71 protein-coding genes (2 of these 71 running past the window's edge) are annotated in these 54,450 nt (G+C 45.4%); 11 read left to right on the top strand and 60 right to left on the bottom strand.

Annotated features, from left to right (window positions below):
* Positions 1–1,217, top strand: the 3' portion of a protein-coding gene (locus DCO17_RS00655; protein ID WP_173954906.1) for a tetratricopeptide repeat protein. Its footprint begins 838 nt before the window's first position; 1,217 of the gene's 2,055 nt are visible here — the last part of the coding sequence; the start codon falls outside the window, past its left edge; it ends in the stop codon at positions 1,215–1,217.
* Between the two features lie 156 nt (positions 1,218–1,373).
* Here the strand turns inward: DCO17_RS00655 and DCO17_RS00650 are convergent, their stop codons facing one another.
* Positions 1,374–2,750 carry a porin gene (locus DCO17_RS00650; protein WP_173954905.1) on the bottom strand — a complete coding sequence of 459 codons (1,377 nt, stop codon included), beginning with the start codon at positions 2,748–2,750 and terminating at the stop codon, positions 1,374–1,376.
* A gap of 208 nt (positions 2,751–2,958) precedes the next feature.
* Here DCO17_RS00650 and DCO17_RS00645 point away from each other — a divergent pair, with 208 nt between their 5' ends.
* Positions 2,959–4,422, top strand: a complete 1,464-nt coding sequence (locus DCO17_RS00645) for a tetratricopeptide repeat protein (protein WP_173954904.1) — start codon at positions 2,959–2,961, stop codon at positions 4,420–4,422.
* A 5-nt stretch (positions 4,423–4,427) separates the two neighbouring features.
* Here DCO17_RS00645 and tatC read toward each other — a convergent pair whose 3' ends face one another.
* Genes tatC through hisB form a run of 10 tightly spaced genes read right to left on the bottom strand, consistent with a single transcriptional unit; the run spans position 4,428 to position 10,132 of the window.
* Complete coding sequence (gene tatC / locus DCO17_RS00640) at positions 4,428–5,201, bottom strand: twin-arginine translocase subunit TatC (protein ID WP_173954903.1); 774 nt, start codon at positions 5,199–5,201, stop codon at positions 4,428–4,430.
* An 11-nt stretch (positions 5,202–5,212) separates the two neighbouring features.
* On the bottom strand, positions 5,213–5,689 hold the full coding sequence (gene tatB, locus DCO17_RS00635; protein WP_173954902.1) for a Sec-independent protein translocase protein TatB: 477 nt from the start codon (positions 5,687–5,689) through the stop codon (positions 5,213–5,215).
* A gap of 54 nt (positions 5,690–5,743) precedes the next feature.
* Positions 5,744–5,965 (bottom strand): Sec-independent protein translocase subunit TatA, encoded by a 222-nt coding sequence (gene tatA / locus DCO17_RS00630; RefSeq protein WP_173954901.1) that lies wholly within the window; start codon positions 5,963–5,965, stop codon positions 5,744–5,746.
* A gap of 38 nt (positions 5,966–6,003) precedes the next feature.
* Entirely contained in the window at positions 6,004–6,360 is a 357-nt protein-coding gene (locus tag DCO17_RS00625) for a histidine triad nucleotide-binding protein (RefSeq protein ID WP_173954900.1), read from the bottom strand.
* A gap of 15 nt (positions 6,361–6,375) precedes the next feature.
* Positions 6,376–6,777 carry a phosphoribosyl-ATP diphosphatase gene (locus DCO17_RS00620; protein ID WP_173954899.1) on the bottom strand — a complete coding sequence of 134 codons (402 nt, stop codon included), beginning with the start codon at positions 6,775–6,777 and terminating at the stop codon, positions 6,376–6,378.
* 47 nt (positions 6,778–6,824) lie between these two features.
* Complete coding sequence (gene hisI, locus DCO17_RS00615) at positions 6,825–7,241, bottom strand: phosphoribosyl-AMP cyclohydrolase (protein WP_173954898.1); 417 nt, start codon at positions 7,239–7,241, stop codon at positions 6,825–6,827.
* A gap of 50 nt (positions 7,242–7,291) precedes the next feature.
* On the bottom strand, positions 7,292–8,050 hold the full coding sequence (gene hisF / locus DCO17_RS00610; protein WP_173954897.1) for an imidazole glycerol phosphate synthase subunit HisF: 759 nt from the start codon (positions 8,048–8,050) through the stop codon (positions 7,292–7,294).
* Complete coding sequence (hisA, locus tag DCO17_RS00605) at positions 8,050–8,811, bottom strand: 1-(5-phosphoribosyl)-5-[(5-phosphoribosylamino)methylideneamino]imidazole-4-carboxamide isomerase (RefSeq protein ID WP_173954896.1); 762 nt, start codon at positions 8,809–8,811, stop codon at positions 8,050–8,052. Before hisA ends, hisF begins: the two co-directional genes overlap by 1 nt.
* Before the next feature lie 29 nt (positions 8,812–8,840).
* On the bottom strand, positions 8,841–9,497 hold the full coding sequence (gene hisH, locus DCO17_RS00600) for an imidazole glycerol phosphate synthase subunit HisH (protein ID WP_173954895.1): 657 nt from the start codon (positions 9,495–9,497) through the stop codon (positions 8,841–8,843).
* A gap of 47 nt (positions 9,498–9,544) precedes the next feature.
* Positions 9,545–10,132, bottom strand: a complete 588-nt coding sequence (gene hisB, locus DCO17_RS00595; RefSeq protein WP_173954894.1) for an imidazoleglycerol-phosphate dehydratase HisB — start codon at positions 10,130–10,132, stop codon at positions 9,545–9,547.
* Positions 10,133–10,248: 116 nt separating this feature from the next.
* Here hisB and hisC point away from each other — a divergent pair, with 116 nt between their 5' ends.
* Positions 10,249–11,316 carry a histidinol-phosphate transaminase gene (gene hisC, locus DCO17_RS00590; RefSeq protein ID WP_173954893.1) on the top strand — a complete coding sequence of 356 codons (1,068 nt, stop codon included), beginning with the start codon at positions 10,249–10,251 and terminating at the stop codon, positions 11,314–11,316.
* 5 nt (positions 11,317–11,321) lie between these two features.
* On the opposite strand, the gene hisD is transcribed toward hisC, so the two are convergent.
* The 16 genes from hisD to DCO17_RS00510 form a co-directional block, all read right to left on the bottom strand.
* Complete coding sequence (gene hisD / locus DCO17_RS00585) at positions 11,322–12,644, bottom strand: histidinol dehydrogenase (protein WP_173954892.1); 1,323 nt, start codon at positions 12,642–12,644, stop codon at positions 11,322–11,324.
* Between the two features lie 6 nt (positions 12,645–12,650).
* Positions 12,651–13,277, bottom strand: coding sequence for an ATP phosphoribosyltransferase (gene hisG, locus DCO17_RS00580; protein ID WP_173954891.1), 627 nt, complete (start codon positions 13,275–13,277; stop codon positions 12,651–12,653).
* 31 nt (positions 13,278–13,308) lie between these two features.
* A complete protein-coding gene (gene murA, locus DCO17_RS00575) occupies positions 13,309–14,583 on the bottom strand; it encodes a UDP-N-acetylglucosamine 1-carboxyvinyltransferase (protein ID WP_173954890.1) in 1,275 nt (424 codons plus the stop codon).
* Between the two features lie 52 nt (positions 14,584–14,635).
* Entirely contained in the window at positions 14,636–14,884 is a 249-nt protein-coding gene (locus DCO17_RS00570) for a BolA family protein (protein WP_173954889.1), read from the bottom strand.
* A 57-nt stretch (positions 14,885–14,941) separates the two neighbouring features.
* Positions 14,942–15,751: an ABC transporter permease gene (locus DCO17_RS00565; RefSeq protein ID WP_173954888.1), complete on the bottom strand. Its 810-nt coding sequence runs from the start codon at positions 15,749–15,751 to the stop codon at positions 14,942–14,944.
* Complete coding sequence (locus DCO17_RS00560; protein ID WP_173954887.1) at positions 15,748–16,500, bottom strand: ABC transporter ATP-binding protein; 753 nt, start codon at positions 16,498–16,500, stop codon at positions 15,748–15,750. Before DCO17_RS00560 ends, DCO17_RS00565 begins: the two co-directional genes overlap by 4 nt.
* A 23-nt stretch (positions 16,501–16,523) precedes the next feature.
* Entirely contained in the window at positions 16,524–16,781 is a 258-nt protein-coding gene (locus DCO17_RS00555; RefSeq protein ID WP_173954886.1) for an STAS domain-containing protein, read from the bottom strand.
* A 15-nt stretch (positions 16,782–16,796) separates the two neighbouring features.
* The gene (locus DCO17_RS00550; RefSeq protein ID WP_173954885.1) at positions 16,797–17,438 is read right to left on the bottom strand and encodes an MlaC/ttg2D family ABC transporter substrate-binding protein; all 642 of its coding nucleotides are present in this window, start codon (positions 17,436–17,438) and stop codon (positions 16,797–16,799) included.
* A 58-nt stretch (positions 17,439–17,496) separates the two neighbouring features.
* Entirely contained in the window at positions 17,497–18,225 is a 729-nt protein-coding gene (locus DCO17_RS00545; RefSeq protein ID WP_254598777.1) for an MlaA family lipoprotein, read from the bottom strand.
* A 29-nt stretch (positions 18,226–18,254) separates the two neighbouring features.
* Complete coding sequence (gene mlaD / locus DCO17_RS00540) at positions 18,255–18,737, bottom strand: outer membrane lipid asymmetry maintenance protein MlaD (RefSeq protein ID WP_173954883.1); 483 nt, start codon at positions 18,735–18,737, stop codon at positions 18,255–18,257.
* Between the two features lie 21 nt (positions 18,738–18,758).
* Positions 18,759–19,559: a lipid asymmetry maintenance ABC transporter permease subunit MlaE gene (gene mlaE / locus DCO17_RS00535; protein WP_173954882.1), complete on the bottom strand. Its 801-nt coding sequence runs from the start codon at positions 19,557–19,559 to the stop codon at positions 18,759–18,761.
* Complete coding sequence (locus DCO17_RS00530; RefSeq protein ID WP_173954881.1) at positions 19,559–20,407, bottom strand: ABC transporter ATP-binding protein; 849 nt, start codon at positions 20,405–20,407, stop codon at positions 19,559–19,561. The genes mlaE and DCO17_RS00530 overlap by 1 nt, the downstream gene beginning before the upstream one ends.
* A gap of 9 nt (positions 20,408–20,416) precedes the next feature.
* Positions 20,417–21,880 carry a glutamate synthase subunit beta gene (locus DCO17_RS00525; protein WP_173954880.1) on the bottom strand — a complete coding sequence of 488 codons (1,464 nt, stop codon included), beginning with the start codon at positions 21,878–21,880 and terminating at the stop codon, positions 20,417–20,419.
* A 46-nt stretch (positions 21,881–21,926) separates the two neighbouring features.
* Positions 21,927–26,672, bottom strand: coding sequence for a glutamate synthase-related protein (locus DCO17_RS00520; RefSeq protein ID WP_173954879.1), 4,746 nt, complete (start codon positions 26,670–26,672; stop codon positions 21,927–21,929).
* Positions 26,673–26,856: 184 nt separating this feature from the next.
* The gene (locus DCO17_RS00515; RefSeq protein ID WP_173954878.1) at positions 26,857–27,561 is read right to left on the bottom strand and encodes a transposase; all 705 of its coding nucleotides are present in this window, start codon (positions 27,559–27,561) and stop codon (positions 26,857–26,859) included.
* A gap of 12 nt (positions 27,562–27,573) precedes the next feature.
* A complete protein-coding gene (locus DCO17_RS00510) occupies positions 27,574–29,787 on the bottom strand; it encodes a penicillin-binding protein 1A (RefSeq protein WP_254598823.1) in 2,214 nt (737 codons plus the stop codon).
* Between the two features lie 243 nt (positions 29,788–30,030).
* On the opposite strand from DCO17_RS00510, the gene DCO17_RS00505 reads away from it, so the two are divergent.
* Genes DCO17_RS00505 through aroB form a run of 4 tightly spaced genes read left to right on the top strand, consistent with a single transcriptional unit; the run spans position 30,031 to position 33,472 of the window.
* Complete coding sequence (locus DCO17_RS00505; protein WP_173954876.1) at positions 30,031–30,747, top strand: hypothetical protein; 717 nt, start codon at positions 30,031–30,033, stop codon at positions 30,745–30,747.
* On the top strand, positions 30,744–31,844 hold the full coding sequence (locus tag DCO17_RS00500; protein ID WP_173954875.1) for a secretin GspD/PilQ domain-containing protein: 1,101 nt from the start codon (positions 30,744–30,746) through the stop codon (positions 31,842–31,844). The genes DCO17_RS00505 and DCO17_RS00500 overlap by 4 nt, the downstream gene beginning before the upstream one ends.
* 12 nt (positions 31,845–31,856) lie before the next feature.
* The gene (locus DCO17_RS00495) at positions 31,857–32,381 is read left to right on the top strand and encodes a shikimate kinase (protein WP_173954874.1); all 525 of its coding nucleotides are present in this window, start codon (positions 31,857–31,859) and stop codon (positions 32,379–32,381) included.
* Positions 32,382–32,389: 8 nt separating this feature from the next.
* Positions 32,390–33,472, top strand: a complete 1,083-nt coding sequence (gene aroB / locus DCO17_RS00490) for a 3-dehydroquinate synthase (RefSeq protein ID WP_173954873.1) — start codon at positions 32,390–32,392, stop codon at positions 33,470–33,472.
* Between the two features lie 11 nt (positions 33,473–33,483).
* Here aroB and cyaY read toward each other — a convergent pair whose 3' ends face one another.
* The gene (cyaY, locus tag DCO17_RS00485) at positions 33,484–33,915 is read right to left on the bottom strand and encodes an iron donor protein CyaY (RefSeq protein WP_254598776.1); all 432 of its coding nucleotides are present in this window, start codon (positions 33,913–33,915) and stop codon (positions 33,484–33,486) included.
* On the opposite strand from cyaY, the gene lptM reads away from it, so the two are divergent.
* Both lptM and lysA read left to right on the top strand, forming a co-directional pair.
* Complete coding sequence (gene lptM / locus DCO17_RS10565) at positions 33,914–34,117, top strand: LPS translocon maturation chaperone LptM (protein ID WP_173954872.1); 204 nt, start codon at positions 33,914–33,916, stop codon at positions 34,115–34,117. The two genes, cyaY and lptM, sit on opposite strands and share 2 nt — an antisense overlap.
* Positions 34,117–35,415, top strand: a complete 1,299-nt coding sequence (gene lysA, locus DCO17_RS00475) for a diaminopimelate decarboxylase (RefSeq protein WP_173954871.1) — start codon at positions 34,117–34,119, stop codon at positions 35,413–35,415. The genes lptM and lysA overlap by 1 nt, the downstream gene beginning before the upstream one ends.
* A gap of 84 nt (positions 35,416–35,499) precedes the next feature.
* Here lysA and DCO17_RS00470 read toward each other — a convergent pair whose 3' ends face one another.
* On the bottom strand, positions 35,500–36,222 hold the full coding sequence (locus DCO17_RS00470) for a c-type cytochrome (protein ID WP_173954870.1): 723 nt from the start codon (positions 36,220–36,222) through the stop codon (positions 35,500–35,502).
* A 114-nt stretch (positions 36,223–36,336) separates the two neighbouring features.
* Between DCO17_RS00470 and yihA the strand changes: the two genes are divergently transcribed.
* Positions 36,337–37,002, top strand: coding sequence for a ribosome biogenesis GTP-binding protein YihA/YsxC (yihA, locus tag DCO17_RS00465; protein WP_173954869.1), 666 nt, complete (start codon positions 36,337–36,339; stop codon positions 37,000–37,002).
* Positions 36,980–38,008 (top strand): porphobilinogen synthase, encoded by a 1,029-nt coding sequence (gene hemB, locus DCO17_RS00460; RefSeq protein WP_173954868.1) that lies wholly within the window; start codon positions 36,980–36,982, stop codon positions 38,006–38,008. Before yihA ends, hemB begins: the two co-directional genes overlap by 23 nt.
* Before the next feature lie 47 nt (positions 38,009–38,055).
* On the opposite strand, the gene dsbD is transcribed toward hemB, so the two are convergent.
* The 31 genes from dsbD to rpsJ all read right to left on the bottom strand — a co-directional run.
* A complete protein-coding gene (gene dsbD, locus DCO17_RS00455; protein WP_173954867.1) occupies positions 38,056–39,741 on the bottom strand; it encodes a protein-disulfide reductase DsbD in 1,686 nt (561 codons plus the stop codon).
* A gap of 2 nt (positions 39,742–39,743) precedes the next feature.
* Positions 39,744–40,100 carry a divalent-cation tolerance protein CutA gene (gene cutA / locus DCO17_RS00450; protein ID WP_173954866.1) on the bottom strand — a complete coding sequence of 119 codons (357 nt, stop codon included), beginning with the start codon at positions 40,098–40,100 and terminating at the stop codon, positions 39,744–39,746.
* Between the two features lie 68 nt (positions 40,101–40,168).
* Positions 40,169–40,564, bottom strand: a complete 396-nt coding sequence (gene rplQ / locus DCO17_RS00445) for a 50S ribosomal protein L17 (RefSeq protein ID WP_173954865.1) — start codon at positions 40,562–40,564, stop codon at positions 40,169–40,171.
* Positions 40,565–40,580: 16 nt separating this feature from the next.
* On the bottom strand, positions 40,581–41,561 hold the full coding sequence (locus tag DCO17_RS00440) for a DNA-directed RNA polymerase subunit alpha (RefSeq protein ID WP_173954864.1): 981 nt from the start codon (positions 41,559–41,561) through the stop codon (positions 40,581–40,583).
* A 23-nt stretch (positions 41,562–41,584) separates the two neighbouring features.
* Positions 41,585–42,208: a 30S ribosomal protein S4 gene (gene rpsD, locus DCO17_RS00435; protein WP_173954863.1), complete on the bottom strand. Its 624-nt coding sequence runs from the start codon at positions 42,206–42,208 to the stop codon at positions 41,585–41,587.
* 116 nt (positions 42,209–42,324) lie between these two features.
* Entirely contained in the window at positions 42,325–42,732 is a 408-nt protein-coding gene (gene rpsK, locus DCO17_RS00430; protein ID WP_173954862.1) for a 30S ribosomal protein S11, read from the bottom strand.
* A gap of 18 nt (positions 42,733–42,750) precedes the next feature.
* Entirely contained in the window at positions 42,751–43,116 is a 366-nt protein-coding gene (gene rpsM, locus DCO17_RS00425; RefSeq protein ID WP_173954861.1) for a 30S ribosomal protein S13, read from the bottom strand.
* A 23-nt stretch (positions 43,117–43,139) separates the two neighbouring features.
* Positions 43,140–43,256, bottom strand: a complete 117-nt coding sequence (rpmJ, locus tag DCO17_RS00420) for a 50S ribosomal protein L36 (RefSeq protein ID WP_012357167.1) — start codon at positions 43,254–43,256, stop codon at positions 43,140–43,142.
* 34 nt (positions 43,257–43,290) lie between these two features.
* On the bottom strand, positions 43,291–43,509 hold the full coding sequence (infA, locus tag DCO17_RS00415; protein WP_068320132.1) for a translation initiation factor IF-1: 219 nt from the start codon (positions 43,507–43,509) through the stop codon (positions 43,291–43,293).
* A gap of 4 nt (positions 43,510–43,513) precedes the next feature.
* Positions 43,514–44,851, bottom strand: coding sequence for a preprotein translocase subunit SecY (gene secY / locus DCO17_RS00410; protein WP_173954860.1), 1,338 nt, complete (start codon positions 44,849–44,851; stop codon positions 43,514–43,516).
* 18 nt (positions 44,852–44,869) lie between these two features.
* On the bottom strand, positions 44,870–45,310 hold the full coding sequence (rplO, locus tag DCO17_RS00405) for a 50S ribosomal protein L15 (RefSeq protein WP_173954859.1): 441 nt from the start codon (positions 45,308–45,310) through the stop codon (positions 44,870–44,872).
* 27 nt (positions 45,311–45,337) lie between these two features.
* The gene (gene rpmD, locus DCO17_RS00400) at positions 45,338–45,526 is read right to left on the bottom strand and encodes a 50S ribosomal protein L30 (RefSeq protein ID WP_068947704.1); all 189 of its coding nucleotides are present in this window, start codon (positions 45,524–45,526) and stop codon (positions 45,338–45,340) included.
* A 23-nt stretch (positions 45,527–45,549) separates the two neighbouring features.
* Positions 45,550–46,068, bottom strand: coding sequence for a 30S ribosomal protein S5 (gene rpsE, locus DCO17_RS00395; protein WP_114639443.1), 519 nt, complete (start codon positions 46,066–46,068; stop codon positions 45,550–45,552).
* A gap of 17 nt (positions 46,069–46,085) precedes the next feature.
* Positions 46,086–46,439, bottom strand: a complete 354-nt coding sequence (gene rplR / locus DCO17_RS00390; protein ID WP_173954858.1) for a 50S ribosomal protein L18 — start codon at positions 46,437–46,439, stop codon at positions 46,086–46,088.
* A 13-nt stretch (positions 46,440–46,452) separates the two neighbouring features.
* Positions 46,453–46,986 (bottom strand): 50S ribosomal protein L6, encoded by a 534-nt coding sequence (gene rplF / locus DCO17_RS00385; protein ID WP_173954857.1) that lies wholly within the window; start codon positions 46,984–46,986, stop codon positions 46,453–46,455.
* Positions 46,987–46,996: 10 nt separating this feature from the next.
* Positions 46,997–47,392 carry a 30S ribosomal protein S8 gene (gene rpsH / locus DCO17_RS00380; protein ID WP_068947700.1) on the bottom strand — a complete coding sequence of 132 codons (396 nt, stop codon included), beginning with the start codon at positions 47,390–47,392 and terminating at the stop codon, positions 46,997–46,999.
* 24 nt (positions 47,393–47,416) lie between these two features.
* Positions 47,417–47,722: a 30S ribosomal protein S14 gene (gene rpsN / locus DCO17_RS00375; RefSeq protein WP_173954856.1), complete on the bottom strand. Its 306-nt coding sequence runs from the start codon at positions 47,720–47,722 to the stop codon at positions 47,417–47,419.
* Positions 47,723–47,731: 9 nt separating this feature from the next.
* Positions 47,732–48,274 carry a 50S ribosomal protein L5 gene (rplE, locus tag DCO17_RS00370; RefSeq protein WP_173954855.1) on the bottom strand — a complete coding sequence of 181 codons (543 nt, stop codon included), beginning with the start codon at positions 48,272–48,274 and terminating at the stop codon, positions 47,732–47,734.
* A 16-nt stretch (positions 48,275–48,290) separates the two neighbouring features.
* Complete coding sequence (gene rplX / locus DCO17_RS00365; RefSeq protein WP_173954854.1) at positions 48,291–48,599, bottom strand: 50S ribosomal protein L24; 309 nt, start codon at positions 48,597–48,599, stop codon at positions 48,291–48,293.
* A 9-nt stretch (positions 48,600–48,608) separates the two neighbouring features.
* Positions 48,609–48,977, bottom strand: a complete 369-nt coding sequence (rplN, locus tag DCO17_RS00360) for a 50S ribosomal protein L14 (protein ID WP_173954853.1) — start codon at positions 48,975–48,977, stop codon at positions 48,609–48,611.
* Positions 48,978–49,158: 181 nt separating this feature from the next.
* Positions 49,159–49,428 (bottom strand): 30S ribosomal protein S17, encoded by a 270-nt coding sequence (gene rpsQ / locus DCO17_RS00355; protein ID WP_114639437.1) that lies wholly within the window; start codon positions 49,426–49,428, stop codon positions 49,159–49,161.
* Positions 49,429–49,440: 12 nt separating this feature from the next.
* Positions 49,441–49,635 (bottom strand): 50S ribosomal protein L29, encoded by a 195-nt coding sequence (gene rpmC, locus DCO17_RS00350; protein WP_068947697.1) that lies wholly within the window; start codon positions 49,633–49,635, stop codon positions 49,441–49,443.
* 14 nt (positions 49,636–49,649) lie between these two features.
* Positions 49,650–50,063, bottom strand: coding sequence for a 50S ribosomal protein L16 (rplP, locus tag DCO17_RS00345; RefSeq protein ID WP_011901907.1), 414 nt, complete (start codon positions 50,061–50,063; stop codon positions 49,650–49,652).
* Between the two features lie 2 nt (positions 50,064–50,065).
* Entirely contained in the window at positions 50,066–50,893 is an 828-nt protein-coding gene (gene rpsC, locus DCO17_RS00340) for a 30S ribosomal protein S3 (RefSeq protein ID WP_173954852.1), read from the bottom strand.
* Positions 50,894–50,901: 8 nt separating this feature from the next.
* Positions 50,902–51,234 carry a 50S ribosomal protein L22 gene (rplV, locus tag DCO17_RS00335; RefSeq protein WP_215317762.1) on the bottom strand — a complete coding sequence of 111 codons (333 nt, stop codon included), beginning with the start codon at positions 51,232–51,234 and terminating at the stop codon, positions 50,902–50,904.
* A 7-nt stretch (positions 51,235–51,241) separates the two neighbouring features.
* Entirely contained in the window at positions 51,242–51,520 is a 279-nt protein-coding gene (rpsS, locus tag DCO17_RS00330; protein WP_011901904.1) for a 30S ribosomal protein S19, read from the bottom strand.
* 19 nt (positions 51,521–51,539) lie between these two features.
* Entirely contained in the window at positions 51,540–52,370 is an 831-nt protein-coding gene (gene rplB, locus DCO17_RS00325; protein ID WP_068947694.1) for a 50S ribosomal protein L2, read from the bottom strand.
* Positions 52,371–52,372: 2 nt separating this feature from the next.
* Entirely contained in the window at positions 52,373–52,687 is a 315-nt protein-coding gene (rplW, locus tag DCO17_RS00320) for a 50S ribosomal protein L23 (protein ID WP_068947693.1), read from the bottom strand.
* A complete protein-coding gene (rplD, locus tag DCO17_RS00315; RefSeq protein WP_114639433.1) occupies positions 52,684–53,304 on the bottom strand; it encodes a 50S ribosomal protein L4 in 621 nt (206 codons plus the stop codon). Before rplD ends, rplW begins: the two co-directional genes overlap by 4 nt.
* Before the next feature lie 11 nt (positions 53,305–53,315).
* A complete protein-coding gene (rplC, locus tag DCO17_RS00310; protein WP_173956647.1) occupies positions 53,316–53,972 on the bottom strand; it encodes a 50S ribosomal protein L3 in 657 nt (218 codons plus the stop codon).
* Between the two features lie 198 nt (positions 53,973–54,170).
* Positions 54,171–54,450, bottom strand: the 3' portion of a protein-coding gene (rpsJ, locus tag DCO17_RS00305) for a 30S ribosomal protein S10 (protein WP_011901899.1). Its footprint extends 32 nt past the window's final position; 280 of the gene's 312 nt are visible here — the last part of the coding sequence; its start codon lies beyond the right edge, outside the window; its stop codon occupies positions 54,171–54,173.

The raw sequence follows: 54,450 nt of genomic DNA, 5'->3' as shown, positions 1-54,450 counted from the left end.
GGTCTAATCAGGCCTCATATCAAGCAGAAATGCAAGACCATATTTCAGCTTTGGATAGCGCAAACAAAGCCCTCTCCCTTGACGCCAGCTATGCCAAAGCGTGGTTGAATAAGGGGAGCGCACTGAATAACTTATCTCAATATGCGGATGCTATTGCTTGCTTTGATAGAGCCATAGAGTTACGCCCAGATTATGCCGATGCTTGGGCCAATAAAGGAGTTGCTCTTTATGATTTATTGCAACTGGATGAGTCCATCCAATGCTGCAATAAAGCCATTGAAATAGAGCCGGGCCACATAGAGGCCCACTGGACTAAATCATTTTCCCAGTTAATGCTGGGTAATTTTGATGAGGGTTGGAGCAACTACGAATATCGCTGGAATAGAAAAGATGCAGATCAGCACCCCCACTCTCGCATTACCCCGCTGACATCTTTAGCTAATTTAAGCGGCAAAAAGATACTCATCTGGCCAGAACAAGGCTATGGCGATATTCTGCAATTTGCAAGATACATTCCCAAGCTGGCCAACATGGGTGCTGATGTTTATTTTGAAGTCCAGGAGGCTTTAGCCCCCCTATTTCAAGGCCAATACCCTTGTAATGTCATCATCAAGGGATCGGACACTCAAGAGATTGATTTTCAGTTGCCATTAGCAAGCCTGCCGCTTCTGTTTAAGACAAATTTAAATTCCATTCCAACCGATGTTCCCTACATTCAAGTCAATCCCAGCAAAATTGCAGAATGGAAAAATAAACTGCCGCTATCCAAGGAAAAACTCAATATTGGTATTGCCTGCTCTGGCAATATTAATTTTGACCTAAAACACGGTAATAAACGTCCCATCCCTTTGGCATATTTTTCGGAGTTGGCAAAACAACATAACCTATTCTTAATCCAAAAAGAAATTCGAGAATCCGATCAAGAGACTTTGCAAAATCTCGACATGATTCACCCCTTAGGTGAACTCATCAACAACTTTGAAGATACAGCCGCCATTGTTGAAAACATGGATCTCATTATTAGCATCGATACCTCGCTAGTCCATTTGGCTGGAGCCCTAGGGAAAAAGGTACTAGTACTACTTTCTTGGTGCCCAGACTGGAGATGGCTGGCAAAGGGATCAACCAATCCATGGTATCCATCGGCTACCGTCATTAGGCAGCCATCGGCTGGAGATTGGGAAGCTGTGATGAGAGATGTAAAGGCGCTTGTTTAGAGGTCTACCTTAAACGCAGCTCACCTAGGTTTAGCTGTCGCTATTTTATGGGTTGTGTTTTTATTCACACTTGAAATGCAAAAGAAAAAACCCACCGCTTGCGCAGTGGGTTCAATGCTTTCAAACTAATTTATGCTAGCTGACGCTAGCGTTAAATTAGAAAGTATGACGTACGCCAATAGCGTAGTTGTTAGCATTTGCACTGTAGTTACCATTAGTTGCGCCACTACCGCTTGCGCCACCGTTAGTAATAGTTACAGTAGAAGTATTAAATCCACCGTAGATTGCATACAAGTTTGTACGCTTGCTCAACCAGTAGTTTGAACCCAACTGATAACCAGTGAAGTTAGCTGTTGGAGAGCTAGCACCATAAGCATTGTAACGGCCGTTACCAGCAGATGCCCAAGCTTCGATTGTTGGAGTAATGAAGCTACGTACACCAATTTGCTGTGCGTTACGCTTTACGTAGTTTGTAGAAATTTCTTGTGAAGAAACTTTACGGGTAGCCCACTGAGCGTATGCCTTCAAAATACCGAAGTCATAAGTTGCGCCAACATAGCCTTGGTTATCTTGAACGTTTGTGCCGCCACTTGATTGGTTCCAGGCTACAGGAGCACCAACTGCTGTAATTGTAGAGCTAATGTTAGCAGCGGAAGAGCTATAGTTTTTAGCAGCGTAGCTCCAAGTATCCTGGATAGGATTCTTAGAAGTAAATGCTTGATAGTTGGCAGTTACCAACAACTTTTGCCACTCATAGTTAACGCCTAAGCCCCAACCGCTTTGGTTATTAAGACCACCGTAGTAACCAGTGTTAGTACCAGCGTTCACACCACTTGATGTGCTGTTAGTGTTAGAAACTTGTGTTGAGTTTGTGTTGTTAGCAACTAAAACACCAGTTACTGTGAAACCAGCCAATCGATCAGACTGCAACTTCAACATGTTGTTTGTACGAACAGTGTAGTTATCAGTAGAGTTTGCTAATGTTTGTACTGGAGCAAGCTTAGTATCAAAACCAGAAGCAGCGCCGTAAATTACGTTACCCATTACTTGGTTTTGCTGACCTGGATCAGTTGCGCCAACTGCTGTATGGATTGGAGTGTACTGAGTACCAATAGAAGCGGCACCGATACCATTTTTCTTCAAGCCAACGAATGTCTGACGGTTTTGTGTAGCGCCAGTGTTAATTGTTTGCTCGCTCTGTGGTGTCAAGCCCAATTCGATAGTGAAGAATGCAGAAGCACCGCCACCCAAATCTTCAGTACCCTTGAAACCGAGACGGTTAGTTTGCTGAGCGCCAGCACCGAATTGGTTACCAGTAGTAGAAAGTTGACCGTTAGAGCCAGATCTTACAACGGCTGGAGTGATCCCAGGTGTAGCCACTGTTGTAGCTGAAGTAACTGCTGGTGCTAGAACCTTAGTGTTCTCACCGATGTAACCAACGTCCAAGATACCGTAAACGGTTACGCTGGACTGAGCTTGAGCGGCACCAGCAATAGCTGACAACGCTGCAACTGCGAATAGCGATTTTTTCATTCTTTAAATCTCCATAAATTGAAAGTAATGCCCGAATAAAACTGGGACCTATGAATTTTCCGTCTTTTGCCTAGCTAGACTGGGGGTGCGGGTATTTAGGACCTCTTTTTGCTTGTCAAAAGGCAGTTTTTTGGTTTTCTTCGTTGTATCAGGGCAACAAGACCTTTGTTTTCCGCCTTTTTTGAGCCTGGAATGCCAAAATTGTCATATGGCAAGTCGCGAATTCTTAAAAATCCTCAGTTCCGCTCGTTTAGGTGATGTATCTGCGCAACAAAAATTAGCTCAAGCCTACCTCACTGGTGCATTTAAAACCCCCATACAACCAGCTAATGCCTTGATTTGGCTGGAAAAATCTTTTTTATCTCTGCAAACTCAAGCTCTGGAGGATGCAAGCTCTGGCGCTCAAGAACTTTCCAACATTCTGGGTCAAATTGCCAACATTCCACTGGTAGAGACCTTTAACTCTCCAGCATTTGCCTTTGGTTGGGAATCGATCTGGCAACTAGCACAAGCGGATATAGGTACTAATGTTACTTTTGCAGCCAAGTGGCAACTTGTCGAGTTTTTGATCAATCCTAAGAATCAAGAAACGCAATCGCAATTGATTGATTGGCTCAAAAAAAGAATTTCCCATAATCCCTCCTCTCAGCCCCCTCATCTTTCCAACCCTGATTTAAGCGCTCTTCAGAAAATTGCAATGCAGTTTTTGCAAGAGCTTGCGAAGGAGGGATCTCCTTTTGCGCAACAAGCCAAAGAATTACTGACTCAGTTGCAACCGAAGAACGAAACACTTTCTTCATTATGGATCGCCTGGTTAGACGAAGAGAATGAAGAAGCATTGATCAAAGCAGCCGAACTAGGTCTTACCGCTGCAAAATTGGCGCTTGGATTGCGTCTTGCGCAACTGGACGGAAGTGGTGACATTAAATCGAATGCCTCCCTTAAAAAAGCTGCACACTGGTTGGAGCTCGCTGCAAAAGATGGGGATCGCGACGCTTGGTATGCGCTTGGTGAAATTTATCGACGCCCGCAATTTTCTGGATACAACGCTCAAGAGAGTGATCGTTGCTTTGATCGGGCTGCAGACCTTGGTCATGCGCAAGCCCAGTTTCGTAAAGGGGCTAATCTTTGGCGCAAGCGCGAAAAGATCGCTGAGAATGTTCGCGGGCTACAAGCTTCATATTGGATTTGGCAAGCGCACCAACAAGGCATTCCTGAAGCGAAAGAACTGCTGGGCAAAATTTTGGTTAGCTGCCCCCACCCAAAGAAGAATGATTGGCATGATCTCGCTCAATATGCCGATCAAGCAATCAATCACCATGCCGAACATAAGCTAGACGAAGATTGGCTTTTACTGTGCCATCGTATCGTGATTGCAAATCAATTTAACTTTAGTAAAGCAGAGCTATTGCTCTGCGAAGTTGGCCAACTCCAACATGAACATTGTGTTGTTGTAGATGTTCGCTGGGAGCTGCCAAAGATACTGCCAAGACTGATTCAAATTGAGACGATTCAGCAACGCCGTGCGCTTCTAGCTGCTGGCAAAATTTTTGCAGGCGCCGCTTTGGATGCAGAGGGAAATTTGCGCCAAAGACGTTATCGCTTTGATCAAGTAAGCAATTGGCTAGCGAACACCTTCTCCAAAAACCAAGCTGAAACCGAAGCTACCTAGGCGGCCTAGTTAACCGCACTACCGTCATCTTTATTTGGCTTGGGTACATAGAAGCGGGCAACCAACAAACCCAGCTCATAAAGCAATGTCATAGGCACTGCCAGCAGCAATTGAGATAGGACATCTGGCGGAGTAACGACTGCCGAAATAACAAAAGCACCAACAATCACATATGGACGAATCTCTTTTAACTTTGCCAAAGGAACCATGCCCATGCGTACCAATACCACTACGACCACTGGCACCTCGAAGGTAATCCCAAAAGCCAAGAAAGTAGTCATTGCAAAACTGAGGTAGTTATCAATGTCAGTAGACATTTCCGCGCCTAACGGTGCGTTATAGCTAGCCATGAATTTAAAGACTGTTGGAAAAACCAAGAAATACGCAAATGCCATTCCAACGATAAAGAGCGTATAACTACTCACCACCAAAGGCAGTATGAGTTTTTTTTCATGCAGATATAGTCCAGGGGCAATAAAAGCCCATAACTGATACATCACCACCGGCAAAGCGATCAAGAATGCCACCAACATCGTCACCTTCATTGGTACAAAGAAGGAACCCGTAACGTCAGTGACAATCATTTTTCCGCCAGCCGGTAATGCCTGCAGCAATGGCTGCGCAAAAAGATGAAAAATATCTGGCGCCCAATAAACCAAGCAAACGAACACGACAATAATTGCCAACACGGCCTTAATAACTCGATCGCGCAACTCAAATAAATGTGAAAGAAAAGATTCCTGCAATCCTGAATCTTCAGAAGAATGGTTTTCTGTCATGCGAATATTTATTATTTACCAACGCTGTGATGAAAGCGCTTCATTCTGGCTGCACCTGATTGCACGCGAGTGCGTATTCCTGAACTACGCTTGAACCACAATGGCCTCACTGCACGTCTCACACCCCAACTATTGCGTCCTTGCCGTTTAGATTTGCGAAGCACCTCTTTTTCATCTAAAGGGGGCTTTTCAAAACTGGTCTCAAAAATGTCCGCTTGATCTGTCAAATTAGCATTAGCTTCGTTTGCAACGGAATGAATGCTGTTTTCAACTTCTTTTAAAGCTGAGGCACTCTCTTCGCGGAATTTTTTAAACTCCTCCATCTCCATCTGTCGATTCACTTCCGACTTGACGTCTGCCATGTAGCGTTGAGCACGTCCAAATAAGTTACCGGCCATGCGAGCGACTTTAGGCAAACGCTCTGGGCCAACCACTACCAGAGCAACTACTGCTATTAACGCAAGTTTTGAAACCCCTAAATCAATCATTTATCGCAATCAATAGGCTAGTAGGAGTTTCAATTAACGCGATATGTCTAGAGATTATTTATTTACGTCTTTAGCTTGCACATCAACGGTTTTGTCCGTATTGCCAGAGCTTTGCGAAATCTGCTCTTTTGTCTCCTCGCCAGATTTCATGCCGTCTTTAAAACCTTTAACAGCACCACCCAAGTCTTGGCCAATGTTGCGCAATTTTTTAGTACCAAATACCAACATCACGATCACCAAAACAATTAACCAATGCCAAATGCTAAATGAACCCATCTTTAATCTCCTTGCAATTCTTGAATTTCTTTATTGCCTTACTTCTTCCATGGCCGGGGTCCGCCCATCACATGCAAGTGCAAGTGATAAACCTCTTGACCACCATCAGCCCCGTTATTCACCATCAATCTAAAGCCCCCATCCTTACCGGGGCGACAACCCTGCTCTTTAGCAAGACGGGGGGCTAATTCCATCATTCTACCCAGCAAAGGAGCATCCGCGCTTTCCGCTGACTCCAACATCGGAATATGTTTTTTGGGAATCATTAAGAAGTGCACCGGTGCTGCTGGGTTGATATCTTTAAATGCGTAAATCTCTTCATCCTCATATACCTTCGCAGATGGAATCAATCCTTGCGAAATTTTGCAAAACAGGCAATTTGGATCGTGACTCATACTTATACTCTTGACTTACTCTTTATTCGCCGCTTTTCTAGCGGCCTTCTCTTCAATTCCTGAAGTTCCTAAACGACGATCCAGCTCGGCAATCACATCTTCTGGACGCAATTCGAATTGAGAAAGCGCGATCAAACAGTGAAACCACAAGTCAGCCATTTCACCTACAAAGAGTTTCTTCTGCTCAGAAGATAGGCTCGAACTACGAACATCTTTGGCAGCCATCACAGCCTCTGTTGCTTCTTCACCAATCTTTTTTAAGATCCCGTTATCACCTTTAGAAAACAACAAGGCGGTATAGGACGTTTTAGGATCAGCCGTGCCAGCCTTAAAAGCATCTCTACGCTGATCTACCACATCAGCTAAATGCGCCAATGCAGAATCTAAATTAGAAAGTTTATTTGCAGTGCTGCTCATGAGCTTATTTTATGTCTTTTATTATGTTGATATCTCATCAAATACTTTTACATTGATTCATCAACCCAGGCAGACTTGGATGAATCCCAGCGCTGGAAAAAGCAACTGTGCTGACCAGTATGACAAGCAATACCATCTTTTTGTTCAACAATTAGCAAAATCGTATCCCCATCGCAGTCCAGACGAATCTCTTTCACTTTCTGAGTATGACCAGATTCTTCACCCTTGTGCCACAACTTTTGCCTTGAACGAGTCCAATACACCGCTTCACCCAAACGCAAGGTCTCTAATAGAGCGTCGCGATTCATCCAGGCCATCATCAAAATATCGCTACTGCCAAACTCTTGTGCAATAACGGGCACCAAGCCTTGCTCATTCCAGGCAACGGCGTCTAACCATGGACCAGCTTGAATTGATGGAATTGGGGTAAATGGGCTTTTTGGCTTATTTTGGGATTGCGTCATACCTGAACTTTACCGTGAAACCCCTAAATGATGAATAACGCCCAGATAAGCTAAATACGCACCGGGATTCCTTGAGCAGCCATATATTCTTTTGCCTGCCCAACTGTGTACTCACCATAATGAAAGATGCTGGCAGCTAAAACTGCATCTGCATGGCCTTTGGTAATGCCATCGACCAAGTGCTGCAAGTTGCCAACACCACCAGAGGCAATTACAGGAACTGACACAGCATCGCTCACAGCCGCGGTTAAGGCAAGATCAAAACCATCTTTACTGCCATCGCGATTCATGCTGGTTAACAAAATCTCGCCAGCGCCTCTTTTGGCCACTTCACATGCCCACTCAACTACATCTTTGCCAGCAGGCGTCCTACCGCCATGAGTAAAGACTTCCCAATTACCCGCCTCCGTCTGCTTGGCATCAATCGCTACAACAATGCACTGCGAACCATAATATGCAGCAGCATCCGATACCAAATCGGGATTGGCCACAGCAGAGGAATTCATGCTCACCTTATCGGCACCAGCATTGAGTAAACGACGCACATCAGCGACTGTACGTACACCGCCACCAACCGTTAATGGAATAAAAACTTGCGAAGCCACATCCTCAATGATGTGTAAGATTAAATCGCGGCCATCCGATGTCGCAGTGATGTCCAAGAATGTCAGCTCATCAGCGCCTTGTGTGTTGTAACGTTTCGCAATTTCAACTGGATCGCCAGCATCACGCAAACCCACAAAATTAACGCCCTTAACAACTCTTCCCGCAGTCACATCAAGACAAGGAATAATTCGTTTTGTAAGCACTAGATAATTTTCTTTGCGTATTTCAGCGTTAATTCATCAGCATACTTTTGGGCAGCCGCTAAATCTAAATCACCTGAATAGATTGAGCGACCAGCAATCACGCCCATAACGCCCTCTTCTTCAGCCTTACAGAGGGCCTCAATATCTTTATTGTTAGATAGGCCGCCACTAGCAATCACCGGAATTCGGATCGCTTGAGCCAATTTAATCGTAGCGTCAACATTGACGCCTTTAAGCATGCCATCTCGACCGATGTCGGTATAGATGATTGCCTCTACACCCCAATCTTCAAACTTCTTGGCAAGATCAATCACTTCGTGACCCGTAATCTTGCTCCAACCATCTGTAGCGACCTTGCCATCACGAGCATCTAAGCCCACCATGACATGCCCCGGAAATGCAGTGCAAGCATCCTGCACAAAGCCTGGATTTTTTACAGCGGCAGTCCCGATGATTACAGTACTAATGCCGTCATCCAATAGACGTTCGATCGTTTCTAAATCACGTATACCGCCGCCAAGCTGCACTGGAATCTCATCGCCCACTGCTTTCAGAATAGATTTTATTGCTGATTCATTTTTCAACTTGCCAGCAAAAGCACCATTGAGATCAACCAAATGCAAGCGGCGTGCACCCTTGCTAATCCAGTGTGCAGCCATTGCGCCTGGATCTTCAGAGAACACAGTAGCCTTATCCATGTCACCTTGCTCTAGTCGAACGCAGTGCCCATCTTTAAGATCAATTGCAGGAATGAGTAGCATAGTGAGACGCTGAAAAAATAATTAGGTAATTAAGGTTGCCAAGAAACAAAATTTTGATAAAGCTTTAATCCGTATTCTGCACTTTTTTCTGGATGAAATTGTGTTGCAAAAATATTATCCCTTGCGACTGCGGATGTAAACCATGCACCATATTCTGTAGAACCAACGACATCTTCTGCGCGTTGCGGCACAACATAGTAGCTGTGTACAAAGTAAAAGCTTGTTAAATCTGGAATGCCATTCCAAATGGGGTGCTGGCGATCTTGTCGGATTTGATTCCAGCCCATATGGGGAACTTTGTAAGCAGAGCCATCAGCCTGTTTTTTGCCGGCTAATTCAAAGCGACGAACCTCGCCGGATATCAGACCCAAACAAGATGTCCACCGCTCTCCGGGGCGCACTTCTGCACTTCTATCAAACAGCATTTGCTCGCCTACACAGACGCCCAATAAAGGTTTGGATTTCGATGCTTCTAGCAAAGCTTCCAATAGACCGGATTCCTCAAGATGCTTCATGCAATCCGGCATCGCTCCTTGACCTGGCAGTACGACACGATCAGCATTTCGAATTTCTTCTGGCTTACGCGCAATCAATACATTTTCATCTGGAGCCACATGATGAAATGCCTGATATACGGAACGGAGATTGCCCATTCCATAATCAACGATCGCAATGGTTTGCGCCAAAATTAGCCTATCTTTTGCACTGTTCTAAGAAGAAGCAAAAATCGAGATTAAAGGCTTCCCTTAGTTGAAGGAACCGCGCCAGAAGCACGGGGATCTATTGCCAAAGCCATGCGCAAGGCACGGCCAAAGGCTTTAAAGACCGTCTCAATTTGGTGGTGAGCATTGATGCCACGCAAATTATCGATATGCAAAGTCACTCCCGCGTGGTTTACAAAACCACGGAAGAACTCAATACTGAGATCGACATCAAAGTCACCTACGCGCGCACGCGTGAATGGCACATTAAATTCCAAGCCAGGACGACCAGAGAAGTCGATTACTACTCGAGAGAGGGTTTCATCCAAAGGAACATAGGAATGGCCATAACGGGTAATTCCCGCTTTATCGCCAACCGCCTTAGCAAAAGCCTGCCCCAATGTAATGCCTACATCCTCAACGGTGTGATGATCATCAATATGGGTATCGCCTTGGGCAACCACTTTGAGATCGATCATGCCATGACGTGCAATTTGATCGAGCATGTGGTCCAAGAAAGGTACGCCTGAGGCTAGCTCAGCTTTACCAGTACCATCCAAATTGATGGAAATTTGTATTTTGGTTTCCGAAGTATTTCGGGTAACGTCGGCTTGCCGCATGCTTCATTACGCCGCGAGGCGAAGTGTTGATTGAAGCCTCATAATATCATTCCTAGAAGATATTGAAATACTGCATCGCCTTCGTCCACACACTAAATATTGATCTGAGCACCCTCATGAGTCGTTTTTGGAGCCCTGTTGTGCAAACTTTAACCCCCTACGTCCCAGGGGAGCAACCGCAAATGCAGCGGCTGGTAAAGCTCAACACCAATGAGAGCCCATATGGACCATCTCCAAAGGCGCTTGCCGCAATTAGTCAACAAACCAATGATGAGTTACGCCTCTATCCAGATCCAGAGGGAGCAACCTTAAAACAAGCTATCGCCAAATTACATGGCCTAAATCCAAATCAGGTTTTTTTAGGCAATGGTTCAGATGAGGTGCTGGCTCACGTTTTTGCTGGGCTACTCAAACAGAACAAGCCCGTTCAATTTCCCGACATAACTTATAGCTTTTACCCGGTTTACTGCAAACTTTTTGGAATTGACTACAAAACCATTCCCCTGGGGAAAGATTTTGTAGTCAACCTCGATGACTACATGACTCCTAATGGCGGAGTCATTTTCCCCAATCCGAATGCTCCAACTGGTCGCTCTATTAGTCGCTCAGAAATTGAAACATTACTCACCAAAAATAAAGACTCTGTTTTAGTCATCGATGAAGCCTATGTTGATTACGGAACAGAGTCTTGCGTTCCACTATTGCAGGGTGTTAACTGTCCAGAAAATCTGCTCGTAGTGCATACGCTTTCAAAATCAAGAGCGCTGGCTGGACTACGCGTGGGATTTGCCGTGGGTCACCCCGCCCTCATTGAGGGTCTTGAGCGCATTAAGAATAGCTTTAACTCTTATCCGCTGGGGCGCCTAGCCCAAGCGGGCGCAATTGCCGCAATTGAAGATCAAGCACATCTTCAAGAGACTAGTGCCAAAGTTATACAAACTCGTACAAAATTAATTGAGCAATTAAATGGGTTGGGTTTTGACACGCTTCCATCAACGGCAAATTTTATTTTTACTCGCCACCCCAAATATGCCGGTCAAAAGCTATATCAGGCTTTGAGAGATCGCGGCATTATTGTGCGCCACTTCAAGTCACCCCGCATTGAAGAATTTCTTCGCATTACCATTGGCACAGATGAACAAAGCGGCGAACTAGTCGCCGCTTTAAAAGAAATTCTTGCTTAAGTAAATTATTTCTTAAGGCGCATTTCGGCTGCGCGTGCGTGTGCTTGCAAGCCTTCGCCACGTGCAAGTGTGCTTGCCACCTGACCTAAAGTTTGAGCACCAGCCTCACTCACCTCAATCATGCTTGAGCGCTTAATAAAGTCATACACGCCAAGTGGTGATGAGAAACGCGCAGTGCGTGCTGTTGGCAATACATGATTCGGACCCGCACAATAATCGCCGAGAGATTCACTAGTGTAGTTACCCATAAAAATGGCACCTGCGTGACGAATTTTCTCAGCCCATTTTCGCGGATCAAGAGCGCAGATTTCCAAGTGTTCGGCAGCAATAGCATTGGCGATATCGCACGCCTCAGCCATATCCTTTACCTGAATTAACAAAGCACGATTGGCTAGCGAAGTGGTAATCACTTTAGCTCGGTGCATTTCTGGAAGCAATCGATTAATACTGGCTTGCACTTGCTCAATAAAGGCCACATCAGGGCATAACAAAATGGATTGCGCTTGCTCATCATGCTCTGCCTGAGAGAACAGATCCATAGCCACCCAATCAGGATTGGTAGACCCATCACATAAAACCAAAATTTCTGAAGGTCCAGCAATCATATCGATACCAACTGTGCCAAATACTCTGCGCTTAGCGGCGGCAACATAAGCGTTGCCTGGACCAACAATCTTATCTACAGACGGAATGGTCTTCGTACCATAAGCCAATGCGCCGATGGCTTGAGCGCCACCAATCGTAAACACACGATCAACGCCAGCTAAATATGCGGCAGCCAATACCAAAGGGTTGCGTGCACCATCAGGGGTTGGAACTACCATAATCACTTCGGCCACCCCAGCCACCTTCGCTGGGATTGCATTCATTAAAACGGATGAAGGATATGCCGCTTTACCGCCAGGAACATAAATCCCAACGCGGTCTAATGGAGTCACTTTTTGACCAAGCTTGGTGCCATCAGCCTCTTCGTATTCCCACGAATGGCAACCCGCTTCAATTTTTTGGCGCTCATGATAGGCTCGCACTCGCTTCGCGGCAATATCTAAAGCATTTTTTTGTTCAGAAGATAACTCTTGATAAGACTTCTCTAGATCGCGATGAGGAATTTCAAGTTCGGTAACATTAGCAATATTGAGTCGATCAAATTGCTTTGTAAATTCTAGAATCGCGCTGTCGCCACGCTCTTTTACAGCCGACAAAATATTGACTACAGCAGCATCTATCGCTGCATCATCTGCCGTTGGCAAAGAAAGACTGGAAAGCAGAGTTTCTTTAAAACCTGCATCCCCACTATTGAGTTGCTTAACCTGAACTTGAGATGACATTGAAACTTATTTCAACAAATCAAAAATGGGTTGTAACTGAGCACGCTTGCGCTTATATGAGGCTTGATTCACTACCAAGCGAGCGCTGATATCTGCAATCGGCTCTACTTCAACTAAGCCGTTAGCCTTAAGCGTATTACCTGTAGAGACGAGATCCACAATTGCATCAGCTAAACCAACTAATGGGGCAAGCTCCATTGAGCCATATAGTTGAATGGTGTCGATGTGCACGCCCTTGTTAGCAAAGTGATCGCGCGCGCAGTTGACATACTTAGTTGCAACCTTGAGACGCGAGCCTTGTTTAACTGCTGCCGCATAGTCAAAACCATCACGCACTGCTACAGACATACGACACTTTGCGATGTTTAAGTCAAAAGGAACATATAAACCATCGGTGCCTTTTTCCATCAAAACATCTAAGCCAGCCACACCAAAATCAGCACCGCCAAATTGCACATAAGTCGGCACATCAGACGCACGCACAATAATTAAGCGCACATCTAGGTTAGATGTTTCAATAATGAGCTTACGAGACTTTTCCGGATCCTCTTTTGGCACGATGCCAACCTTAGATAGGATCTCTGCAGTTTCTTCGAAGATGCGCCCTTTTGAGAGGGCTAAAGTCAATTTCATGACTTAATTATCTCCTAGTTAGGCAATTTACTTACTTGACCCGCTGAATATTAGCGCCCAAAAGGGTTAACTTCTGCTCCATACGGTCATAGCCACGATCTAGGTGGTAAATCCGGTCAACCTGTGTCTCGCCCTGAGCAGCAAGACCTGCGATCACCAAGCTGGCGGATGCCCGTAAATCAGTTGCCATCACAATCGCGCCCGAGAGTTTTTCTACACCCTGGGCAATTGCGGTATTACCCTCAATTGCAATGTCTGCACCCAAGCGGTTGAGTTCTTGCACATGCATAAAACGATTCTCAAAAATCGTCTCGGTAATAGTTGAGTTGCCAACTGCTACGGCATTGACTGCCATTAACTGAGCCTGCATGTCCGTTGGGAACGCAGGATATTCAGAAGTACGAAAGCTAACCGCTTTAGGGCGCTCATTCATAGAAGCTTTGATCCAATCAGTCCCAACTTCCATTTTTAGACCGGCTTCCTTTAGCTTCACGATGACCGCATCTAGGGTATCCGGACGACATTCTTTAACGAGTACCTCACCACCAGCCGCTGCTACCGCACATAAAAATGTTCCTGCCTCAATCCGATCTGGAATTACTGAATGTTCGGCGCCGTGTAATTTTTCTACGCCCTCAATGACTAAGCGATCACTGCCGATCCCTGAAATTTTTGCGCCCATCTTGACAAGTAATTCTGCGAGATCGCCTACCTCTGGTTCGCGAGCCGCATTCTCAAGAATTGTTGTACCTGAAGCTAAGGTTGCGGCCATCAATAAATTCTCTGTGCCCGTAACCGTAATCATGTCAGTCAGAATAGATGCGCCCTTCAAACGATCTGTCGGAGGCTTTGTTTCTGCTTGGATATAACCGCTCTTAATCTTGATGCTGGCACCCATGGCTTTTAAGCCTTTGATGTGCTGATCTACAGGGCGAGCACCAATCGCGCATCCACCTGGCAAAGACACCTTTGCGCTATGCATTCTTGCGAGCAAAGGCCCTAAGACTAAGATTGAAGCGCGCATAGTTTTAACCATTTCATATGTCGCTTCCGAGCTCTTAATTATTGCCGCATTTAATACAACATGGCTACGATCTTTTACGTCAGGAAAGCTGACGCTCACACCAATTTCTTGGAGTAACTTCAGCATCGTGCGCACATCCTGAAGATCTGGGACATTGCGCAAAACAACCGGTTGATCCGTTAATAGACAAGCACACAAAATTGGTAAAGCGGCATTTTTTGCGCCGGCAATTTTGACTTCGCCCTTCAGCGGAGTCCCGCCTACCATCCGTAATTTATCCATTAAATAATTCCAGTAAAAACTTTAGTGAGTTTGCTTAGTTAAATTTGATTTGTTATACCGAGGGGGTCTGCGCAAACTCTTCTGGAGTAAATGCTTTAATTGACAGAGCATGCACTTCAGCTTTCATGCGATCGCCCATGGCGCCATAAACTAATTGATGGCGCTGTACTAAACGCTTACCTTCAAACTCTGGGCTCACAATCGTTGCAAAAAAATGTTGCCCATCGCCCTCAACCTGAATATGAGTGCACTGAATACCCTGTTTGATGTAACCCTCAATTTGTTCTGGGGTTGGCAACATACTTCTCTCCTAATAAAACAATACGATCAGCCAATAAACAAGCTGTTACAACTCACATTAATGGCGGAGCTTATAACCCTTTTGTAATAGGCGCAAGGCAATTGCTGACACCGCCACAAAGAAACAGAACACAATCACTAGACTGCTCCAGGGTGACACATCCGAGACACCGAAGAACCCAAAACGAAACCCATCAATCATGTAAAAGAAGGGGTTGAAATGAGAAACAACTTGCCACGCTGCTGGCAGAGAATGAATGGAATAGAAAACTCCAGATAGCATCGTTGCAGGCATGATGATGAAGTTTTGAAACGCAGCCAACTGATCAAATTTATCAGCCAAAATTCCTGCGATTAGACCAAGGCTACCCAAGATAGCTGCGCCCAAAAAAGCAAATACCAAAATCCAAATGGGCGACTCAAGGGTGGGCACGTTAAACCAAAGCGTAATCAACAAAACACCAAGACCAACGACAATGCCTCGAAAAACAGCTGCCAGAATGTAGGCCGCATAAAACTCAAAGTGACTGAGTGGGGCCAGCAAAACAAACACTAAATTTCCCGTTATCTTTGACTGGATGAGTGATGAAGAGGTATTCGCGAATGCATTCTGCAAAACACTCATCATGACTAAACCCGGTATCAAAAAGGCCGTGTAACTTAAGCGTCCATAAACTTCTTTACCCTCGAGCACATGACCAAAGATCATAAGATACAGAATGGCAGTTAACACTGGTGCAGCAACCGTCTGAAAGGCAACTTTATAAAAGCGCTTTACCTCTTTGCGCAATAGAGTGGGAAAGCCACTGCCATACTCCAAGGTTGGCTTATTCAAGGCTTGGTGAAGCTCTTTTTTTATTGAGCTCATTGAGCGCCCCCCGACATAATGTTTACAAAAACATCTTCGAGATCAGTTTTACCTTCGCCATCTTTTTTGGCTGAACCATAACGCGTTAATAAATTTGCAGTAGTGTCTAGGGCAACAATCTTGCCCTGCTTCAACATGGCAATGCGCTGACAAAGTGCTTCGGCTTCTTCTAAATAGTGTGTGGTCAAGACAATCGTGTGACCATCTTGATTCAGTCTACTTATAAATTGCCACAAAGACTGACGTAACTCTACGTCTACACCAGCAGTTGGCTCATCCAAAATGATGACTGGTGGTCTATGTACTAATGCTTGAGCTACCAATACTCGACGCTTCATGCCACCAGACAAAGCGCGCATATTGCTATCGGCCTTTCCTGTGAGATCGAGATTGGCCATGATTTCATCGATCCAAGCATCGTTATTGCGAATGCCGAAATACCCAGACTGAAAGCGCAAGGTTTCACGAACGGTAAAGAAGGGATCAAAAACCAATTCTTGTGGAACTACGCCCAACATACGACGCGCATCACGAAAAGATTTTTGAACATCAGCACCTAAGATCGACGCATGGCCTTTATCAGCCTTTACCAAACCTGCCAATATAGAAATTAATGTGGTCTTACCTGCGCCATTGGGGCCAAGAAGACCGAAGAACTCACCTGGCTCAATGGTCAAAGATACGTCATTGAGCGCCTGAAGAGCCCCGTAGTGCTTTGAAATCTGCTGGATCGAAATAGCTGAATGCATGCTGTTGCTTATTCTTGCTTTACTTAAAGACCCAGCAAAGTAGATACGCCATACACCTTGGCCAACACTTTTAGTTTTTCTGGAGCATGTTCAATAAACAAAGATTGCTTATTTTCTTGCAACTTCTTTCGCCAAGCTAAAAGAACAGCCAAAACAGTAGAGTCAAAATCCTTCAACCGAGAGCAATCAATATTGGCTAGACCCGCCAGATTGCGTAAACCCTCCACCTCCAACCGAGTAGCAGTCTCTTGCGTAACGGTAGCGGGCAATGAGAACGTCATCTTCAAACGATTAAATTAATTTGCTGGCTTAGCACTTGCCAGTTGCTTGTTACGATCTTGCAAAAACTTCACGAGACCCTCAATGCCATTCTGGCTGATCTGATTGGTAAACTGATTACGGTAGGCCTCAATTAACCATACGCCCATAATGTTCATGTCGTAGACCTTCCAGCCCTTATCGGTCTTTTCCAAGCGGTAATCAAGGGGTACGGGGTCACCGCGACCAAGAACAACGGTTTTAACAACCACTTCATTGTCATCGGGCGCAGCACGCAAGGCCTTAAATTGCACAGTCTGATCACGCAACTGACTTAGGGCACCTGAATATGTCCGAATTAATAGGTTTTTAAATTCCGTAGTCAGTTGAGCCTGTTGCTCTGCACTCGCCTTTTTCCAATTCGGCCCCATAGCCATTTCAGTTGTGCGTCGCATGTCAGTGTAGGGAACAATTTTCTTTTCCACTAAATCGACGATCTTGGGAATGCTGCCTTTTTGAATTTCTGGATCAGCCTTAACCGATGCCATTACATCGGTAACTACCATCTTAATAAGGGCATCAGGAGGCGTTGTAGCGTCGGGTGTTTGCGCAGAAGAAGCTCCTGAAAACAAAAACATGCCTAACGCAAAAAATAGTGAAACTACTTTGACATTTTTCATGGGGGCTATCTTTCAACTCTCTTAATTGGGTCTTATTTTAGACTCTTAAGCAGTCTGCTTACTCATAAGGATTTTCATAAACTGGCATTTGTGGCTCTTCATCATCACGACCTTCGTTGATCTGGTATTGACGCCTCTGAATATACGCATCCCGCATAAAGCTGTATTTATCAATTGCGGCACCATCCAATAAATCACCCGCTTCGTAATAGGTATTTCTAGCATTTACTACACGCAATCCGGTAATGCTGTTACGTAAAGCGACGTCTGGAAGCAATCTAAATAAATAATCGGATTCTAAGTCGGCAACGGTACCGAAAGTGTCGCGCACATTACTTGGCCCAAAGAAGGGAAGAACCACATATGGGCCAGCTGGAACACCCCATACGCCCAGCGTTTGGCCCCAGTCCTCTTTATGCTTCTCTAGGCCGCCAGGGGTAGCTAGATCCAATAAACCACCAAGCCCCATCGTGGTGTTCACCGCAACTCGCATAAAGTCATTAAAAGCATAGCCAGGTTTGCCTTGCAATAAATTAAACAGTGCTGTGTAAATATCGTTGTAGTTACTAAAGAAGTTATAAATGCCCTCGCGCACAAACTCAGGCAATACAAATCGATATCCAGAGACAACGGGTTTCAGCAAATAGGCATCCAAGCCTTCATTGAATTCAAAAACAGATCGATTGAAAGACTCCCAAGGATCTTGGGGTGAGGGCTCAACTCCAGCAGGAATAGAAGCGCAACCAACTAGCACAGTGGCCATGCAAAGCAAGAGAAAACGTTTCATCTTGTTAATCCGACCAGCCACTAAAAACATTATTTAGCTGCGCTTTTCTCTTGGCCGCTATCAGCTGCCTTGTTATACAAGAACTGACTAATCAAACTTTCCAAAACTATTGCAGACTGAGTTTGGGTGATTTTTTCACCATTAGCTAACATATCATCAGAGCCGCCAGCCTCAAGCCCAATGTACTGCTCACCCAATAAGCCTGATGTCAAAATCTTGGCAGAAGAGTCTTTTGGAAACTTATAAGCATCTTCAATCGTCATTACAACAGTTGCTTGATATGTCTTATCGTCAAATGAAATATTAGCGATACGCCCAACGACTACACCAGCACTCTTAACAGGTGCACGGGGTTTTAAACCTCCGATGTTGTCAAAGCGCGCAGAAATTTTATACGTTGGCGCAAATGAAACGGCATTCATATTGCCAACTTTCAATGCCAGAAATAATGCGGCCAACAAACCAATGGCAACAAAAATTCCAACCCAGATATCAATTGCACTTTTTTTCATAAGAGCCCCAGTTTATTCTTTCTAATTCGAAAACATCATCGCGGTTAACAGGAAGTCCAATGCTAAAACCGACAGAGATGAAATCACCACAGTACGTGTTGTTGCCTGCGAAACACCTTCTGGTGTTGGCTTGGCTTCATAGCCCTGATATAGAGCAATAAAAGTTACCGCCACACCAAATACCAAACTTTTAATCAGACCATTACCAATGTCAGAAAATAGATCGACGCCACCCTGCATCTGAGACCAGAATGCACCGGAATCCACGCCAATGAGAGGAACTCCAACAAAGTAACCCCCCAGCACACCTACAGCAGTAAAAATGGTGGCTAAAATCGGCATAGCAATAATCCCTGCCCAAAGCCTTGGGGCAATTACACGACCCAAAGGATCGACAGCCATCATCTCCATGGCGCTCAACTGCTCCCCCGCCTTCATCAAACCAATTTCGGCAGTTAATGATGTTCCAGCACGACCCGCAAACAATAAGGCGGTGATGACCGGACCCAGTTCTCGAGTGAGCGATAAGGCAACTAATAAGCCTAGCGCTTGTTCAGAGCCATAGCGATTTAAAGTGTAGTAACCCTGAAGTCCCAATACAAATCCAACAAACAAACCAGAGACTGCAATGATGACAAATGAGTGATTACCAACAAACAAAATTTGATCGATAACTAAACGAGGTCTCTTTAATAAAAATCCTGAGCGCAAAATCACTGCTACAAACATTCGAGCAGACAAACCAAGACTACTTAAATTGCGACGAATAAAAAATCCAAGATCACCAAATAAATTAAGAAGCGAAGTGATTAAGCTAGCCATCAAGATCTCACTCCAAAATCTTCTTCCAGACTTTGTCCTGGATAATGGAAAGGCACAGGTCCATCTGGAGCAGCATCTAAGAACTGTCTTACAAAAGGATCTGTTGATCGACTAAGTTCATCCGGAGTGCCTTGCGCACCTATCTTTCCATCGGCGATGAAGTACACGTAATCCGCAATCTCAAATGTCTCTTCAACATCGTGGGTAACCAATAAACTCGTGGCTCCCAGGGCGCTATTCAAATCTCGAATCAAGCGTGCTGTAATACCCAAAGAGATAGGATCTAGACCGGCAAAAGGCTCGTCATACATGATGAGCGGAGGATCTAATGCGATTGCTCTTGCAAGCGCAACCCGTCTTGCCATGCCCCCAGAAATTTGTGATGGCATTAAATCGCGTGCGCCACGCAAACCTACCGCATTGAGTTTCATCAACACGAGAGAACGTAAAAGTTCTTCGCTTAAATTGGTATGTTCACGCAATGGAAATGCAACGTTTTCAAAAACACTTAAGTCAGTAAATAAAGCGCCAAACTGAAATAGCATTCCCATACGACGACGTGCAGCCATTAATTCATCGCCACTCATCTTGCCAACGTCTTGGCCTTCAAACAACACTTGGCCTGATTGCGCAGAAAATTGGCCGCCAATTAAACGCAGGATGGTGGTTTTGCCGCAGCCTGAGCCGCCCATTACCGCAACGACTTGGCCGCGTCGGAACTCCATATTGAGACCCGACAAAATTTGTCGCTCACCAGGCGCATAGGAAAAGTTGACGTCTTTAATAGAGACGACAACTTCGCCTAGGGATTTATTAACATCCAATGCGCTTGGTTGATGACTATTCATATGCCCACATTATCGGGGCAAAACGGATGACCCCATTAAATACTGGTCTACTGCCTGGGCACATTGACGACCTTCACGAATAGCCCAAACCACTAAAGATTGACCACGGCGCATATCACCCGCAGCGAATACCTTAGGAACATTTGTTTGATAGGCATTTTGACCATCTACAGTCGCTTTTGCATTGCCGCGAGCATCTTTCTCTACGCCAAATGCATTTAATACCTGCTGCACTGGAGAAACAAAGCCCATTGCTAAAAGCACCAAATCCGCTTTGATCTCAAATTCAGAATTTGGAACTTCTGACATTTTTCCGTCTTTCCATTCCAAGCGTACGCCAATGAGTTTTTCAACCTTACCGTTTTTACCTTCAAAACGCTTTGTTCCTACAGACCAATCGCGATCACATCCTTCTTCATGGGAGGAAGATGTGCGCAACTTAGTAGGCCAGTATGGCCAAACCAATGGTTTGTTTTCTACTTCTGGTGGTTGAGGTAACAACTCAAACTGGGTAATTTTTGTTGCGCCATGGCGATTAGAAGTGCCAACGCAATCGGAGCCCGTATCGCCACCGCCAATCACAACCACATGCTTATCGGTTGCGCGGATTTCATTTTTAAAATCGCCAGCGTTTTCTTTGTTTTGCGGAATCAAAAACTCTAGCGCATAGTGCACGCCAGCAAGTTCACGACCAGGAACAGGAAGATCGCGTGGCTGCTCTGCACCGCCAGTAATCACCACTGCATCAAAGTCTTTCATGAGCTGCTCAGGTGAAACTATTTTGGTAGAGTAATTTTTTACTTCCGCACCAATCGCTTCTTTACCAACGAAAACACCTGTTTCAAATTTCACGCCTTCAGCTTGCATTTGTTCAACGCGGCGGTCGATGAGCCACTTCTCCATCTTGAAGTCAGGAATGCCATAACGCAGTAAACCGCCGATGCGATCATTCTTCTCAAAAACAGTCACATCGTGACCAACACGCGCCAATTGCTGAGCAGCCGCCATACCTGCAGGGCCGCCGCCAACAATCGCTACCTTTTTACCAGTCCTCGTTTTTGATGGCTGAGGCTTAACCCAACCGCTTTCCCAGCCCTTATCAATAATCGCGTGCTCGATTGATTTAATACCAACGGGGGCACGGTTGATTCCTAGGGTACAAGCTGCTTCACAAGGCGCTGGACAAATACGACCAGTAAATTCTGGGAAGTTGTTGGTTGACTGCAAAACATCTAATGCATTCTTCCAGTCACTATGAAAAACTAAATCATTGAAATCTGGAATGATGTTGTTGACTGGACAACCGTTATTGCAAAACGGAATACCGCAGTCCATACAACGCGCACCCTGAACTTTTGCTTCTTCGTCAGTCAATGCCGCAACAAACTCTTTGTAATGGTGGAGACGTTTAGCGGGCGCTTCGTATGTTTCATCTACGCGCTCAAACTCCATGAATCCAGTGACCTTACCCATATCTAATCCTTAGTATCTTTTCTTAATATCTATTTGGCTATATTGATTACGCTGCAACCGTTTTCTTCTGTGACTTTTCCCAAAGCTCACCGAGTGCACGTTTGTACTCAGTTGGGAGAACCTTCACAAAGCGAGTGCGAGCATTTTCCCAATCGGCCAATAGCGCTTTGGCACGCTCTGAGCCTGTGTAGCGGAAATGGCGCTCGATCAAGCCTTTCAAGATTTGCTCATCAGTTAAACGCTCGCCGCCATCTTTAACATCAACGGGGGCATGCCACTCTGATTTAGGCATCTTGGAAATTTGCTCAGCAGATGGCAACACTTTTTCCAAAGTCGCCATGCTGGTATTGCAACGTTGACCAAATAAACCATCTTCGTCATAGACGTAAGCAACACCGCCACTCATGCCTGCTGCAAAGTTACGGCCAGTAGTGCCAAGCACCACGACTGTTCCACCAGTCATGTATTCACAGCCGTGATCACCCGTGCCTTCAACAACTGTAGTTGCGCCTGAGTTACGAACTGCGAAACGCTCACCGGCAACACCGTTAAAGAAGGCTTCACCAGCAATCGCTCCGTAAAGAACGGTATTGCCAACAATGATGTTCTTGGAAGTGTCGCCACGGAACTCATGCGGAGCACGAACGATGACACGACCACCTGACAAACCTTTGCCAACGTAGTCATTGCCATCACCCACTAAATCTAAAGTGATACCGCGAGCTAAGAACGCTGCAAAGCTTTGACCAGCTGTGCCATTTAACTGAATATGAATGGTGTCATCTGGCAAACCTGCATGACCATAACGCTGAGCCACTTCACCAGAAAGCATTGCGCCGACAGTACGGTTCACGTTCTTCACTGGCACGATGAAAGAAACTTTTTCACCACGCTCGATAGCAGGCTCACTCTTCTCAATCAAGATATTGTCTAGCGCATTTGCTAAACCATGGTCTTGGGTGAGCACTTGGTAACGAGGAACATCAGCGGCAACTTGAGGTTCAGCAAAAATCTTAGTGAAATCCAAGCCATGCACTTTCCAGTTCTCGATACCTTTGCGGGTATCCAACAAGTCAACACGACCAATTAAATCATCAAACTTTCTGATTCCAAGTTGAGCCATGATTTCACGGGCTTCTTCTGCGATAAAGAAGAAGAAATTCACCACATGCTCTGGCTTGCCAGAGAACTTTTTACGCAATTCTGGATCTTGAGTAGCTACGCCAACTGGGCAGGTATTGAGGTGACACTTACGCATCATGATGCAACCCTCAACCACTAATGGTGCTGTTGCAAAACCAAACTCATCCGCACCCAATAAGGCGCCAATGACCACATCTCGACCTGTCTTCATTTGGCCGTCAGCCTGAACACGAATGCGGCTACGCAAACCATTTAGAACCAAAGTTTGCTGTGTTTCAGCCAAACCGAGCTCCCATGGAGATCCGGCATGCTTAATAGATGAGAGTGGAGATGCGCCTGTACCACCATCGTGACCAGCAATCACAACATGGTCTGCTTTTGCTTTTGCAACACCAGCCGCAACAGTACCAACACCCACCTCAGAAACCAACTTCACAGAAACATCAGATTTTGGATTGACGTTCTTGAGGTCATGAATCAACTGAGCGATATCTTCAATCGAATAAATATCGTGGTGCGGAGGAGGAGAAATCAAACCAACGCCTGGCACTGAGAAACGTAACTTACCAATGTAGTCAGAAACCTTGCCGCCTGGTAATTGGCCGCCTTCACCCGGCTTAGCGCCCTGCGCCATCTTGATCTGAATTTGATCGGCAGAACGCAAGTACTCAGTGGTCACACCGAAGCGACCAGAAGCAACTTGCTTAATCTTCGAACGCAATGAGTCCCCATCTTGCAATGGGATATTTGCCTCAACTACATCCTCACCCAAAATACTAGCAAGGGACTCACCCTTCTTAATTGGAATACCTTTGAGTTCATTTACGTAACGATTTGGATCTTCACCACCCTCACCAGTATTGGACTTACCGCCAATACGGTTCATGGCGATTGCCAAAGTAGCATGAGCTTCGGTAGAGATCGAGCCTAAAGACATCGCACCCGTTGCAAAACGTTTAACGATTTCCTTTGCTGGCTCAACTTCATCCAAAGGAATAGCCTTACTTGGATCAATCTTGAACTCAAACAAGCCACGCAAAGTCATCTGACGCTTCGTTTGGTCATTGATGATATTGGCGTACTCTTTATAAGTCTGGTAGCCCTTCTCTGCACCAATACGAGTGGAGTGCTGTAACTTCGCAATCGTATCTGGTGTCCACATATGGTTCTCACCACGAATACGGAAAGCGTACTCACCACCTGCATCAAGCATATTGGTCAAGACAGGGTCATTACCAAAGGCCGCGCTATGCATACGCAGCGCTTCTTCGGCCACTTCAAACACACCAATACCGCCAACGTTAGATGGAGTGCCTTTGAAATACTGATCAATGATGTCGCGATTTAAACCAATCGCCTCAAAAATCTGTGAGCCTGTGTAAGACATGTAAGTAGAGATACCCATTTTGGACATTACTTTTTGCAAGCCTTTACCAACTGCCTTCACAAAATTCTTAACTGCTTTCTCACCAGACAAATCGCCTGATAGGCCTTTAGCCATATCAACCAATGTTTCCATTGCGAGGTATGGATGAACTGCTTCAGCACCATAACCAGCCAAGAGTGCGAAGTGGTGTGTTTCGCGAGCGCTACCCGTTTCAACTACGAGGCCTACGCTAGTACGCAAACCTTTTTGCACTAGATGCTGATGAATTGCTGAAGTTGCTAACAGTGCAGGAATAGCAACATGCTTCTCATCAACTTGACGATCACTAACGATCAAAATGTTGTAGCCAGAACGCACAGCATCAGCAGCCTCTGCGCACAAAGAAGCTAAACGCGCTTCAATGCCGGCCTTACCCCATGATGCTGGGTAGCAAATATCAAGCTCGTATGAGCGGAACTTGCCATTCGTGTAATGACCAATATTACGAATCTTCGTGATGTCATCAAAATCCAAAATAGGCTGACTAACTTCTAGTCGCATTGGTGGATTGATATTGTTTGTATCTAATAAGTTTGGCTTTGGTCCAATAAAGGAAACCAAAGACATCACCATGTTTTCGCGAATTGGATCAATCGGAGGATTGGTTACCTGCGCAAACAACTGCTTAAAGTAGTTGTACAAAGGCTTGTTCTTGTTTGAGAGAACTGCCAATGGACTGTCATTACCCATTGAACCGATAGCCTCTTCACCATTCATGGCCATTGGGGCCATAAGGTACTTGATGTCTTCTTGTGTGTAACCAAAAGCCTGTTGACGATCGAGCAATTTAGCCGCTGGACGAATAGTAGTTTTCTCATCCACTAAATCAGCTTTGCTAGCGTCAACTTCATCGAGCTTCACTCGAACAGCGTCAATCCAGCTCTTATAAGGCTTTGCTTTTGATACTGCATTCTTGAGCTCAACGTCATCAATGATACGGCCTTGTTCCATGTCGATCATGAACATCTTGCCTGGTTGCAAGCGCCACTTTTGAACAATCTTGTTTTCTGGGATTGGCAATACGCCAGCTTCAGAAGCCATGATCACTAAATCATCGTCAGTTACGTAGTAACGCGCAGGACGCAAACCATTGCGGTCCAAAGTCGCACCGATCTGACGACCATCGGTAAACGCCATTGCTGCTGGGCCATCCCATGGCTCCATCATCGATGCGTGGTACTCATAGAATGCACGACGATTGTCATCCATTAATGTGTGTTGTTCCCATGCTTCTGGAATCATCATCATCATGGCTTGAGCCAATGGATAACCAGACATCACCAATAATTCTAAGCAGTTATCAAAACACGCAGTATCTGATTGACCTGGATAAATCAGCGGCCACAATTTTTGCAAATCATCGCCAAGCACTGGGGAGCTGATCGCGCCCTCACGTGCATTCACCCAATTAACGTTGCCTTTAACAGTGTTGATTTCACCGTTATGCGCAATCATGCGGTAAGGGTGAGCCAATTCCCATGCAGGGAAAGTATTGGTTGAGAAGCGTTGATGCACTAATGCCAATGCAGATACCGTGCGTGGATCTTGCAAATCTTGGTAGTAAGCGCCAACCTGGTTAGCTAACAGCAAACCCTTATAAACAATGGTTCGCGCGGACATAGACGCCACGAAATATTCTTTGCCATGCTTTAAGTGCAAGTCTTGAATTGCATGACTTGCTGTTTTGCGAATCACATACAACTTACGCTCAAGCGCATCGGTTGTCATGATGTCGCGGCCACGTCCAATAAAAATTTGACGAATGAATGGTTCAGTCATTTGTACTGTTGGAGACATCGGCAACTTCACATCAACCGGCACGTCTCTCCAACCTAAAACAACTTGCCCCTCCAATCTAACGGTGCGCTCTAACTCTTGCTCACATGCCAAACGTGAAGCGTGCTCTTTTGGCAAGAAGATCATGCCAACACCGTACTCACCTAGTGGTGGCAATGTGACATCTTGCTTTGCCATCTCTTCGCGATACAAAGTATCTGGAATTTGAATCAAGATACCAGCGCCGTCACCCATCAATGGATCGGCACCAACTGCTCCCCGGTGATCCAAGTTTTCAAGAATCTTTAAACCCTGAGAAACGATCTCATGAGATTTCTTACCCTTGATGTGAGCGACGAACCCTACGCCACAAGCATCGTGTTCATTTTGTGGGTCATACATCCCTTGAGCAATTGGACGAATCTGGGTATTTAATTGAGTAGTCATAGTATTTCTGAGAGGCGCATCAGGCCTGATTACGTTTGGAGGATCAAATATAGGTGAATACCCATACTGATGCAATAGAAATAAAATGACTCTGTCCCAATTATTTTGATATTTATGGGATCAAATTCTTTAAATTAGGGACAGAGTCAAAATTAAGACCCCATACCAAAACCCAATTTAATCTCTATATATCTGAATTTAAAGGGATTATTTTCTTTGGGCGCCCTCTATGGCGCATTTGAATCAAGTCGGGCGAGTCTTTGAATAATTTCTTGGAAAATGTATCGCTTATCCAAGGCTTAGATCGAATCAAGGATTCTGTGATTTGGCGATCCTCCCAATGAGGGGCGCCTTCTTTCACGAAATTGGCCCAATTCATCTGGCGCTCAAAGGGGGTATTTCCCAATCTCCAGAATAGCGGATGGTCCATTAGCCAAGGCTCTGCATTTCCACCAATATGAGTGGCAAAGCTGGTCCACCGCGAATCCTGTGGACTGGATTCATAACCAGTCCTTACTGGATTTAATTCGATGTAACGCTGACAACGTAAAAAATAATCGGGGTCGATCAAAGAGGATCGATATCTTCCCTCCCAAATGGTTCCAGATCGATGATGCTGTTGATTAAAGTATTGCGCGTAACGTCGACCCAAAGACTGCATTGTTTTTGCAAGAGAATCTTCGTTTTGTGGGGTCATTAATAAATGCACATGATTGGGCATCAAAGCAAATGCATGTACTGCGCAAGAAAATTGTCTTGCAGCGTCACGTAACCACTCTAAATAAATTTGACGATCTTCATCTTTGTAAAAAAGAGTTTCGCGATTGTTGCCACGAACCATCACGTGCATTGCTTGGCCTGGAATAACTGTACGCGCTTGCCGAGCCATCGTGATAACAAACTACTGAAGTTCGCGTGGACCACCACTTGTTGCAAAGTCTGGGATATACCAATCGCCGTCGAGCTGCGTCACCCCGCTAGGCACCTCACGAGAAATTTGCGGAATATCTTTTAATGCTATTCCCATATAAGAAATCCACATTGGCAATGCTAGACCTCCGCCTGTTTCGCGATCACCCAAACTAGCAGGCTTATCAAATCCAATCCAAGCAATAGCAACCACTTTTGGGTTGTACCCAGCAAACCAAGCATCATGAGATTCATTGGTTGTACCCGTTTTGCCTGCAATATCTGAGCGCCCTAATTTGCCACGCGCGCTTGCCGCAGTACCCGTCTTGGTTACTTCTTGCAACATGCTGTCCATTACAAAGGCCGTACGTGCATCTAATACACGCGGCGCACCATCATCAACACTAGCAGGCTTTGCTTCGAATAACACAGTGCCTTTTGAATCTACCATCCTTTCAATTAAGAAAGGATCAACACGATAGCCGCCGTTTGCAAAAACACTATAAGCGGACGCCATTTGAAGTGGTGTTACCGAGCCAGCACCCAAGGCCATTGTTAAATACGGCGGATGTTTTTCAGGTTCGAAACCAAAACGCTGAATATATTCTTGAGCGTATGAAGGGCCAATAGCACGAATAATGCGAACAGAAACTAAATTCTTGGATTTGGCCAGTGCATTACGCAAACGCATCATGCCGTCATATTTACCATCATAGTTTTTTGGTTCCCAAGCCTGACTTCCAGTCTCAAGACTACCAATTGATAATGGCGCGTCGTTCACCATAGTGCTCGGTGTAAAGCCTTTTTCAATCGCAGCCGCATAGATGAATGGCTTGAATGAAGAGCCGGGCTGACGCAGTGCTTGAGTTACGTGATTGAATTGATTGCGGCGGAAATCAAAGCCACCAACCAAAGAAAGAATCGCTCCCGTCTCTGGATTCATGGAAACAAACGCAGCTTCGACTTGGGGTAATTGCGCTAGTTTCCAAACGCCGCCATCAGATAACAATCTCACCACGGCACCAGGACGCAAACGTTTTTTTGGTTGAGTGCTGTCGGTTATTGATGCTGCCGCCAACTTCATGCCTTCGCCTTTAATGGTTATGGTGTCGCCAGTGGCAATCATCACCTGCATCTCTTTAGGCTTAACGTCTAAAACTACACCGGACTGAAGGTCATCTAACTGCGGGTAGGCTAACAATGCCTCATCGATAGCACGCTGTCGCCTAACTGGATCCTCTGGCAAATCAATAAAACCTTCTGGACCTCTGTATGCATGACGCAAGTCGTACTCAAAAATCCCACGGCGTACCGCTTTATAGGCAGCATCTTGGTCCGCTTTTCGAATGGTTGTGTAAACATCGATTCCCTGTGAATAGATGGCTTCACCATATTGACTAAATAGTAATTGACGCACCATTTCCGCCGGGAAATCTGCGCGAACAGCAAACTCATTCCCAAGACCGCGAATGTGTAATTCTTCCGCCATTGCTTTTTGATACTCTTCGCTGCTGATGTACCCAAGATCGCGCATACGTTGCAAAATATATTCTTGGCGTACTTTAGCGCGTTTGAAATTCGTTACTGGGTTGTATGCCGATGGCGCCTTAGGCAAGCCTGCCAACATCGCAGATTCAGCGATCGTAATGTCTTTTAACTCTTTACCAAAATAAATTTGCGCAGCACTTGAAAATCCAAACGCTCTTTGACCCAAGAAAATTTGATTCATATAAATTTCTAGAATCTTGTCTTTGGTTAATTGAGATTCAATTTCCCAAGCCAAAAGCACTTCATAGATTTTTCTACTGAAGGTTTTTTCATTGCTCAAGAAAAAATTGCGGGCAACTTGCATAGTGATGGTAGAAGCGCCTTGAGATAGGTGGCCGCGTAAGTTAGTCGCTGCCGCTCTCAAAATACCCACATAGTCCACACCACCATGAGAGTAAAAACGATCGTCCTCAATAGCCAGTACTGCATTACGCATGCTAAGCGGGATCTCACCCAGTGGAATAACCTTGCGTCGCTCCTCTCCAAATTCACCAATCAATACCTTATCGGCGGTGTAAACACGAAGCGGTGTTTTAGGCTTGTAATCCGTTAATGCAGAAATTTTCGGTAAATTGGGTTTTGCCACTAAAAAGGCATAACCCAAAAGAAGTGTTACTACAAAAGCCACGGCTACACCAATAATGAGCAAGGCCTTCATTAGCGGACTGCCCGACGATTGCCGTTGCGAGCCCGGATTTACACCAGGCTGACGGGGGCGTCGATTTGGCTGTTGAATCGGACGTTTGTTAAGCGTCGGTTTGTCTTTTGGGGGAAGCGCCATAAGTTCAAATTATAGGGGGCTTGGGTTATTTCAATAAAACATCCAAAACCTAAGTTTTCCTACAAATCATTCTGTCAATTCCGATGTTTTTACTGCCATGCAATTTTCACAATAAAGGGAATGCCAGCCCGAAAAATCTCCCCGCAATCTTTTGATGACATTTTGAGTGACTTGGGCGATGACCCTGCCATTCCAGACCCCCATGGAATCCGTAAACCGAATAGCCCAAAACGCCCAGATTGGGATGCGATTGGCGCCACGGGCACCCCAGGCACCCCTCAAAGCAAGCCCAAAATTCAGCTCAATTTTCAAAATCAAATCCCACAACTGGAAAGTCTAAAAAAGACAAGCCTAATCCTCGGGACTGGGGGGCTTCTCATCGCCTCAGGGGCCGCTCTATTTTTTACTTTTAGCCCTATTCAGTCAGAGCAAAACATCCATATTGAAGGTGCTCAACAAGATATTGCTGCACTGAAAAAGGAATTAGCTTTATTGCGCGAAGAAATACAAGATTCTGAGGATGCCATATATGAGGCGATTGATTTAATAGAAGTAAGTGTTCACTCATTAGAGAAAAATAGACCTCAAACCACCACCAAACCCAAGCTTCCCTCAATTCCATTCGAGACTGAACTACGCCGCTGGCGCTATTTGGGAGTCAGTCAATCAGCAGGGACATACCGTGCTTTTTTCCACAATGGCAAAACAACATTAATGGTTGAAATGGGGGGTCTTCTATTGGGGGAATGGAGGCTTAGTAATGCTGATAAAGAGGCTGCCACAGCCACTCACCATTTGGGCAAGTCTCTCATCCTCAAGGTTGCAATTTCCGAATGATCCTCAAATCCAAAATCGCTAGTTTGTGGGTAGTCTTATTAATTGTCTTCATAGTCACCCCAGCCACAGGTTCAACCCCTGCAAACGCAAATTTGCAAACCCCTATTAGCCTGCAATTTGCTGATATCGAACTGACTGAACTTTTGCAAATTCTGGCAAAACTGGGTAACACCAATTTTTTATTAAGTGAATCTATCAAAGGCAAGATCACGGTAGATCTTCAAAATACCCCCTGGCATACAGCCCTTCACTCCATTTTGGCTAGCCGTGGTTTGCGGATTATTCGCAATGGAGATATTTATTGGATTGGTCCCCATGCGGAAATCGTGGCATTCCAAAAATTTCGAAGAGAAGATGCGGCACTTCCCTTTGGTGGCGACCACATCAATAGCCCTAGGCAAATATTGATTGAGGCTCGAATTGTGGAGGCTGATGAACGGTTTGCTCGAGAGCTTGGAGCAAAGCTCAATCACCAGGCAAGTGCGCTCAATGGCAATCCAGAAAACAAAATGGGTAGTAATTTCGATCTATCTGGATCTGGCTTAAATGGCTTTAATCCTGCTGCAGTAGCGGCTACCCTGGTCTCTAAAAACGCCAGCCGTCTTTTACAAATCGAACTATCAGCCCTTGAATCTGAAGGACAAGGAAAGATTCTGTCAAATCCCCGCATCATGACTGGGGATCAAGTAAAGGCAACCATTGAGCAAGGCACAGAACTGCCCTACCAAACCACATCCCAAAATGGCAGCAAACTGCAGTTTAGGAAAGCCAATCTTCGCTTAGAGGTTTTGCCCAAGATTCACCCCGATGGAAAAATCTCCATGCTGGTAGGCATTAATAAAGACACCGTTGGCATGAAAACAGAACAGGGCTATGCCATCGATACCAAAAGCTTAAGTTCAGAAGTGACCGTTGAAAATGGAGGCACTGCAATCATCGGGGGAATCTTTCAAACTACAGAACGAGAAGATGAAGTCAAAGTCCCTTTATTGGGAGATATCCCACTTCTTGGCTATTTATTTCGCCATAAATCTAAATTACAAGACAAAACTGAACTCTTGGTCTTCCTTACCCCTACCGTCCTCGATAAACCCTAATAAAATCGAGGGGTGAACTCTACGACAAACAATATCTTTCTGATCGGCCTCATGGGCGCCGGAAAGTCGACCGTCGGTAAAGTCCTCGCAAAAAAATTAGGTCGCCGTTTTCTAGATGCCGATCATGTCATTGAAGAGCGTTGTGGCGTCAAAATCCCAGTGATTTTTGAAATGGAAGGCGAAGAAGGCTTTCGTAAACGCGAGGCTCAAGCCATCCGAGAAATCACAAACGAAAACAATATTGTTTTAGCCACAGGTGGTGGAGCGGTGCTACTTCCTGAAAATCGCAAAGCACTAAGCGAACAAGGCACTGTTATTTATCTGCACGCAAATCCAATCGAGCTATGGCATCGCACCAAAGGTAGCGAAGGGCGTCCATTACTACGCAATGGTGATGCTAAAAAAATTCTAGAAAACCTATATGCAATTCGCGATCCTTTATATCGAGAAATTGCTGACCACGTGATTGAAACCGGCAAACCCAGCGTCAATCAATTGGTCAATACTCTCATCATGCAGCTTGAACTTTCCGCCTGAACATCATCATGAAAACACTTGAAGTAGATCTTGGTAATCGTAGCTACCCCATTTATATCGGTGCCGACTTAATTGATCAGCCCGATCTCTTTAAGGCTTGTGAAAAAGCTAGTTCTATTTTTGTTGTTACCAACACTACCGTAGCTCCTTTGTATGCACAGCGCCTAAATAAGACTTTAGAAACCTTTGGTAAAAAAGTTAGGGCCATTGTTTTGCCTGATGGCGAGTCTTATAAAGACTGGAAAAATCTGCAGCTTATTTTTGACGACCTCCTGAAATTTGGTGCCGATAGACAAACAATGCTGGTTGCTCTGGGTGGTGGCGTCATTGGTGATATGACGGGTTTTGCTGCAGCCAGCTTCATGCGGGGCGTTCGTTTCATTCAAGTGCCAACCACTCTATTAGCGCAAGTGGATTCTTCTGTTGGCGGCAAAACAGGAATTAATCATCCCCTAGGTAAAAACATGATCGGCGCCTTTCATCAACCTGTCGCAGTTATTGCCGATCTGAATACATTAAAAACACTTCCCGCTAGAGAACTTTCAGCAGGGCTGGCTGAAGTTGTCAAACATGGCGCAATTGCTGATGCTAAATTTTTAGATTGGATTGAGGCAAATGCAAAGCCACTGCTTGCATGCGATACCGATGCAATGAGTCATGCTGTTTTGCGTTCTTGTGAAATTAAATCCGCAGTCGTATCTGCCGATGAAAGAGAAGGCGGTATTCGTGCAACCTTAAATTTTGGTCATACATTTGGTCATGCCATTGAAGCCGGCATGGGCTATGGTGAATGGCTACATGGCGAAGCAGTGGGTTGTGGCATGGTACTAGGCGCTGATTTATCTTGTCGACTCAACTACATCACCAAGGCAGAAGCAGATCGTCTAACAAAAATTATTCAATCCATGAATCTTCCGATCGCTCCTCCGAAGTTTGGTGGAAAGCGCTATCTTGAACTCATGCAAGTGGATAAGAAAACAGAAAGTGGCCAAATCCGTTATGTCGTTCTAGAGAAAATCGGCAAGGCCCAAATTCAGGGCGTGCCAGATGCTCAGGTTCTAGAAACTTTGACGGCTACAGGGGCTGCTTAAAGCCCAATCTACTAAGATTTAATTAACTGAATTTTGATTGGTTTGCCTGCTTGCGCGCTGGCAAACTCTGCAAGATCACCCAATAATTCCTTGCCTGTTTTGGTATCAAGCCAAATTGGTTGGGCTACGGTACCTGCCCAGCGATAGTGGTAACCGCCAGATTTTGCAGCCACCCAAATCTCATGCAAAGGGGGCTGGGTGTTGACCACAATAACGCTTTTATCCCGAAAGCGGATATTGATGACATTACCACCTTGACGCTCAACATCGAGATCTAAATCAAGTTCATCATCAGCAGCCTCTAATGCCACCTCAATAGAGTGCAACAATTGCGCGCCCAACTGGTGAAACTGCTTGTCATCAATCACTTCAACATTCGAACTATTTGCATTCATAAAAGGGGCCTGCGTGCTATATTCAATCATTCGTTTAGAGACATTCATGATAGCGATTCTTTACAGAACCCTTGGTATTGCCCTCCTAATATCCCTTGTTGGATGTGGGGTTAGGGGTCCGCTATACATGCCAAATGTACCACCAGCCCCAACTGCGCCAACTGAGCCAGAGCCCAAGGGCAAACTCTATCCACCCCAAACTACATCAACTGCACCAGCAAGCAATAACATTTCTTCATCGGCCAAGTAATGACAAGCAACACACTTTCACTCCCTCGCTTATCTGGTTTTACCGAGCGTAATGGCGCTTGGTATGCCGAAGATATTGCTTTAGCAGATTTGGCAAAAGAATTTGGTACGCCGCTATATGTATATAGCAAAAAGGCGCTGACCGAAGCTTATCAAGCCTATGACAAGGCCTGCATTGATTCAAAGGGTAAGCGTCGTGCGCGAGTTCATTACGCCATGAAAGCCAATAGTAATTTGGCAGTTATTAACTGCTTCAAAGAGCTAGGCGCTGGCTTTGATTTAGTGAGCGGTGGCGAGTTGGCGCGTGCGCTGGCCATTGGGGCTGATCCTAAAAGCCTTGTATTTGCAGGCGTTGGTAAATCTGCAACGGAAATTGCTACTGCACTCAAAGCAGGTGTGAAGTGCATCAATGTTGAATCGATTGCAGAGCTACACAAAATCAATCGTGTTGCTACTGAGCTTGGATTGCGCGCGCCAATTTCTCTTCGAGTAAATCCAGATGTGGACGCGCAAACGCACCCTTACATTTCAACAGGATTAAAAGGAAATAAATTTGGCATCGCGTATCACGAAGTTTTAAAAACGTATCGTGAAGCATCACTACTTTCTCAAATTGATGTCGTTGGCATTGATTGTCATATCGGCTCGCAAATTACTACAACCGCGCCCTATTTAGATGCACTAGATAAGGTGTTGGATCTAGTTGAGCAGCTCAAAAAAGAAGGTATTGTGATTCACCATTTGGATTTGGGTGGTGGACTCGGAATCGCCTACAGCGATGAAACTCCTCCAGATATCACCGACTTCACCAACACCCTCTTGAACCGTGTATCAGAGCGTGGCTTTGGGCATTTGGATGTTGTTTTGGAGCCAGGAAGATCCCTTGTAGGTAACGCTGGTGTCCTGTTAACAACCGTGGAATACCTCAAACCAGGAGCAGAAAAGAACTTCTGCATTGTGGATGCGGCCATGACTGAGTTGATGCGGCCAGCCCTATACGAAGCGCATCATGGCATCGTTCCTGTTCAAGCAAAACGAACAAAGAGCCTTACCTACGATATCGTCGGTCCCGTTTGCGAATCTGGGGACTGGCTTGGAAGAGATCGTTCTCTTGCGGTTGAGGAGGGCGATCTATTGGCAATTCTTTCAGCAGGAGCTTATGGGTTTGTGATGGCTTCAAACTACAACACACGCCCCAAGCCTGCAGAGATTATGGTGGATGGCAAGAATGCTTATGTCATTCGCGCCCGTGAAAGTACACAAGATCTTTTTGCAAGCGAAAGTATCTTGCCTAAATAATTTTTTCAGCCTTTATTCATTTCAAATGAATAAATAAAAACCCCGCCAGATCAGCGGGGTTTTGTTTTTAGTGCTGCATATTTTTTAATGCAAGCCAGCGATGTAATCAGAAACTGCTTTCATTTCTTGATCAGAAAGCTTAGTGGCGATCGCTGTCATTTGGCTGCTGTTCTTACGAACACCGTCACGGAACGCAAGCAATTGTGCGTTGGTGTAATCAGCCCACTGACCGCCTAGGCGTGGGTACTGAGCAGGAATACCAGCGCCATTTGGGCTATGACAAGCCGCACAAGCTGGAACACCTTTTGCGGCAATGCCACCACGGTAAATGCTTTGGCCTAATTCAATCGTGTTTTTATTTTGAGCAACGCCTTGTGAAACAGGTTGCTTCACCAAGAATGCAGCAATATTTTGCATATCTTGCTCATTCAAAGTAGCTGCCATACCCATCATCACTGGATTTGCACGGCTACCATCTTTAAAGTTTTTCAATTGCTTAGTTGTGTAAGCCGCATGCTGGGCAGACAACTTAGGCCAAGTAGCAGTAGCGCTCTGACCTTTTGGACCGTGGCAAGTTAAGCAAGCAGTCACTCCGCGACTAGCATCCCCATTGGAATACAATGCCTCACCTGCGGCAGGGTCAACTTTAGGCTTGCCTGGCACTACAGGCTTTGCTTCAGCCGCAGCTGCAGGAGCAGCATCATTTGCAATAGCCAGTCCAGAAACGCCAATCAAGGCGAAAATAGAGAGGGCAGCAAAACCAGCGCGCAAGCTAGTGAATTTGGAGATTTGGGAGGTTTGACGCATTATGTTTACCTTGGCAAAAATTCCTAAAAGTGTTTGGGCCCTACTTTTACAACCTTTTACCCAACACCATGAGATATTTCATGATTTTGCGTGATTTTACAATAGCTTCTAGACATGTCTAAACTCTTTCAAGCCCGATTCGCCACCACAGTCAATGATACCCATTGCCTGCCTGCCGCGCCCCTGAGGGAGGTAGCGTTTGCCGGTCGCTCAAATGCGGGTAAATCAAGTGCAATTAACGTCCTATGCAACCAAAAAAGGCTGGCTTTTGCTAGTAAAACCCCAGGACGCACCCAGCACATCAACTATTTCGGCCTTTTCTCAAAAGATGAGCTTTTGGCTTATTTAGTGGATTTACCAGGGTATGGCTATGCAGCCGTCAACCACGAAACCAAATACCACTGGAATACCCTGCTCAGCGACTACCTCCAAGAACGGGAGCAATTAGTTGGCATGATTCTCATTGTGGACTCCAGACGTGGGCTAACTGATTTAGATGAGCAAATGATTCAGTGGTTTGTGCCAACCGGCAAATCCATTCATGTCTTATTGAGTAAATGCGACAAGCTCAATAAAAGTGAATGCAAGCACGCGCTTGAAGCGGTTCGTAAACAGCTTCAACAATATGATCCCGCATTGCCCGACGGCACCGGAGAATCAAAGCAGCTTACAGCACAATTATTTTCAAGCACCAAGCGTATCGGCCTAGAAGAGGCAGATAATCTCATTATTAAATGGCTATTTGAACCACAAACCCATGAAGATCAAATCCCAGGCTAATACTTTGCTTAACTTTCCAAATCATCGCCCTCGCCGCATGCGTCGTGACGACTGGTCTCGCCGACTCATGCAAGAGAACGTCGTTTCTGTAAATGATTTGATTTATCCAGTCTTTTTATTGGAAGGCAAAGGCAAGTCTGAGGCTGTAGCCTCCATGCCAGGAGTGAACCGCCTTTCCTTAGACCTGCTGCTGCCGGTCGCCCAAGAGTGTGTTGATTTAGGCATTCCAGTTCTCGCACTCTTCCCCGTAATCGATGCCTCACTAAAAACACCTGATGGCAAAGAAGCTTTCAATCCCAACGGCCTAATTCCAAATGCGGTTCGCGAACTCAAAAAGCATTTTCCTAATCTAGGCATCATGACAGATGTTGCGCTTGATCCTTATACGAGTCACGGTCAAGATGGTGTACTAGATGAGCAAGGCCGTATTCTGAATGATGAGACTACCGCCATTCTAGTAAAGCAAGCCATTGCGCAAGCTCAAGCTGGTGTAGATATCGTTGCACCTTCAGACATGATGGATGGTCGCATTGGAAAAATTCGTGAAGCACTTGAAGGCCAGAATTTAATTCACACACGCATCATGGCCTATTCAGCCAAATACGCATCCGCTTTCTATGGCCCATTTAGAGATGCAGTTGGCTCAGCAAAAAATCTTGGTAAAGCCGATAAAAAAACTTATCAGATGGATTGTGCCAATGGCGACGAGGCTTTGCGGGAGGTTGCTCTCGATATTAGTGAAGGTGCCGATATGGTGATGGTCAAACCCGGCATGCCTTATTTAGATATTGTGCGTCGAGTGCGCGAAGCCTTTGATTACCCCACATATGCATACCAAGTCAGCGGCGAATACGCCATGCTCAAAGCAGCAGCTCAAAATGGCTGGCTTGATCATGATGCTGTCATGATGGAATCGCTGCTTGCATTTAAGCGCGCTGGGGCAGATGGTGTATTGACTTACTTTGCACTAGAAGCAGCACGCTTAATAAAAGCAAACAGCAAATAAATACCTCATATTTATTTGCTGTTTTTTGCTATTCGTTTACTACTTCCTTACTGCGTTTTACTCACTTGCTTTAAACGCTCTGTAAAACGCTCTGGCGACATATAGCCAACCACTCTTAGGTCTTTTTGTTCTTCAGAATTTTGATTGAAAAACAAAATTCCGGGGGGTCCATATAAACCAAATTTCTTAATTAATACCTGGTTCTCAGGGCTATTTGCAGTCACATCGGCCTGCACTAAAACCAGTCGTTTTAATTGCTTGCTGACCTCAGGATTCGCAAAGGTATTCACTTCCATTTCTTTGCAACTAATACACCAGTCAGCATAAAAATCGAGCATGACAAATTTGTTTTCTTGCTTGGCTTTTACTAACTGCGCATCCAACTCTGCTGGTGAATGAATAACGACAAAAGATAAATCCCCCGCCTGACGAATGCTTTGACCATTACTCATTTGAATCAAGTTATTGGTTTGATTTTTTTCAAAGAGCGGGGAAGCAATCCAAGCTGCGGTTGCAACCAATAAAACGCCAAGGGTGCGCTGCAACCACACCATCCATATACCAGTTGAAGGAATTAATATGCGCGCTTCAATCGCAATGAAAAATAATGGTAAGCCCATACCCAGAGCCATAACAAAGAGCAAGCTTGCACCCAGGCTCATTGAACCAGTTTGCGCAATGAAGGCCAAAACACCTGCTAAAGGAGCTGTAATACAGGGGCTCGCAACTAGGGTAGAAATACCTCCCAAAGCAAAAGCACCAAAGACGCTACCCCCCTTTTGGCGCCCTGCCAGGCGATCAATGTGCTGATGCCAGGCCTGGGGTAGACGCAGATCATAAAGACCAAATAGGCTGCCAGATAGGGCCAAAAGCAGGACTGTGAAAGCGATTAGGGCAATAGGGCTTTGCAGAACACGCTGAACGCTCCCGCCAAGAGCCGCCATCAGCACCCCCGCCAAAGCATATATCAAGGCCATACCGAAGACATAGGCAAGCGCTAAAACGCAAGCGCGCCCCTTAGATATAGCTTTGCCATCTTGCACACCAAATATAACGCTCGACAGAATTGGTAGCATTGGCAATACGCAGGGCGTGAAGGCCAAGGCAAGACCCAAAACAAAGAATGCTAAAAATAAATAATGGGTTGAGGCGTTTTCTAGAAAACGTCCAATTGCACTAACATCATCGCGTTCGCGCCATAGATCACTCAAACCAAATTCTGTTGATTGAGGATCTTGTGCTTTTGACTCGGACGATGCTACAAGCCCATCCGGAATTGGCGACACCTTAACCCCGGGACCTGAGAGCAATAATTTCAGGGTCATTGGTGGATAACAAATCCCAGCCTCAGCACAACCCTGTAGCGTTACTTCCAAATGTATTGGTTTGCTTGGATTTACTTTTGCATCCACAAATACCAAGAAAGGCTCTTTGTAAACTTGCAGTTTTTTTCCAAATGTCTCATCAAACTTTTCAACACCAGATGGCAGTGAAGGCCTTATATTACTTAGCTTTGCTGCCTGTTGTCCTATCTGAAATTGAAGAGATTCTTGATAGATATAATAGCCTTTAGCAGGCAAAAATTCGATTTCGATTTGATTGGAATTTTCCAGCCAAGTTGCCTCTACCCGAAACGCTTTTTCGGGGGGCAGAAAATCTGACGCTGCGAATAGCTGGGTTGATACCAGAATGAAGAGTGCGAGAACTCTCGTAATGAATGAATGTAATTTCATCGCTACGAATTTACCTCTGAACTTACCCATGCGCCATATTGCTCTGAATATTGTTCGGGAGTAAACGCCAAAATCTCAGGCAAATCATAGGGATGATTTTTCTGAATAACACTAGAGATTGTTGGCCATTGATTTGTAGTTGTTTTGGCTGAGAGCAACACTTCTGATTCTTCGCAAACCTTGCCCTCCCAGCGATAAATCGATTGGACCCCACTGCTGAGTTGGACACAAGCCGCGATCTTTTCCTCCACGAGCATACGTGCAAGGCTCTGGGCAGCCTCCTGACTAGGAAGGCTGGTAACCACCACCAATAGCTGGCTGGGCTTCGCTAAGACCTTTTCGGAGAGGTTTTGTGGCATACCGTATTTATAAACCTATCAATGAAAAAAGCCAGACCGAAGCCTGGCTTTCTTATTTACTTCGAGACTTAAGCCTCTTCTGCTACAGCTGATGTTTCTTCAACTTCTGGGCGATCAACCAACTCAACTAATGCCATTGGAGCATTGTCGCCATGACGGAAGCCAAACTTCAATATACGAAGGTAGCCACCTGGACGCGTTGCATAACGTGGGCCAAGTTCTGTGAAGAGCTTAGTCACGATATCGCGATCACGAGTGCGATTAAATGCCAAGCGACGGTTTGCTAAGTTGTCTTTTTTACCCAAGGTAATCAAAGGCTCAACAACCATGCGCAATTCTTTTGCTTTTGGCAAAGTGGTTTTAATCACTTCATGCTCCAAAAGAGAATTGGACATATTGCGTAGCATCGCCAAGCGATGTGAAGATGTTCTGTTTAGTTTGCGTAAGCCGTTTCCGTGACGCATGATGCTTCCTTTCTAATTATTTCTCGAGGTTAGCTGGAGGCCAACTTTCGAGTTTCATGCCGAGACTTAAGCCACGAGCAGCCAATACGTCTTTGATTTCATTCAAGGACTTACGGCCCAAATTAGGCGTCTTCAACAATTCATTCTCTGTACGTTGGATCAAATCACCGATGTAGTAAATGTTCTCAGCCTTCAAGCAGTTTGCAGAGCGAACTGTGAGCTCAAGATCATCCACTGGACGCATCAACATTGGATCAACCATTGAAGAGCGGCTTGGTGCGAGATCGCCAGAAACTTCGCTACTCTCAAGAGCTGCGAATACAACCAATTGATCAACCAAGATGCTAGCAGCTTGACGAATTGCTTCTTCAGGAGACAGCACACCATTGGTTTCAATAGTCATTACGAGTCGATCGAGGTCGGTACGTTGCTCAACACGAGCAGATTCAACAGCGTAGCTAACACGGCTAACTGGGCTAAATGATGCATCTAAAACGATGCGGCCAATAATCTTAGAAGTTTCGTCGTTGTACTGACGAACATTACCAGGAACATAGCCGCGACCTTTTTCAACCTTGATCTGCATATCTAACTTGCCACCAGCAGACAAGTGAGCGATCACGTGATCAGGATTAATAATTTCTACATCATGTGGCAAATCAATATCTTTAGCAGTAACGACGCCAGGACCTTCTTTACGCAAATTGATTGTGACTTCGTCACGTGATTGCAACTTAAATACGATGCCTTTGAGGTTGAGCAAGAGGTTTACAACGTCTTCTTGCACGCCATCCAAAGTGGAATATTCATGTACTACACCTGCAATAGCTACTTCAGTTGGAGCATAACCAACCATCGAGGACAAGAGTACGCGACGTAGTGCATTGCCGAGTGTGTGGCCATAGCCACGCTCAAACGGCTCCATAACAACCTTAGCCTGGTTGGCGGTAAGCGCTTCAACAGAAATAATTTTTGGCTTGAGCAAATTTGTTTGCATATTTTTTCCTTGAGAGTGCCTAATTAACGTGAATACAATTCGACGATCAAACTTTCATTAATTTCACCGCTGATATCTTCGCGGTCAGGCACTTGCTTAAATGTTCCCTCCAGCTTGGCTGCGTCAACTGAAACCCAGGTAACTGCAGACATTTGCTGAACCAAATTGAGTGATTCTGTAATACGGGCTTGCTTCTTCGCTTTTTCACGAATTGCAACAACATCGCCAGGTTTAACCTGAATCGATGGAATGTTCACCGCGCTACCATTCAACATAATGGCGCCGTGAGAAACCAACTGACGTGCTTCTGCGCGTGTTGAACCAAAGCCCATGCGATAGACCACGTTATCGAGACGTGACTCTAACAACTGGAGCAATGTTTCACCAGTGTTGCCCTTACGACGCTCAGCTTCTGCGAAGTAACGACGGAATTGACGCTCTAATACGCCATAGATACGCTTAACCTTTTGTTTTTCACGCAATTGGTTTCCGTAATCAGATGTTCTTGAGCCAGATGTACGACCATGTTGACCAGGCTTAGTATCTAACTTGCACTTGTCTGACAGGGCGCGACGTGCGCTCTTTAAAAATAAGTCGGTACCTTCCCGACGTGCTAATTTGGCCTTAGGCCCTAAGTAACGTGCCACGATGCTTTCCTTTCTTTGCCGCAGTCTTGCGACCGGCGGTGAGTTCGCCCTTTAAATCAGGCGAACAGTGGGCTTTAATAAAAAACTACTAAAACTTGTACTGCCAACTTCCTAGCTTAGATACGACGACGCTTAGGAGGACGGCAACCGTTGTGTGGAACTGGGGTTACGTCTTGAATCTCAGTGATCTTGATGCCCAATGAGTTCAAAGCACGAACTGCTGATTCACGACCTGGGCCTGGACCCTTGATCTGAACTTCCAAGTTCTTGATACCGCATTCAATTGCTACTTTTCCAGCAACTTCCGCAGCTACCTGAGCAGCAAAAGGTGTTGATTTACGTGAGCCTTTGAAGCCCTGGCCGCCAGAAGTTGCCCATGAAAGCGCATTTCCTTGACGATCAGTGATCGTAATAATGGTGTTGTTGAAAGAAGCGTGAACGTGCGCAATACCGTCAGCAACGTTCTTTTTAACCTTCTTACGAGCGCGCTGTGCAGCGGCGGAAGCGGATTTTTGTTGTGCCATGTCAATAAACTTTCTTGATTATTTCTTCAGTGCGATGCCAGACTTACGTGGACCCTTACGAGTACGCGCATTTGTCTTAGTACGTTGACCACGTACAGGCAAGCCCTTACGATGACGAACGCCACGGTAGCAACCCAAGTCCATCAAACGCTTGATGCTCATTGTTACTTCACGACGAAGGTCACCCTCGGTGATGAACTTACCTACTTCATCACGCAACTTTTCCAAGTCAGCGTCAGTAAGATCTTTAACTTTTTTGTCAATTGCAACACCTGTGGTTTTGCAAATTTGGTGTGCACGAGTTGTGCCAATTCCAAAAATTGCTGTTAAGCCGATAACAGTATGTTGATGATTTGGGATGTTTACCCCAGCGATACGTGCCATGAGATTTCCTCTTAATTAACCAATTAGCCTTGACGTTGCTTATGACGCGCATCTGATGAACAGATGACACGTACAACGCGTTTGCGCTTAATGATCTTGCAATTTCTGCAAATACACTTAACGGATGCTAAAACTTTCATAACTCACCTCTTAAAAATAGGTACTGCTTAATCTTTACTTCGCACGGAAAATGATTCTGGCGCGCGTCAGGTCGTAAGGAGTCATCTCCACCGTCACCTTATCTCCAGGCAGAATACGGATATAGTGCATCCGCATCTTTCCAGAAATGTGCCCTAAAACCACATGTCCGTTTTCTAGCTTTACGCGAAACATCGCATTCGGCAAATTCTCTACAACTTCTCCCGCCATCTGAATTACATCGTCTTTAGACATCCAGTTAAGCGCCCATCTTAAAGTTGGCTTTTTTCATCAAAGAGCCATATTGCTGCTGCATGACAAATGACTGAACTTGAGCCATGAAATCCATTGCAACAACCACAATAATCAACAATGAAGTACCGCCGAAATAGAACGGCACGTTGTACTTCAACACCAAGAATTCCGGCAACAAGCAAACCAGAACCATATAAATTGCGCCAGCCAAAGTCAGGCGCACCAAAATCTTGTCGATATATCGCGCTGTTTGGTCACCAGGACGAATGCCAGGAACAAACGCACCGCTCTTCTTCAAATTCTCAGCAGTTTCACGGCTGTTAAATACCAAAGCGGTATAGAAGAAACAGAAGAAAATAATCGCTGCCGCATACAAAATGGTGTACACGGGTTGACCTGGAGCCAATGTTGCAGCCAAGTCCTTAATGATTCTGCTGAACATATTGGTTGGCTCACCTGATGTAAACCAGCCAGCAATCGTTGCAGGGAACAAAATAATGGAGGAAGCAAAAATTGGAGGGATGACGCCTGCCATATTCAACTTCAACGGGAAGTATGAAGATTGGCCGCCATAAATCTTATTACCAACTTGACGCTTTGCGTAGTTCACCAAAATACGGCGCTGGCCACGCTCTACAAACACTACAAAATAAGTCACCGCTATAACGATCACTACGATCAAGAGAGCAGAAATAATATTCATTGAACCGGTACGAACTAGCTCTAATAAGCTAGCCAATGCATTTGGCAAGCCAGAAACAATACCGCCAAAAATAATGATGGAGATACCGTTGCCTAAGCCGCGCTCAGTAATCTGCTCACCGAGCCACATCAAGAACATCGTGCCAGTAACCAAGGTAACAACTGTATTTAATTCAAACATCAAACCTGGGTTGATAACCAAACCTGGCTGAGCTTGTAATGCAACAGAAATTCCTAATGCCTGGAATGTTGCCAAGAACACAGTGCCGTAACGGGTGTACTGAGTAATCTTACGCTGACCAGCCTGACCTTCTTTTTTCAATGCTTCCAATGAAGGGAGAACGATGGTCATTAACTGCATGATGATCGATGCAGAAATATAAGGCATGATTCCCAAGGCAAAAACAGTGAAGCGAGATAAAGCACCGCCAGAGAACAAATTAAACATTCCCAAGATGCCATCTTTTTGACCAGCAAATAACTGTGCCAATTGGTCTGGATCAATACCAGGAACTGGAATATGTGCACCCAAACGATAGACGAGTAAAGCCAACACCAGGAAAACCAAGCGACGACGTAAGTCGCCAAACTTGCCTCCTGCTGTAGCAGTGCTTGCGCTATTGGTAGGTGCTAATGCCATATTTACTTAAAAGACCTATTAAGCCAACTCTACTAATTTGCCACCAGCCGCTTCGATAGCTGCTTTAGCACCAGCAGTTGCTGTAATGCCCTTGAGGGTTACGGCAATCTTGAGTTCGCCAGTTTTAATAACTTTTACCGCATTGATTTGCTCACCAGCAAAACCATGGGCTTTCAAAACCAAGAGGTCTACTTCAGGCAAATTGATTTTTGCCAAGTCATTCAATGTGATTTGACCAACATGACGACGTGTCAAAGATACGAAGCCGCGTTTTGGCAAACGACGATACATAGGCATCTGACCGCCTTCGAATCCAACTTTGTGGAAACCACCAGAACGGGATTTTTGACCTTTGTGACCACGGCCAGCAGTTTTACCAAGACCAGAGCCAATGCCGCGACCTACGCGACGACGTGCCTTCTTAGAGCCTTCTGCGGGTTTGAGTGTATTGAGTTGCATATTCTTCGCCTATTTACTAGCTAGTTATTAGCCAATGACTTTCACTAGATAAGAAACTTTATTAATCATGCCGCGAACAGCTGGAGTGTCTTCTAACTCAGAAACTGAGTTGATACGACCAAGACCTAAACCGCGTACAGTTGCACGGTGGCTTTCGCGTGTACCGATCAAGCTGCGTACTAATTGCAGTTTGACTTTGGAGTTTGATTTTGTCATTTTTAGATTCCTAATATTGGGTCTTAGCCGAGAATCTCTTCAACTGACTTACCGCGCTTAGCAGCAATCTCAGCAGGAGTACTCATCTTGCTTAAACCATCAATCGTTGCGCGAACCATGTTGTAAGGGTTTGTTGAGCCAAGAGACTTTGCTACAACGTTTGTTACACCCATCACATCAAAAATAGCGCGCATTGGGCCACCAGCAATAACGCCAGTACCGTCTTTAGCTGGAGAGATCAAAACGCGTGACGCGCCATGTTGACCAATCACTGAATGCTGCAATGTACCTTTACGCAAAGGCACCTTGATCATCTTGCGACGAGCTTCGTCCATTGCCTTTTGAACAGCAACTGGAACTTCTTTTGATTTGCCTTTACCCATACCGATACGACCATCGCCATCGCCAACTACTGTGAGTGCAGCGAAGCCGAGAATACGACCACCCTTAACCACTTTAGTTACACGATTAACAGCGATCATCTTCTCGCGAAGACCATCATCACGCTCTTCGTTTTGCATCTTAGCTTGCATTTTTGCCATGTTTTTTCCTAAACCTATTAGAACTTCAAGCCGGCTTCACGCGCAGCTTCAGCTAAGGCCTTAATACGGCCGTGGTAACGGTGACCAGAGCGATCAAAAGCAACATCCACAACGCCTGCCTTAACGGCACGCTCAGCAACTAACTTGCCGATTTGTTTAGCCGCATCAGCGTTACCGCCGTTTTTGATTGCTTGGCGCAAATCTTTTTCCATTGTTGAAGCGGCTGCAACAACTTTGGTTCCGCATGGGCTATAAACCTGTGCAGAAATATGCGAATTGCTACGGATAACTGTTAAGCGATTTGCCTGAGCTTCGGCAATGCGAATACGAGTCTGCCGAGCGCGTCTTTGTCTAGATTCGTCTTTATTCATTTTCTAATCTCGCTTACTTCTTCTTAGTTTCTTTCAGATGCACAACCTCATCCACGTAGCGAACACCCTTGCCTTTGTATGGCTCTGGTGAACGATATGCGCGAACTTCTGCTGCGACCTGGCCAACTTGTTGCTTGTTGGAGCCTTTGATAATGATTTCGGTTTGCGATGGAGTCTCAGCCTTCACACCCTTTGGCAGGTTGTAAATAATGTCGTGAGAAAAACCCAACTGCAACTTCAATGTTTCGCCTTGAGCTTGAGCACGGTAACCAACGCCTACCAAGCTAAGCTTGCGCTCAAAGCCAGTAGTTACGCCAACAACCATGTTATTAACCAACGCGCGTGCTGTACCTGACTGAGCGCCAGCTTCTGGTGAGTCGTTATTCAAAACAACTGTCAGTACGCCATCTTCTTGTTTCAAACCAACAGAAGGATGCAAGTTATGTGTCAATGTACCCAATGGGCCTTTAACAGTAATGTTTGCACCATTGATGCTGATTTCAGCGCCCTTTGGAACTGTAATTGGTGATTTACCTACGCGGGACATATTTCTCTCCTTAGGCTACGTAGCAAATAACTTCGCCGCCCACGCCTGTTGCACGTGCTTTACGGTCTGTCATTACGCCTTGAGGGGTTGAAATAATTGCAATGCCCAAGCCATTCATTACTTCTGGAATGTCATGACGGCCTTTATAGATACGCAGACTTGGTGTTGAAACACGGTCGATACGCTCGATAACTGGACGGCCTGCATAGTATTTGAGATCAATGTGGAGCACTGGCTTAGCTGCCTCACCTTTGATTTCAAAACTTTCGATATAGCCCTCGTCCTGCAAAACTTTTGCGATGGCTACTTTAACTTTTGACGACGGCATTGTGACCAAAGGCTTCTGCACTGCTTGCGCATTGCGGATCCGGGTCAACATGTCGGCGATTGGATCGCTGATACTCATGAGTTCTCCTAATTCTTTCGCCGCTTACCAGCTGGCCTTGGTTAAACCGGGGATTTCGCCACGGAAGGCGATTTCACGAATCTTGCCGCGAGCCAAACCGAATTTACGGAATGTGCCACGTGGACGACCGGTTAATGAACAACGATTTCTTTGACGAATCGGGCTTGCATTACGTGGAAGTGCCTGTAGCTTCAAGCGGGCTTCATAACGCTCTTCATCGCTGCGTGATTGATCAGCAATGATCGCTTTGAGTTCTGCACGCTTAGCAGCGTACTTCTCTACAGTTTTTGCGCGCTTATTTTCGCGCTCAATTAGGGATAGTTTTGCCACGTTAGCCTCTTAATTGCGGAAAGGGAATTTGAATGCTGCCAACAAAGCTTTTGCTTCTTCGTCGGTCTTAGCAGTCGTTGTAATACTGATATTGAGACCACGGAGGGCATCAATCTTGTCGTATTCGATTTCAGGGAAAATAATCTGTTCTTTAACGCCGATGTTGTAGTTACCACGGCCGTCAAATGCTTTACCAGAAATACCGCGGAAGTCGCGTACGCGTGGCAAAGCAACAGTTACAAAACGATCTAAAAATTCGTACATGCGTTGACCACGCAATGTCACCATGGCACCAATTGGGTAGCCCTGACGAATTTTGAAACCTGCAATCGCTTTTTTAGCTTTCGTTACAACTGGCTTTTGGCCTGCAACTTTAGTTAAATCACCAACTGCATTTTCGATAACTTTTTTATCATTCACTGCTTCGCCCAAGCCCATATTGAGGGTTACCTTGGTGATGCGTGGAACTTCCATTACAGACTTGTATCCAAACTTAGCGATCAAATCTGCAACAACTTTAGCTTGATAGTGCTCCTGAAAACGTGTGCTCATAATTTCTCTCCGCCCCTTACGCGCTCAATGTTGCACCAGTGGTTTTGAGGAAACGCTGCTTTTTGCCATCAACGAGTTTGATACCAACACGTGATGGTTTGCCGTTACCGTCAACCAAAGCCACATTAGAAATGTGAACGGGCATAGTCTTATCAATCAAGCCACCGGTAACACCAGCTGCTGGATTAGGTTTAACACTCTTCTTGTAAACATTTACGCCTTCGATAACTAATTTGTCATCGAGAACAGCCGTTACAGTTCCTTGCTTGCCCTTATCGCGGCCAGTCAATAGAACAACGGAATCACCTTTACGAATCTTATTCATGTCAGCCTCTTAAATTACTTCGGGGGCAAGAGAAACGATCTTCATGAACTTCTCAGTACGCAATTCGCGTGTGACAGGTCCAAAGATACGTGTGCCAATTGGCTCTAACTTAGCGTTGAGCAATACCGCAGCGTTGTCATCGAACTTAATCAATGATCCGTCTGGACGGCGAACACCCTTGGCTGTTCTAACAACAACAGCGTTATAAATATCACCTTTTTTTACACGGCCGCGTGGAGCAGCTGACTTCACAGTGACTTTGATTACATCACCAATACTGGCATAACGACGCTTAGAGCCGCCCAATACTTTGATGCACAACACTTCACTGGCGCCTGTGTTATCGGCAACCTGCAATCTACTTTCGGTTTGTATCATTTCTAATCCCCAACTTATTAGCCAAAGGCAAACAGTCTTGGTTCCGTCTATGGGCTTTAACGAAAGCTAAAACCCGGAATTAATGAAAACACTGCTTCTCCAATAAAACCAGAGAAGCCTTCTATTCTACTACGAAAAACAAGGTTTTGGGAAGATTCTTCTCCAAAACCTTAAAAAAGCCTTAAATACCCTTTGAAGCCTGAACCAAACGGGTCACAACCCAAGATTTAGTACGTGAAATTGGCTTAGATTCAGCAATTTCAACGGTATCACCCATCTTGTATGTGCCTGCTTCGTCATGAGCATGGTACTTTTTGGACTGGCCAACGTACTTACCAATCACTGGATGCTTAACTTGACGCTCTACCAATACGGTCACAGTTTTTTGCATTTTGTCGCTAACAACGCGGCCCACGAGGGTACGGCGCAAGGGTTTAGATAATTCTGTCATATCCCTTTTTCCTTATTTCTGAGCAGTCTTTTGGGCAATAAACGTCTTCACGCGAGCAATATCACGTTTCGTTTTACCCAATTGGCTGGTATTTGTCAGTTGCTGAGTACCCTTTTGCATACGGAGCTTAAAGTTAGTCTTTAAGAGCTCTGTCAATTCTGCGTTTAAGGCAGTCAGATCTTTCGCTGCTAATTCTTTATTTTTCATAATCTCTATCCCGATCAACCTAAGTGGCGAATCACGAAGGTAGTCTGTAAAGGCAATTTAGCTGCGGCAAGCTTGAAAGCTTCGCGCGCCAATTGCTCATCCACACCATCCATCTCGTAAAGCACTTTGCCTGGTTGAATTTCAGCTACGTAGTACTCTGGGTTACCTTTACCGTTACCCATACGTACTTCAGCAGGTTTTTGTGAAATTGGCTTATCTGGGAAAATACGAATCCAAATACGGCCACCACGTTTAATGTGACGGGTCATTGCGCGACGTGCTGACTCGATTTGACGAGCAGTTAAACGTCCACGACCAACGGCCTTCAATCCAAAGTCACCAAAGGCTACAGAACTACCGCGTGTTGCCACGCCAGTATTACGGCCTTTTTGTTCCTTACGATACTTGCGACGCTTTGGTTGTAGCATGCTTACTCTCCTGACTTCTGCGCATCAGCGGCAGGTGTTTCAACCTTACGCACGCGCTTTACTGCTGGCTTAGCAGCAACTAATGGCTTGTCAGCACCAGCAGCTGGTTTACGAGCAGCTGTTTTGCTTGGAGCACGACGAGTTTTCTTTTCTTCTGCAGCAGGTTCAGCAGCTGGAGCAGCCACTTGAGCCTCTGTACCGCGACCCAATGTGTCGCCTTTGTAAACCCAAACTTTTACACCGATGATGCCGTATGTAGTTTCAGCTTCTGATGTTGCGTAATCAATATCAGCCTTCAATGTATGAAGTGGAACGCGACCTTCACGATACCATTCGCGACGCGCAATCTCTGCGCCATTCAAACGACCAGAAGACATGATCTTGATGCCTTGTGCGCCAAGACGCATTGCATTTTGCATAGCGCGCTTCATAGCACGGCGGAACATAATGCGCTTCTCTAACTGTTGAGTAATAGAGTCAGCGATCAATTGTGCGTCAACTTCTGGCTTACGAATTTCTTCGATGTTCACGTGAACTGGAACACCCATGCGCTTTTGTAATTCGCGACGGAGAACTTCAATATCCTCGCCTTTTTTACCAATCACAACACCAGGACGTGAGCTATAGATAGTGATGCGTGCGTTCTTCGCAGGACGCTCAATCACAACCTTGCTAACAGATGCATTCTTTAACTTCTTCTTCAAATAGCTACGGACATCTACGTCCTCTTTGAGCATCTTTGCGAAATCAGTATTGTTTGCATACCAACGTGATGTCCAATTCTTCGTTACCGCGAGTCGGAATCCGGTAGGGTTAATCTTTTGGCCCATATTTTTCCTTAGTTACTCAAGGTCACGCTAATGTGACAAGTTTGTTTTTCGATTTGATTGCCACGACCCTTAGCGCGCGCAGTGAAGCGCTTCAAGGATGTTGCTTTATCAACGATTACCGCTGATACCTTGAGCTCATCAATGTCAGCACCTTTATTGTGTTCAGCATTTGCAATCGCTGACTCAACTACTTTTTTCACAATGAAGGCAGCTTTTTTGGGGCTGAAGTTCAAAATGTTTAATGCGCGAGCAATTGGCAAACCACGGATTTGGTCAGCGACCAAACGTGTCTTTTGCGCAGAAATGCGGGCACCCTTGTGAATAGCTTTAACTTCCATCATCATCCCCTTACTTCTTCGTTACTTTCTTGTCAGCAGCGTGACCTTTGAAAGTACGGGTCAAGGCGAATTCGCCTAACTTATGACCCACCATGTTTTCTGATACATAAACCGGAACGTGTTGGCGACCGTTATGTACAGCAATCGTCAGACCAATGAAGTCTGGGAGGATTGTTGAACGGCGTGACCAAGTTTTGATCGGCTTTTTGTCCTTGTTGGCTTGTGCAACTTCAACTTTTTTTACCAAGCTGGCGTCGCAAAATGGGCCTTTTTTAGCTGAACGTGTCATATCTATTTATCCTTATCGCTTAACGTTTTTGACGACGTTGAACGATCATCGAAGTTGTACGCTTATTGCGACGTGTGCGATAACCTTTGGTTGGAGTGCCCCATGGAGATACAGGTACACGGCCTTCGCCAGTTCTACCTTCACCACCACCGTGTGGGTGATCTACTGGGTTCATTGCCACACCGCGAACGGTTGGGCGTATACCACGCCAACGATTTGCACCTGCTTTACCAATTTGACGCAAGCTATGCTCTTCGTTACCAACTTCACCAATAGTGGCACGGCACTCGATCAACACACGGCGAACTTCGCCAGAGCGCAAACGTACTTGAGCGTAAACACCCTCACGCGCCAACAATACTGCTGAACCACCAGCAGAACGTGCAACCTGCGCACCTTTGCCTGGCAGAATTTCTACGCAGTGAATGGTGCTACCAACTGGAATGTTACGAATTGGCAAATTGTTACCAGACTTGATTGGCGCTTCAGAGCCATTCATGATTGCCTGACCAACAGTCATACCTTTAGCAGCTGGAATGTAGCGACGTTCACCATCAGCAAACACGATCAATGCAATATTTGCACTGCGGTTTGGATCGTATTCCAAGCGTTCAACCTTTGCTGGAATACCATCTTTGTCGTTGCGCTTAAAGTCAACAACACGATAGTGATGCTTATGACCACCGCCCTTATGACGAGTAGTTATATGGCCGTTGTTGTTACGACCCGCTTTTTGAAACTGTGGCTCTAACAATGGTGCAAAAGGCTTGCCTTTATGGAGGTCAGGATTGACCACCTTGACCATTGAGCGACGACCTGGTGAGGTCGGTTTTGTCTTCATCAAAGGCATGATTAATTCGCCTCCGCTTCAAAGTTAATTTCTTGACCTGGCTTCAAATTCACGTAGGCCTTCTTAGTGTGGTCACGACGACCTTCAAAACGGCCATAGCGCTTTGGCTTACCTTTTTGATTCACGATTTGAACTGAGTCAACTTGCACTTTGAAGAGCAACTCAACTGCTTGTTTCACATCGCTCTTGTTTGCGTCGCGAGCTACTTGGAAAACTACTTGTTCGTTTTTCTCTGCAACCATAGTGGCTTTTTCAGAGATAACAGGACCAAGCAGAACCTTCATCAGGTTGTGATCGTTTTTACGGACTTGGCTCATTTCAGCAACTCCTCAATTTTTGCGATCGCTGCTTTGCTTACCAATACTTTTTTGTATTGAACCAAAGCTAATGGATCAGCGTGCTGTGGCTCAACCACGGCAACTTTATGCAAGTTACGTGATGCCAAGTACAAATTCTCACTAACTTGATCAACAATGATCAAGACTGAATCCAAGCCCATTGCTTTAACTTTCTCAGCTAAAACTTTAGTCTTTGGAGCATCAAGATTGAATTGATCAACAACATTCAAACGACCTTCGCGAGCCAACTGAGACAAAATTGATCTCATACCAGCGCGGTACATTTTCTTGTTTACTTTTTGGCTGAAATTCTCTTCTGGAGAATTCGGGAATATACGACCACCTCCACGCCACAGCGGGGAAGAGCTCATACCAGCACGTGCACGACCAGTACCTTTTTGACGCCAAGGCTTCTTGGTTGTGTGCTTAACTTGCTCACGGTCTTTTTGTGCACGGTTACCGCTACGTGCATTTGCTTGGTAAGCCACTACAACTTGGTGTACCAATGCTTCGTTATATTCACGCTCGAATACTTCTGGTGAAGCTTGTACGCCTGCACCTAAAGTACCGTTGTCCTGGAGAAGCTTAAGTTCCATATTCGCTCTCCTTATTTCTTCTTCAACGGTGTTTTAACCGCTGGAGTAACAATAACTTTACCGCCTGGGGCACCTGGAATAGCGCCTTTAACCATGATGAGATTACGTTCTGCATCAATGCGTGCGATGACTAAATTTTGTACGGTACGTGTAACGTCACCAAGGTGGCCAGTCATGCGCTTACCTGGGAAAACACGACCTGGATCTTGCGCCATACCGATAGAGCCTGGTACGTTGTGTGATCTAGAGTTACCGTGAGATGCGCGACCAGAAGCGAAGTGATAACGCTTGATGGTACCTGCGTAACCTTTACCGATTGTTACGCCTTGCACATCCACTTTTTGACCAGCAGTAAACGCAGCGTCAGCAGGAATTACTTGTCCTGGTGTCATTTCTGCGATTTTTGCTGCATCTAATTGGAATTCGTTGAGTGCATTACCGGCCATTACACCTGCTTTAGCAAAGTGACCAGCCATTGATTTGGTAACGCGAGTTGCTCTACGTGTGCCATGTGCCAACTGGATAGCGTCATAGCCATCAGTTGCCTGGGTCTTGATTTGAGCGATTCTGTTGTCGCTCACGTCAATTACGGTGACAGGAATCGCTTCCCCTTCGTCCGTAAATAGACGGGTCATGCCGACCTTGCGGCCGATTAAGCCTAAGCTCATATTCATGCTCCACGCCGACTTCGATTGGTCGGCAAAATTAATTTAAGTGATTTACAAGTAAAAGTACTTCTAAATCAATAACTTACAACGTTTTTAATGCTAATAAAACCATAAAATCTGCCAAATATCACTCAGCAGAGCCTTAGATTCTATCCCGAAAACCCAGTCTTGGCAAGTGCCGAGACTGGAAACAACAAATTACTGCAACTTAATTTCGACGTCCACACCAGCTGGGAGGTCTAATTTCATCAAAGCATCTACAGTTTTCTCTGTAGGATCAACGATATCCATCAAACGCAGATGGGTACGGATCTCTAACTGATCACGAGATGTCTTGTTTACGTGTGGTGAACGCAAGATGTCAAAACGCTCAATACGGGTTGGCAAAGGCACTGGACCCTTAACAACTGCACCAGTACGTTTAGCTGTATCAACGATTTCAGCTGCAGACTGGTCGATCAAACGGTAATCAAACGCT

The organism is Polynucleobacter tropicus (assembly GCF_013307225.1).
Classification (GTDB): domain Bacteria; phylum Pseudomonadota; class Gammaproteobacteria; order Burkholderiales; family Burkholderiaceae; genus Polynucleobacter; species Polynucleobacter tropicus.
The sequence above is the reverse complement of the archived record's forward strand: the minus strand, read 5'-3'. Positions and strand labels throughout refer to the sequence as shown.

What these genes read in the sequence shown, in the direction of transcription:
- DCO17_RS00440 (WP_173954864.1), bottom strand. Translation starts at nt 41,561, where the DNA reads ATGCAAACAAATTTGCTCAAGCCAAAAATTATTTCTGTTGAAGCGCTT.
- DCO17_RS00545 (WP_254598777.1), bottom strand. Translation starts at nt 18,225, where the DNA reads ATGAAACGTTTTCTCTTGCTTTGCATGGCCACTGTGCTAGTTGGTTGC.
- rplW (WP_068947693.1), bottom strand. Translation starts at nt 52,687, where the DNA reads ATGAGCCAAGTCCGTAAAAACGATCACAACCTGATGAAGGTTCTGCTT.
- DCO17_RS00555 (WP_173954886.1), bottom strand. Translation starts at nt 16,781, where the DNA reads ATGACGTTCTCATTGCCCGCTACCGTTACGCAAGAGACTGCTACTCGG.
- DCO17_RS00505 (WP_173954876.1), top strand. Translation starts at nt 30,031, where the DNA reads ATGCCAGCCCGAAAAATCTCCCCGCAATCTTTTGATGACATTTTGAGT.
- mlaE (WP_173954882.1), bottom strand. Translation starts at nt 19,559, where the DNA reads ATGGCTAGCTTAATCACTTCGCTTCTTAATTTATTTGGTGATCTTGGA.
- mlaD (WP_173954883.1), bottom strand. Translation starts at nt 18,737, where the DNA reads ATGAAAAAAAGTGCAATTGATATCTGGGTTGGAATTTTTGTTGCCATT.
- DCO17_RS00570 (WP_173954889.1), bottom strand. Translation starts at nt 14,884, where the DNA reads ATGTTGCCAACCCCAGAACAAATTGAGGGTTACATCAAACAGGGTATT.
- tatC (WP_173954903.1), bottom strand. Translation starts at nt 5,201, where the DNA reads ATGACAGAAAACCATTCTTCTGAAGATTCAGGATTGCAGGAATCTTTT.
- hisB (WP_173954894.1), bottom strand. Translation starts at nt 10,132, where the DNA reads ATGCGGCAAGCCGACGTTACCCGAAATACTTCGGAAACCAAAATACAA.
- DCO17_RS00550 (WP_173954885.1), bottom strand. Translation starts at nt 17,438, where the DNA reads ATGAAAAATGTCAAAGTAGTTTCACTATTTTTTGCGTTAGGCATGTTT.
- hisD (WP_173954892.1), bottom strand. Translation starts at nt 12,644, where the DNA reads ATGTCATCTCAAGTTCAGGTTAAGCAACTCAATAGTGGGGATGCAGGT.
- lysA (WP_173954871.1), top strand. Translation starts at nt 34,117, where the DNA reads ATGACAAGCAACACACTTTCACTCCCTCGCTTATCTGGTTTTACCGAG.
- DCO17_RS00650 (WP_173954905.1), bottom strand. Translation starts at nt 2,750, where the DNA reads ATGAAAAAATCGCTATTCGCAGTTGCAGCGTTGTCAGCTATTGCTGGT.
- hisA (WP_173954896.1), bottom strand. Translation starts at nt 8,811, where the DNA reads ATGCTACTCATTCCTGCAATTGATCTTAAAGATGGGCACTGCGTTCGA.
- rplC (WP_173956647.1), bottom strand. Translation starts at nt 53,972, where the DNA reads ATGAGCTTAGGCTTAATCGGCCGCAAGGTCGGCATGACCCGTCTATTT.
- rpmJ (WP_012357167.1), bottom strand. Translation starts at nt 43,256, where the DNA reads ATGAAAGTTTTAGCATCCGTTAAGTGTATTTGCAGAAATTGCAAGATC.
- DCO17_RS00520 (WP_173954879.1), bottom strand. Translation starts at nt 26,672, where the DNA reads ATGACTACTCAATTAAATACCCAGATTCGTCCAATTGCTCAAGGGATG.
- rplB (WP_068947694.1), bottom strand. Translation starts at nt 52,370, where the DNA reads ATGCCTTTGATGAAGACAAAACCGACCTCACCAGGTCGTCGCTCAATG.
- yihA (WP_173954869.1), top strand. Translation starts at nt 36,337, where the DNA reads ATGTCTAAACTCTTTCAAGCCCGATTCGCCACCACAGTCAATGATACC.
- DCO17_RS00645 (WP_173954904.1), top strand. Translation starts at nt 2,959, where the DNA reads ATGGCAAGTCGCGAATTCTTAAAAATCCTCAGTTCCGCTCGTTTAGGT.
- cyaY (WP_254598776.1), bottom strand. Translation starts at nt 33,915, where the DNA reads ATGAATGTCTCTAAACGAATGATTGAATATAGCACGCAGGCCCCTTTT.
- rpsC (WP_173954852.1), bottom strand. Translation starts at nt 50,893, where the DNA reads ATGGGCCAAAAGATTAACCCTACCGGATTCCGACTCGCGGTAACGAAG.
- rplO (WP_173954859.1), bottom strand. Translation starts at nt 45,310, where the DNA reads ATGCAACTCAATACACTCAAACCCGCAGAAGGCTCTAAGAAGGCACGT.
- rplD (WP_114639433.1), bottom strand. Translation starts at nt 53,304, where the DNA reads ATGGAACTTAAGCTTCTCCAGGACAACGGTACTTTAGGTGCAGGCGTA.
- secY (WP_173954860.1), bottom strand. Translation starts at nt 44,851, where the DNA reads ATGGCATTAGCACCTACCAATAGCGCAAGCACTGCTACAGCAGGAGGC.
- rplV (WP_215317762.1), bottom strand. Translation starts at nt 51,234, where the DNA reads ATGATGGAAGTTAAAGCTATTCACAAGGGTGCCCGCATTTCTGCGCAA.
- rpsQ (WP_114639437.1), bottom strand. Translation starts at nt 49,428, where the DNA reads ATGACAGAATTATCTAAACCCTTGCGCCGTACCCTCGTGGGCCGCGTT.
- rplE (WP_173954855.1), bottom strand. Translation starts at nt 48,274, where the DNA reads ATGAGCACACGTTTTCAGGAGCACTATCAAGCTAAAGTTGTTGCAGAT.
- aroB (WP_173954873.1), top strand. Translation starts at nt 32,390, where the DNA reads ATGAAAACACTTGAAGTAGATCTTGGTAATCGTAGCTACCCCATTTAT.
- DCO17_RS00500 (WP_173954875.1), top strand. Translation starts at nt 30,744, where the DNA reads ATGATCCTCAAATCCAAAATCGCTAGTTTGTGGGTAGTCTTATTAATT.
- rplF (WP_173954857.1), bottom strand. Translation starts at nt 46,986, where the DNA reads ATGTCCCGCGTAGGTAAATCACCAATTACAGTTCCAAAGGGCGCTGAA.
- DCO17_RS00560 (WP_173954887.1), bottom strand. Translation starts at nt 16,500, where the DNA reads ATGCATTCAGCTATTTCGATCCAGCAGATTTCAAAGCACTACGGGGCT.
- DCO17_RS00530 (WP_173954881.1), bottom strand. Translation starts at nt 20,407, where the DNA reads ATGAATAGTCATCAACCAAGCGCATTGGATGTTAATAAATCCCTAGGC.
- DCO17_RS00515 (WP_173954878.1), bottom strand. Translation starts at nt 27,561, where the DNA reads ATGGCTCGGCAAGCGCGTACAGTTATTCCAGGCCAAGCAATGCACGTG.
- hisC (WP_173954893.1), top strand. Translation starts at nt 10,249, where the DNA reads ATGAGTCGTTTTTGGAGCCCTGTTGTGCAAACTTTAACCCCCTACGTC.
- infA (WP_068320132.1), bottom strand. Translation starts at nt 43,509, where the DNA reads ATGTCTAAAGACGATGTAATTCAGATGGCGGGAGAAGTTGTAGAGAAT.
- rpsH (WP_068947700.1), bottom strand. Translation starts at nt 47,392, where the DNA reads ATGAGTATCAGCGATCCAATCGCCGACATGTTGACCCGGATCCGCAAT.
- rplP (WP_011901907.1), bottom strand. Translation starts at nt 50,063, where the DNA reads ATGCTACAACCAAAGCGTCGCAAGTATCGTAAGGAACAAAAAGGCCGT.
- rpsK (WP_173954862.1), bottom strand. Translation starts at nt 42,732, where the DNA reads ATGGCACAACAAAAATCCGCTTCCGCCGCTGCACAGCGCGCTCGTAAG.
- DCO17_RS00470 (WP_173954870.1), bottom strand. Translation starts at nt 36,222, where the DNA reads ATGCGTCAAACCTCCCAAATCTCCAAATTCACTAGCTTGCGCGCTGGT.
- rplX (WP_173954854.1), bottom strand. Translation starts at nt 48,599, where the DNA reads ATGAATAAGATTCGTAAAGGTGATTCCGTTGTTCTATTGACTGGCCGC.
- rplN (WP_173954853.1), bottom strand. Translation starts at nt 48,977, where the DNA reads ATGATACAAACCGAAAGTAGATTGCAGGTTGCCGATAACACAGGCGCC.
- DCO17_RS00565 (WP_173954888.1), bottom strand. Translation starts at nt 15,751, where the DNA reads ATGAGCTCAATAAAAAAAGAGCTTCACCAAGCCTTGAATAAGCCAACC.
- rpsS (WP_011901904.1), bottom strand. Translation starts at nt 51,520, where the DNA reads ATGACACGTTCAGCTAAAAAAGGCCCATTTTGCGACGCCAGCTTGGTA.
- cutA (WP_173954866.1), bottom strand. Translation starts at nt 40,100, where the DNA reads ATGCCACAAAACCTCTCCGAAAAGGTCTTAGCGAAGCCCAGCCAGCTA.
- hisI (WP_173954898.1), bottom strand. Translation starts at nt 7,241, where the DNA reads ATGACGCAATCCCAAAATAAGCCAAAAAGCCCATTTACCCCAATTCCA.
- hisG (WP_173954891.1), bottom strand. Translation starts at nt 13,277, where the DNA reads ATGAAATTGACTTTAGCCCTCTCAAAAGGGCGCATCTTCGAAGAAACT.
- rpsE (WP_114639443.1), bottom strand. Translation starts at nt 46,068, where the DNA reads ATGGCAAAAATGCAAGCTAAGATGCAAAACGAAGAGCGTGATGATGGT.
- lptM (WP_173954872.1), top strand. Translation starts at nt 33,914, where the DNA reads ATGATAGCGATTCTTTACAGAACCCTTGGTATTGCCCTCCTAATATCC.
- tatB (WP_173954902.1), bottom strand. Translation starts at nt 5,689, where the DNA reads ATGATTGATTTAGGGGTTTCAAAACTTGCGTTAATAGCAGTAGTTGCT.
- tatA (WP_173954901.1), bottom strand. Translation starts at nt 5,965, where the DNA reads ATGGGTTCATTTAGCATTTGGCATTGGTTAATTGTTTTGGTGATCGTG.
- rplR (WP_173954858.1), bottom strand. Translation starts at nt 46,439, where the DNA reads ATGAATAAAGACGAATCTAGACAAAGACGCGCTCGGCAGACTCGTATT.
- DCO17_RS00525 (WP_173954880.1), bottom strand. Translation starts at nt 21,880, where the DNA reads ATGGGTAAGGTCACTGGATTCATGGAGTTTGAGCGCGTAGATGAAACA.
- dsbD (WP_173954867.1), bottom strand. Translation starts at nt 39,741, where the DNA reads ATGAAATTACATTCATTCATTACGAGAGTTCTCGCACTCTTCATTCTG.
- rpsM (WP_173954861.1), bottom strand. Translation starts at nt 43,116, where the DNA reads ATGGCACGTATCGCTGGGGTAAACATCCCAAATCATCAACATACTGTT.
- murA (WP_173954890.1), bottom strand. Translation starts at nt 14,583, where the DNA reads ATGGATAAATTACGGATGGTAGGCGGGACTCCGCTGAAGGGCGAAGTC.
- DCO17_RS00510 (WP_254598823.1), bottom strand. Translation starts at nt 29,787, where the DNA reads ATGAAGGCCTTGCTCATTATTGGTGTAGCCGTGGCTTTTGTAGTAACA.
- rpmD (WP_068947704.1), bottom strand. Translation starts at nt 45,526, where the DNA reads ATGACAAAATCAAACTCCAAAGTCAAACTGCAATTAGTACGCAGCTTG.
- DCO17_RS00625 (WP_173954900.1), bottom strand. Translation starts at nt 6,360, where the DNA reads ATGAGTCACGATCCAAATTGCCTGTTTTGCAAAATTTCGCAAGGATTG.
- rplQ (WP_173954865.1), bottom strand. Translation starts at nt 40,564, where the DNA reads ATGCGTCACGGAAACGGCTTACGCAAACTAAACAGAACATCTTCACAT.
- rpmC (WP_068947697.1), bottom strand. Translation starts at nt 49,635, where the DNA reads ATGAAAAATAAAGAATTAGCAGCGAAAGATCTGACTGCCTTAAACGCA.
- hemB (WP_173954868.1), top strand. Translation starts at nt 36,980, where the DNA reads ATGAAGATCAAATCCCAGGCTAATACTTTGCTTAACTTTCCAAATCAT.
- DCO17_RS00620 (WP_173954899.1), bottom strand. Translation starts at nt 6,777, where the DNA reads ATGAGCAGCACTGCAAATAAACTTTCTAATTTAGATTCTGCATTGGCG.